Source organism: Sphingomonas sp. PEI4, from assembly GCF_056679955.1.
Genome location: NZ_JBWXPI010000002.1, coordinates 171627 through 229297 on the forward strand (window position 1 = coordinate 171627; position 57671 = coordinate 229297).

The window sequence follows — 57671 nt, forward strand, 5'->3', positions numbered from 1 at the left end:
CCGATCGGCTCCGCTTGTCGGGCCCGCATAAACCATAAAGAGTGTGTCAACCGGGTGCTAGCCGGAAGACCGTAGGGAGAGTTCGATGGCGAGTATTCCGGAACGTCGGACTGGACGACCGACCATTGACGAATCCACCGCCTTGCGTGAGGATATCCTGCAACAAACGCTGGTCGCCTTGGGAACGGTAGGTTCGGAAGGTCTGTCGGTGGATAGGTTGGCGGAACAGATCAACGTCACCAAACGGACGATCTATCGTCACTTCAAGAGCAAGGCAGGCTTGATCGATGCCGCAGTGAGCTGCGAAATTGATCGCTTGCTGAAGGGCGTGGATCAACATGACCTTGACAAACTGTCTTCCAGTACCGCCCTTGAGCGCCTGAAGCAGTGGATCAGGTCCATCTTTGATTTCATCAGCACGCCGGAGACTCAGGCGTTTCGGCGTTTCATCGCCTTTGAAGCTGCGAACGATCCGGTGATAAGCCGTCGATCTGAGGAATGGTATCAGCGGTTATTTGACCGAAGTTGCAGTCTAATCGCGGCAGCGCAGGCGGAAGGTATGATCGGCTCTGGCAGTCTGCCACGCCTTACCCTGCTCCTGTTCGATCTGGTGATCAGCTTCGAACGGAGGAGCCGGTTGACCGATCAATTGCACTCGCTTGGCGAAGACGATCCGGACAGGTATTTTCATTTGCGGTGGTCGGCTTTTCTGTCGCTAGCTGCGCCGCATCCGTGGTTCGACTTTCTGCGTGCGACGGCGCAGGCACCGGGTGGACTAGATCCTTAACATAGCCTTGGTCGCCGGCAACCAAGTTGATGCGCGCCGGCATTTACAGCGCGACCGGTCTTCGTGCGGCGATGGCGGAGGGGAAGCCGAACATTCAGAACCTTTCGAGACGGCGCGGGCATTACGGTATCAAGCTATCCCGTCGCATGAGAGTAGGGTCAACCGGCGGCCGGGTTGAACCCGAACAGCAATACGGCGAGGCGCCCATGGTGAGCGTTGAACAGTTGAACAGTTGAACAGTTGAACAGTTGAACAGTTGAACATAGAGTACCTATTGAGTCACCAACGGCAAACGGATCTCATTGGCCGGTCAAGACGTCTTTCAGGAGCCAAATTGCCCTACGCTTCTTCCATCACGCTCAATATGTCGTCGACCTGCGCGGCCGCGAACGCAGTATACTCGTCGCCGATGGCGTAGGGCAGCAGAACGCGCCGGCCGTGGAGCAGGGCGCCACAGCTATAGGTGACGTTGGGAACATAGCCGCCGCGTTGTTCGGCGGCAGGAAACAGCAGCGGCGACGGTGTACGCGCCAGAACACGTGACGGATCGTGCTTGTCGAGTAGGCACGCGCCGATGCAATAGCCGCGCACTAGCCCAACCCCGTGCGTGAAGACGAGCCAACCCTCCTCCAGCTCTATCGGCGAGCCGCAATTGCCCATCTGCACGAACTCCCAAGGATATTTGGGTGCCATGATCGGCGCTCCCGTTTCCCAGGTGTAGAGATCGTCGGAGTGCAGCAGCCAGATGTTCTCACTGTCCTGTCGCCCGAGCATCACGAACCGCCCGTCGATACGCCTCGGGAACAGCGCCATGCCCTTGTACCCTGTCATAAGCCCCCTCAGCGGGCGCATCTCGAACGTGCGTAGATCGACGCCCCGAAGCATTTCCTGCCGCACGTCCTTGCCGTCAAACGCTGTATAGGTGCCGACGAGGCTCTGAGTACCATCATCGTCGGTAAAATTGACGAGCCGCAGATCTTCGACGCCCTGCCGCTGGCTCGGCAGTACGGGAAAAATCACGGTTTCCGAAACGTCCTGTATTGAGCGGCGATCTGGATGAGACAGTAGCGGCGATCAGGATGAGACTCTGCGGCCGTGACGGGAGCGAGATTGTCGCGGCGCGACAGGCAATGCAAGGCCAACTTTGGTCTTGATCGCCGCTCCGCGACAGACGGTGTCTCAGCTTGATTGTCGCTGGAGGGCTGCGCGGCGTCGGTAGCTCTCGACGTTCATCTCGAAGATGGTGGAATGATGAACGAGGCGATCGACAGCGGCGAGCGTCATGGCGGGGTCAGGGAATACGCGCGACCAGTCGCCGAATGGCTGGTTGGCGGTAATGAGGGTTGATCGGCGTTCGTAGCGGGCGCTAATCAGTTCGAAGAGGACGGAGGTTTCGGCCTGGTCCTTGGTGACGTAGGCGAGATCGTCGAGCACGAGCAGGTGATATTTGTCGAGCTTGGCGATCGCACTTTCGAGGGCGAGCTCACGGCGCGCGATCTGCAGTTTCTGGACGAGATCCGAGGTACGGGTGAACAGGACGCGCCAGCCCGCCTCGATGAGTGCCATGCCGATTGCAGCGGCGAGATGGCTCTTCCCGCCGCCCGGTCCGCCAATCATGATGAGGTTGGCCCCCTTCTCGAGCCAGCTGTCGCCGGCGCAGAGCGCCATGATGTGAGCCTTCGAGATCATCGGCACGTTGGTGAAGTCGAAGGTGTCGAGGGTCTTGCCTGGTGGCAGGCGTGCTTCTGCCAGGTGCCGCTCGATGCGTCGCCGGTCGCGTTCGGCGATCTCATGCTCGGCGAGCGCGGCGAGGAAGCGGGTGGCCGGCCACGCCTCCTTGTCGGCGCGTTCAGCGAACTGGAGCCAGGCCTGCTTGATGGCAGGCAGACGCAGTTCGTTGAGGATGAATGCGAGGCGCTGGGTGTCGACAGCGGGGTTCATGCGGCCGCTCCCGTCAGCAGAGTGTCGTAGACGGCAAGCGAGGGCAATTGCACCGAGACGACCGGCAAGCTGGCCGGGTCTGGTGAGAAGCGTGCTCGTAGCTGCGTGAGGTCTGGCAGGCGCCTGGCGTCCAGATCCGCTGCCAGAACATCTGCCAGCTCTGCTTCGCAACCCCGCTCATGCGCGAGCGAGAGCAACTCGACCATGATCTTGCAGGCGACGCGCTCGGGCAGTTGTTCGATAAGACGGTCGAATGTCCGGCGATACGCTTCGCGCGGAAAGATCTGGTCGCGGTAGACGAGGTTCATCAGCGCCATAGGTTTGCGCCGCAGGCTGTGAATGACGTGCCGGTAGTCGACGACGTGTCCGTGCTTGCCGTCGCTGGGCGTTCGTCCGCGACGGAGCGTCATGAGACGCGTCGCGCCGAGGAAGATATCGAGGCGGTCGTCATACAGGCGGACCCTCAGCCTGTGGCCGATGAGGCGCGACGGGACCGTGTAGAAGACCTTCTTCAGCGTGAAGCTGCTGGTCGAGGTGACGGGGACAATGCTCTCCTCATAGTCGCCGGTGCGAAGCTGCGGGAGCGGCTGCAGCGTTGCGCGCTCGGCATCGATACGAGCCGCGTTGCGTCGGTTCTTGCGCGCGACGATCTCGTCGATGAAGGCGCGATAGGCGGTCAAATCGTCGAAGTCGCCGGATCCGCGCATCAACAGTGCGTCGTTTACGGCATATTTGAGATGGCCGTGGGGGCTTTCGATAGCGCCGTTCTCATGGGCGACACCGCGATTGTTGCGCGTCGGCTCCATCGCATAATGCTCGCAAAGCGCATCATATCGCCGCGTCAGGTCAACTCTGGCGTCAGCGTCGAGATTGCGGAATGCGGCCGACAGGCTGTCACTGCGGTGTAGGCGTGGCGCGCCGCCTACCGCCCACAGGGCGTTCTGCAGTCCCTCGGCCAAGGCGACATAGCTCTCGCCGCCGAGGATGACATGGGCGTGCTCGAAACCCGACCAGACCAACCGGAAGTGATAGAGGAGATGCTTGAGCGGCTCGCCGGCGACCGTGACGGGCACATCGAGGTCGCCCATATCGGTGAAGTCCGACAGGCCCATGTGGCCGGGCTCGTGGGTCTGACGGAAAATGACTTCCTGGTCCTGACCATGCCGCGCACGCCATGTCCGGATGCGCCGCTCCAGGGTCCTCCGGATACCGGGCGACAGATCCGAATGCCGGCGAAGCATCTCCTCAAATATGGCAACGGCCCGCAGGCCGGGAGCCGCCTGGAGAAGTGGGACAATCTCGGTGTCGAAGATCTCTGCCAGCGGGTCTGGTCGGCGCCGACCTCGCGGCTCCGCCTTCTGGGACGGGAGTTTGCCGATCGTGTCCCACCGCGTGGTGTAGCTTCAGCGGCGTAGCCGCTTTGATCTCCGGGCAGGGCCGGGTCGATTACGCCGTCATGGACGACAACGTGACGGTGGTATCATCGCCCAATTGCGTCACGCTTTCCAGTGTCATGTAACGGCCCCGCTGAACCGCCCACTCATCGTTTTGCTCGAGCAGCAAGGCGCCGACCAGCCGGGTGATGGCATCCTCGTTGGGGAAGATGCCGACGACATTGGTGCGCCGCTTGATCTCGCCGTTGAGGCGTTCGAGTGGATTGGTGCTGTGCAGCTTGGTGCGATGCTGTGGCGGGAACGACATGTACGCGAGCACGTCCTCCTCGGCAGTGTCCATGAGCTTCGCGAGCTTGGGGACATTGGGCCTGAGTTGATCGGCGACCTTGCGCCACTGACCCTTGGCGGCTTCGGGCGTCTCCTGTGCGTACGCGGTGGCGATGAAGGCCGAGACGACGCGCCGCCCGCTCTTGCCGGCATGGGCCGTAGCGTTGCGCGCGAAATGTACGCGGCACCGCTGCCACGTGGCGCTGAACACGCGTGAGACGGCAGCTTTGATGCCCTCGTGGGCATCCGAGATGATGAGTTTCACGCCGCGTAGGCCCCGCCGCGCGAGGCCGCGGAGGAAGTCTGTCCAGAATGTCTCGGCCTCCGACGCACCGATCGCCATGCCGAGCACCTCGCGCCTGCCGTCACCGTTCACGCCGACCGCAATGGTGACCGCGACCGAGACGATCCGACCAGCCTGACGCACTTTCAGGTACGTCGCGTCGACCCACACGTATGGCCAGTCGCCTTCAATGGGGCGCTCGAGGAACGCCTTCACGCGGACGTCGATCTCCTCGCAAAGCCGGCTCACCTGGCTTTTCGAGATGCCGCTCATACCCATGGCCTTCACCAAATCGTCGACCGAACGGGTCGAGATGCCCTGGATGTATGCCTCCTGGACGACTGCGGTTAGCGCTTTCTCGGAAAGGCGCCGGGGCTCCAGAAAGGCGGGAAAGTAGCTGCCCGTCCTCAGCTTGGGGATACGCAGTTCAACGGTGCCGGCCCGCGTTTCCCAGTCCCGCTCGCGGTAACCGTTACGTTGCGCGAGGCGGTCACTGCTCTTCTCGCCATAACCCGCGCCGGTCAGACTACCGACCTCCAGGTCCATCAGCCGCTGCGCGGCAAAGCCAATCATTTCGCGTAGGAAATCTGCATCCGCGCTCTTTCCCACCAGCGCTTGCAGGTTCATCGTATCGTCGGTCATCGAAGGTCTCCGTTGGTTGAGTCTTGCAACCCAAACCTATCCGAAGATCTTCGATGGCCACCCGTGAACCTGACCGGCCGCTACAGCGCTGGATGATAGCGCGCGACCGGTCAGCTTCACTACCGCTGAGCTACACCACCAGCGGGGACACGACCAGTTTGCCGCCCTTGAGCAGTCGATAGGCGGTCGCCCGGCTGATACCGGCCTTGGCCGCTGCCACGGGCACCGGGTCGCTTTGACGATGTTTCATAAAGAGCCTCGTTTGATGATCGTTGACGTGTCGACCGCTCACCTGCGCTCTTCCCCCAAGGAAAAGCCCAGATGTAGGCCGGTCACGACCACCAAAGCCCTTCGAAAGGGCTTCCGTTTGGGGCTGTCGGCTCCGGGCTACGCCCTACGCCGACAGCCCCAAACGGAGTCTCATCTTGATTGACGCTGCTGTCTCACCTTCATCGCCGCGCAGCAGTCCTGACTGTCTTCGCACCGCAGGCGCACCCATTCCTCGTCCGTGCGCTCGATGCGGGGCGGCACGCCGTTCGGGCTGGTAGGATCGAGGACAAGAGTGTCGCCGGAGCCCCACACACCGGTGCGGAACGTAACCGACGAGATGTGGCCTTCGCCGATCCCTCGCAGCGCCAGCAGGAAGCGCACGCCGCCATCCACAGTCGGTGCACCGTCGGTCAGCCGCACAATGCTAGGATTGAATAGTGCGGCCGATTCGAAGGCATATTCCTGACTGAAATACGCCCCTATCAGCAGCTGTTCCGCTCCGTCAGGATCCACCACGCCGAACTCGTCGCTTATCTCGGCGAAACGCCGCAGAAATATCTGATCGGCGTTGCGGTGGCGCTCGTTCATTGGTTTTGAGAGCAATTTGAGCATCCGTGACCGAAATGCTGGCTCTAGCGCGTGGATCCGCTCCGCAACCGCCTCGCGACGCGACGGCCGATTGGCCGCGAACGCCGCGGGATAGCCGAAGTCGAATGGCCGGATGACGGTCCTCGATGGATCAGGCTTTAGCTCGATCTCGAGCTTGGTAAATACGTCCGCTGCGTCCATCGACGTCGAGCCTTCCTATATGCGGCCCGGCCTAGCTGCGAGCGACGACGCTTGAGCGCTTTGGGGCGCGAATATATCCATGCGCGGCATCGTCATGCTGCACCGACCCGCGTTGACTCACAGGCGTGGCTCGCAGACACCCTGACGCGCCTCGCCAACGGCCTCCGCACAATGCCAGCGGCGACCGGTTGAACCCACTACGGCGTTTTTAAGACGTTGCGCTCCACGCGCGCGAGGTCCAACTCCTGCGTAGTCGCGCAATCTCGAAAAGCTTGATCCACTGGCGACGTGATCGCCGACACTGGCGGCTCGCGCCGGGCTTACCGGGGGGCGCTGCTATCTCCGCATTTGCGCTGCCAACGACGCAGCATTGTGGGCATGATCCTCAGCCCTGCTGCCGCCTCGGTCCGCATGCGACCGCTCGTCTAGACGATTCGAGGATTTCGCGCTTGAACTCATCGATAACCTTCGTCGTACTCGCCATTTTAAACCTCCTGGCTCCGCGCAGCCATCATTGGTGTCCGTCACACCGAAGGAAGCACGCCTACCCCAAGTTAGGATAGTCTTGCCTCTGGCTTGACCCTGCGTCCGAGTATGTCGACCAGCCACAAAAGGCTTCCCTTCCAGATGCCATGCAAGCGTGCCTGGTAGCTCCGGTAAAGCATTGCATGGCCCAACTGAGCAACGCGTCCACGGATAAAGCCGCCATCGAAAAAGCCGAAGCGGCCGAGCGATCCGTAGGCATCGTAGCCGCCCAGCGAAACAAGTCCGCCGAAGTCCTTATAACTCGCCGACGGGGCGTGTTTACCTGCTATCAGGCCAGGCAGATACCGGCACAGGTACCTGGCGTGCTGGCTGGCCGCCTGTGCGGTCGTGGGAACCGGTGTATCACTGCCGGGGAGCTTCGCGCTTGCGCAATCGCCCAGAGCATAGATGCGCGGGTCCCCCGCAGTCGCCAGCGTAGGGCCGACAACAAGCTGGCCGCTCAAAGAGCGCTCCAGATCCGTCAGCGTATCGATTAGCGGCGGTGCCTTAACGCCTGCAGCCCAAACTTTCAGGTCCGCGGGGACCGTGGTGCCGCCCTCCAGTGCGAACGCCGTTTTACCTACGGCTGTCACACGAGTCCCCGTGCGCACGGTAACGCCAAGTTGCTCCAGCTTGTCTCGAGCGGCGTTCCCCACCTTTTCCGGGAAAGGCCCAAGCAGTCGAGCCCCGGCTTCGATCAGCACCACGTTCAGATAGCTCGACGCATTGGCGATCCCATATCGCTCGACCACGCTGGCGATCTGGATGAGTTCTGCTGCCAGCTCTACGCCCGTCGCGCCGCCGCCAACGATGCCTACCGTCAGGGCGTTTCCAGTCGCAAGACTCTTCACGAGATGCACGCGCAGGAGATCGTTGAATGTGATCGCGTCCGATCGGGTGTCTATCCGCTGGCAATATTCCGCAACACCGGGCGTATTGAAGTCATTTGCCCGGCTGCCGACCGCGAGCACCAGCGTGTCATAGGGAATCGTTCGTCCAGGCACGATGTCCTCGCCCCCGACCTGCAGGGGGGCTATCTGCAACTTCCGACGATCCCGATCGATGCCGATCACTTCGCCAAACTCATAGCGGAAGCCGCGCGTCCGTGCTTGCGCGGCATAGACCGTCTCCTGCGCCCCAGCATCCGACGTACCCGCCGCGATGGTGTGCAACATCGGCTTCCACACATAGGCAGTTTCCCGGTCAACAAGCGTAACGGCCAACGTCTGCGTGCCCGACCGTTTGCCAGAAAGGCACGTGGCAATGTCCAGTCCCGCCACCCCGCCGCCGACGACCACGAGCCTGTGTTCCTTATCCATCTTCATGCCTCCTGCATCACGTCCGAAACTCCATGGCTACGGCAAGCCAAATGCATGGCCTCATTTTCGCGCGATCAAAGGCGCCGCAGTGTCACGCAACATTGCGGCGTCGCCGACCTCGTGCCCGATTCTAAGGCGCGCGATATCCTCGCCGAGCAGCTGCTGGCGAGGCAGCGGTATAATGCCGGGGATCGGACGCGGCGCCGTCAAATTGCCGAACGCGCCAGATATGCTGAACGCCGCGGGCGGCAACGCTTTACCGGCGACTGCCGTCATAGCATCTGCCCCCGACCCTGCGTACACCGTTCGATAAGGTCAGCTAGACCGCCGTCCATGATGCGAACACCTTTCAATAGTAGCCCTTGACGCAGCGCTGGGAACTAGCGGGGACCGTGAGGTATACGCAGGTGAGCTTCACTCAGGCTGCCTCGGCGCGACTCTCTGTTTGCTGCTGTCGCCACGCACGCAATATTCCGATCTGGTTATTATCGCTTGGGGACATCTCCCTTACAGAGAGGCTCGATTCTGCCGAAGGCGGTTCGCTCGACCCGATGCAATCGGCCGATTTGGCAAGCGCAGGCGGACTATCGCCCTCGAGCAGTTCGAGCAGGGTGTGTCGGCCGCGCGAAATACGACTTTTCAACGTGCCCAGCGACACGTCCTCAATTGCTGCTGCTTCTTCATAGCTGCGACCTTCAATGCCAACGAGATGAATAGCGCGCTGCTGTGTCGCTGTCAGGCCAGTCCAATAGCGCCCGACATCCTGCAGAAAAATTGCGGCCTCCTGTCCCGACGCAACGGCCACATCCGGAAATTCGTCTCCATAGGTGTCCGTCTTGGCGACTCGTTTGTGGCGAACATGGCTCAGGAAGCAGTTACGAAGAATGCGATAAACCCAAGCCTTGAAACTAGTGCCGACCACGAACCTGTCGCGATTCCGCCACGCGCGGATCGCAGCATCTTGAACGAGATCCTCCGCCAGATCGTTATTGCGCGCTAGCGAACGGGCGTACCGCGATAGGCCAGGCAGGACTTCGCGGAAGACACGGTTGAACTGCCCGTGATCGAGCGTCGGCGGGTACGGCGCAAGCTCCCTCGCTGACTGGGGGATCGTCATAAGCTTCACCTCGAGATTTCTGCCTCGACCGACCTACAACCTCAAATTGAGATAGAGACACCCGCCGGGATACCTTATTGTCTGATCCTAGACGAATAAAGCTCCCCAATGTTCCGTTTGTGCACCTATAATATCTCCGCCAGTATCCTTACCCCGTGAGCCCTTGAGGCTAAAACGCTTAGATATGGCTGCCTTCGCGCTCAGCGGCTGGCATACCTCACGCGGCTGGCCGGCTCGACGGGCTGCTCCAGCCCGGAGACAAACTAGGACGCCGTCGGCTGCCGAGAAGACGCGCGCTCACTCACTCCGCGCAGCGGCAAAGGAGGCCCGATGAGCTATTTGATCTCTCGTACAGGCGCCCGGCTCATCGAACGCCTGATCCTTCTTCGCGGGTAAGCGTCCTCCTGTCACGTAGGACTGCCCACAGCCTCGGCTCACAAGTTGCACCCGGCCAGCTTGATGAATGCGGCCCACTGCAGAGCGAAAAGGTGTTCGTTGCCGACCCCTCCCAATATAAGGTCACTTGGGCAGTTATGGTTTATCCGCAAAGGCGCTGCAGGCGCACCCCGGCCGCCTGCTCGACGACGAGGCTCGTCACGATCAACGCCGGAATTACGACGGCGACGGTGATGATGAGCATCGTCACCGTCGCTGCCCTGTTGCGGCGCTCTGGCCAGCGCGTGAGCAACTTTTGGAAAAGCGGCTGGAAGGGCAGCGCGGCCAAGACCGCCCACAAAAGAGCGCCAGCAAAGCTCGAAACGACCAGAGCGAGGCCGATCGTGATCAGACAAAGAAATAGAACAAGCCCGCCGTTTTCGACGGGCCGTCGATTAATAGCCATTCCGCTTGACCTTTATGTGGCGAAGGTTCGAGCATAACAACGACCGGGAGTCGCGCAAAGTCTCGCTGCGACCGCTAACTCTCAGCATTCCAAATAGCTCCTCTCTAGGTTTTCTGATTGTTGGGCATGCGAGATAAACTTGAAATCAGGTAGCGAAGGACCGCGTTGGCGTTTATCGTTCAACCAGCCGGTGTTGGACAATCGCGCTGCTCGATCGACTCCTGCCTTCGGGCAAGCATCTTTGCGTTGGCATGGTGCAGAGCGCAGCACCGCAGCGCTGCGCCTTTGGGAAACCCCGAGTTGGGGCTTAGGAGCGCAATGCGAGCTCGAGTAGCCGTCTCCCCGCGGCTATGAAAATCCTAACTGCCGGCCCCTGACATCCCTCGTCAACGTGCCGCCTGCTGGCGAAAGGCTTTCAACGCCCGCCGCGCTCACGCCACTGCGATTGCCTGCGGGCACATAGCCGCCCCCAGTCAGTTGAGCCACCATACCAACAAACGACAGGCAGATGCGCGATGCACTTTGGACAGAGACCGGCATGCCGCCGCTGATGGCGGTACAATCACCCACAGCGATGACTGCTGCCGCTCGGATACGGCCTGGGACTGTCAGCATCGAAATCGCCGACGATCGTCAAGACGGCTTGAGAGATGGCCGACCTTATGCCGATGCCGTCCAGAAGGCCCTCCTGAACGCGAACTTCATAGTGCTACCAGCGGGTAGCCCGAGCCGTTACATCGCGAGAATATCGATTACGCGTCAGCATCGCGGAATAGCGACATCCGGTACAATCGTCAGGAGCCCCTCCGCCGATGTCGGAAGCTGGGGAGTTGGTGCTCGGGTAACCTTGCCTTCAACAAAACGAGAGGTGCACGATCTCATCGTGACTGAACTACGAGTGCAAATATCACTCCGGAACGGTCAACCAGGCATTTGGGCAGGCAGAGCGCTAACGGCGCAGGTAGATGGCACCGAAGCGGGGAGCTCTGCAGCGATAGGCAACAAGCTTGCTACGGCTCTGCTATCACAATTCCCACGTCTTCTTGATGGTCCGATATCGGTTCCGTGAGGCTATTTGCGTACGGGCGCTCCGTGCTCCCACCCTGAAGCGTAGGTGGGAAGCCCGAAGGCTACAGCAGCCGTTACGCCGAGCACACCGACGTCGTTAGCGGCGTGTACGTCCAGTGGGAACGCGCTCGAATGTGAGACGACGACGTATGACGCCGGAGGAGACTGATGCTAATTTACAACGGCTTCAATTTAACAAACCTCCTGGCGCCCGAGGCCGTACAGATTCTCCGACCGCGACGTTGCGGCATTATCACAGAGGGAATTCACTTGTTGCGCACTTTACGTATTTCCAGCCATGTCGCTGTGCTTGCCACCACTGTTCTCGTGGGCGTCGCCGCCCCTGCGTTTGCGCAGGACGCGGCGCGCGGCGCGCCCGACGACATGGCCGCTCGGGCGGACGCCGACACTATAACAGTCGGCGTCGGGGCAGCGTTTGTTCCGGATTACGAAGGCTCGAACAACAACAAATGGTCCGCCGCACCGGTGGCAATCGGAACGGTCGGCGGCTTTGGTTTCAGTGTGCTCGGCAACCGAGCAAGCATCGACCTCATTCCTGACAAGGCGTCCAACGGGCTAGACTTCCAGGCTGGCCCAATCGGCGTGCTCAACTTCAATCGCCAGAGCACGAAGGGCATCGACGATGACCGCGTCCGTGCGCTCGGGAAAATCAAGACCGCGATCGAGGTCGGCGGCTATGTGGGTGTCGGCAAGACCGGTGTTATCACCAGCCCCTACGACAAGCTGTCGGTAACGCTCAGCTATCGCCACGACGTGAACAATTCGCATGACAGCGCAATCTGGCAGCCGACGGTCAGCTATCTAATGCCGGTCAGCACGAAGGCCGCGCTGGCACTGTTCGGATCGGCGGAACATGCCGGCCGCGGGTACGCGAACACCTATTTCAGCATCACGCCTACGCAGAGCGCTGTAAGCACGCTGCCGGTCTATAACGCCAGCAAGGGCTGGAAGAGCTACACACTCGGCGGGGCCGTCACCTATTCATTGACGGGCGATCTGCTGCAAGGGTTCAAGCTGGCTGCGGGCGGCACGTATGTCCGTCTGCTCAACGATTTCGCCGACAGTCCTGTAACGAGCATTGCCGGATCTAAGTCCCAGTGGCTTGGGGCTGTGGGCATCGGCTACACCTTCTAAGGATCCAAGCCGTAGCGCTGAACCGGATTTCGGATTGTTCCTTTCAACACCGACGGTCCGAGGTTTTTTGCGCCCGAGAACCAACGTTCCGCCACTCACCCCTGGTTCGGGAGTGATGGCGGAGTACCGGTACACACTAATTAAATGGAAAACAGCAACCTTGCCGAGTTGGGTAGATTTCGGGGGTTTAGCGCCACGTCCGGTGATGTTCGTGTAGCCTAACCCTCCGCAACCACACGGGCGTACCTCACCTTCTTTATAGTTTTGGCTCAGGGTCTCACACCGGCTCGTATTTCCGTTGCTCCTTGTCACCGCAGAGCACGAAGTGTCGTTAGTTAACGCGGATTTGTAATGGAACTTTAGGTTGCGGATAGTGTTTCGTAACCAGCCAACATCCGCTGGGCGGAACAGTCGGCAGGTCGATGTCAGATCAACCTCCTTTCTTGGCTCCACCGCCCGTTCTCACGTCCAAGGACTTATACTATGAAGATTACCATTTTTGCGGCCGCTCTCCTTTCATGCTCCGCCGTTGCAGCCGCGCCGTTACTCGCGCAAGATCCCACGACGACAACCGGCTCGATGAGCAGCAGCGATGTAGGCGTCGCGCCCTTGTCCGGGCAGTCCGCGTCGGACTACGTGAATGCCGCATCCGACAGCGACCTTTATGAAATTCAGTCAAGCCGCGTCGCGCAAACGAAGTCCAAGAACGCTAACGTCAAATCGTTCGCTCGCCAGATGATCGCCGATCATACTACGACGACCAATTCTCTCATGGCGGCGCTCAAGAATCCGGAGCGTACGATCGCCAAGCCCTCGCCTAAGCTGTCGACTGCGAACGCGTCGAAGATCGAGCTTTTGAAGAAAGCTCCCAAGGCAAGTTTTGACCAGCTGTATATGCAGCAGCAGATGCAGGCTCACCAGACTGCATGGGCAATCCACAAGGGTTTCGTACTCGACGGCAATGATCCGGCGCTCAAGCAGGTCGCATCGACGGCGTTGCCGATCGTCGAACGTCACTTCAGTTCTCTGAAGGCCGGTGGAATGGCGGGAATGTAACCGAGCGAGGCGCCTGCACGACAGGCGCCTTTTCGGCGACAACGCCATGGAGAGTCGGTTCTGGCGCTCCGTTAACACGCAAAGGATTTAGCTACATGAAATCACGTACCATGGGGTTGCTAATCGCAGTCGCTGCCGTTTCGCTCGCCGGGTGCGGCGGTAAGGGCGACGACAAGCTCGGCAGCCAGGTCGAGGGTGCCGCAGACAACCGGGCCGATGCGCTGGATGCACAGGCAGACAATATGGAAGAGCAGGCAAAGGCCATTCGCAAGGACGGCGAGAAGCAGTCGGATGCGATTGACGACGCCGATGTGAACGCAGCGGCAATGCCGCAAGCTCAGCAAGATGCTCTGATCAACGGCACTGAAAAGCTGCGGTGACTGTACGCCTGCGCGAACCTATTGCGCAGCTCCAGTAGTGGATCAGGGTCCAAGCGAGATCGTGCGGGATTGTCGCTAACGATGCCGGACGCTCTGGAATATATATCGGTGCCCAAGCAGAACTCTGCCAAACCTCGGTCCAGGCACTTAAATGACGCCCGAAATGTCAACGCGCGGGAGATCCGAACTGCGCCGACCGGGACCCCACCTATTGCTTATTTGCGGTTGCCCAAATAGTTGCGCCGATCACAGCTGAGGTACCATTTGGACGCCGATCCACACCATCCGACGTTGAATTGCGCCTTAAAATCGGCAACTGATGTTCGTCAAGATAGCGGTCGTCGGTCAATCAAAAAAGACGGCGACTCCGCTATCTGCGGGAAGGCCATGTCCCCCCTTATAGGCAACTAAAGCCTCGCGAATGATCCCGTCGGTAACACCGCGACTCCGACTCGGGAACCTTCCTCGCACCGACCTCACGAAATGAACCACAGTCCTATCGGCAGAAGGGTTCTGCTGACGCCACCTCTCTGCTCGAGACAGGCACCACCGCGCACTGAAATGGACGGTTATGCCATCTGACCGGACGAGCTTGTATCGCATGTCCCCATCCGATCCCACGCCGTCGATAAACAGCTCAAGCCCCCGATGAAGATCGTACGTCCTGAATTCGACGGGGTCTGCGACAAAGGTCATGAGATCGCTTTTTCACCAATCGCGGAGTGCGATTGCCGGTAGTTTACCCTTTAGAACTCTTCAGCCATGGTATGGGTTCTGAGCGAGAGCCGTATCTGGCATTCAGCGGTCCAGCATCTCTCGAACCTTCGCGGTCAGTGCAACAACACCGAACGGCTTCGTGACGACCTCCATGCGCGCGTGAGATGACCGTTGCTGTAGCTCATAATCCACGCTGTGTCCGCAGCACTGGTCAAGAAGAGTGAGCGTGGCGAGAAGACCGCAGATTATGCGGCTTGCGCCACTGGCTCTACGGTTCGCGCAGGCCAGTTCCAGGGCATGAGCTCGTCCCATCGCGCCGCTGGCCAATCAGCTGCGATCTTCCCAGTGTCGGCGATGTAGGCCTGCGGGTCGACGCCGTTGGCCTTGCAGGTCTGGATGACGGTGTAGATCGCCGCGGCGCGCTCGCCGCCCGTTTTCGAACCAGCGAACAGCCAGTTGCGTCGTCCGACGGCAACACCGCGCAGCGCACGTTCGGCGATATTGTTGTCGATCTCCAGGCGCCCGTCATCGAGGAAGCGACACAGCGCGAGCCATCGCTTCGTGCCATAGGCAATAGCCTTGGCCATGTCGGACTTTGGCGACAGGCGGCGCAGTGCTGCGTCCAGTGTCTCGCCCAAGGCATCGACCAGCGGCTTCGTCTGGCTCTTCCGCGCCGCCAGCCGCACGTCGGGCGGCCTGCCGCGGACCTTGGCTTCTATGCCGTACAAGGCACCGATGCGTTCAAGAATGTCGGTGGTCAGCGGCGTGGCAACCCGCTTGTGGAGGTCGAATACCTTGCGCCAGCACGCGACTTCTGTGACGCCGCTTCGATTGAGCGCGTCTTAACCGGCATAGGCGTCAGCCTGGAAGAAGCCTCGAAATCCGGCGAGATGGGCTTGCGGATGTGCACCGGTGCGGTCGGTCGTGAAGCGATACCATGTTGCAGGCGGGGTCGTGTTTCCCGAGGCGCGGTCATCGACCGCATAGACCCATAGCCGCCCGGTCGCGGTGCGTCCGCGCCCCGGGTCGAGCACGGGAACTGGCGTGTCGTCGGCATGGATCTTGTCGCCTTTCAGCACTTTATCGCGGATACGGCTGACGATGGGGTCCAGCAGCGCGGCTGCCTGACCAACCCAGCCCGCCAGCGTCGAGCGGTCGCTGTCCAGGCCTTGGGCCGCCATCATCTCGGACTGCCGGTAAAGCGGTGGATGATGTTCGAACTTGGAGACGACGACATGTGCCAGCGTTGCAAATGTCGCCTTTCCGCGGGCGACCGCCTTCACCGGGGCAGCCGCCTGGACGATCTTTTCACAGGTCCGGCAGCTGTATTTCGGTCGGACGTTCCGCACCACGCGCCAGTGCACCGGCAGGACGTCGAGCATCTCATCGGCGTCTTGCCCGAGGCGGCGTAGCGCACCGCCGCAGTCCGGGCATGTGCAGGTGCCGGAGGCGGGTTCGTGAACGAGCTCCTTGCGTGGCAGGTGGTCGGGCAACGCACGGACTGGTGCCGGTCGCCCGGGCGTGTCTGACAAGGTCGCGCCCATCTCCGGGACTGCGCTCTCGGTTTCCAGTTCCTCGAGCGCGAGTTCGAGCTGGGCGATCTCGCGCGTCAGCCTCTCGGAGGATGCGCCGAACTGCATCCGCCGCAGCGCTCTCCTGAGCGCCCGCCCTTGCGGGCAGTCGAAGGGCGGGCGATCTGACCACGCAGTGTCTCGATGAGCAGGTCGCGAGCGGCAAGTGCTGCATTGGCCCGGGCGAGCGACGCCTCCAGCACGGCAATCCGCGCCTCGGCATCGGATGGGGCAAGAGGGGCTTGCGACACTGCGTTTTCATAGCAGTTCGCGCACTCTCACACGAGCAAAAATGGCGGAAAAGCTATGGTTTCAGCCTGCCAGTGTTAGTGACCATGTCCGCTCCGGGCGCGCCAGTCGATGCCCTCCAGAAGCATCGACACCTGCGCCGATGTCAGCGCCACTGTGCCGGTCGCGGTCACCGGCCAGACGAAACGCCCGCGGTCCATCCGCTTCGAAAACGGGCAGAGTCCCTGACCGTCGAACCACAGCAATTTGATCAGGTCGCCGCGCTTGCCACGGAACGCGAACAGCGCACCGGAATGTGGCTTTTCCCGAAGCACCTGCTGCACCAATACCGCCAGGCCATCGAAGCCCTTGCGCATGTCAGTGACGCCGCACGCCAGGAATATCCGCGTCGATGTCGGCTGCGGGATCATCGCGCCAGCACGCCGATCACGCGCGATAGCGCCTCGGCGTCGACCGAGCTGTCGACGCTCAGCCGCACACCCGAAGGCAGCTCGATGCCGATCTGCCCTGCCGCCCGAGCGTCCGCTGGCACCTCGACGGGCGGCGCCGGCAGCATCACGGACGGCTCGCTGACCCGGACTTCGGCAAATGCGGTCTGCGGCCGGGCTGGCACTCCGCTCAGTGCACCCGACATCGCCTGGCGCCGCGAGGTGTAGATCGCGCCGCTGCCGACCTCGTGACGCTCGACCGCCGCCCGGACCGACCCATCCGGCCCAAACGCGTCACGTAGGATTGCCAGCTTCTGCTCGACCGTCCAGCGGCGTCGACCAGATACCCGACCGACAATCTCGATACGACCGCTCATATCACCAGTCGTATGACTACTCGTTAAATCTGCGACTGGTTCGATAGTCTCGTCTGACATCACGGCCCCGTTCAAAGAGCCGCTATCAACCCGTCGAGCGCTCGCCTTGCAAGGCGGCCTTCAGACCGCGCTTACCAAGAAGAGATAAACATCGCCCCCGAAGCATGGTTCAACATACGGCTTGTCTCTGAATGAATTTGAATTTCGGGAGATTGTCCACTGCCTGCGAAAGTGCGCGACTGACCGAGTTCTCGCCGAGGAGGCTGGAATCGATGTGGAGGAGGTTCATACACAATGCCCTTGATGGATGTCGATGTCGCCGCGTTGTTCGAACTGCTAGATGATTGGCGCCATTGGTGGCAAGGAGATGCGGCACGGATGGCGCGCTTGAGCATCGTGAGCCACGCCTCATCTCATATCGGGCAGCCGGCCGCCGCGGCTGGATCGGGAGCGCCTACATTCGATCTGCCTACTATGGGATGAACATTGATGATCCAGCTTCACTATCTCGAACGCTCGCGAGCGATCCGCATCCTCTGGCTGCTGGACGAACTCGGCACGGACTTCGAACTGATACAGTATCAACGCGACGCGAACCACCGCGCGCCCGCGTCACTCAAGGCGGTGCACCCGCTCGGGAAGTCGCCGGTGATCGTTGATGGTGATCTCGTGCTGGCGGAATCGAGTGCCATCCTACGTTATATCGACGCTCGTTACGGCGGGAACCGCTTCTCGCCGCCGAGCGACAGCGATGCCGCTGCGGTCCACGACGAGTGGCTGGACTATGTCGAAGGGTCGGCTGCGTTCCCGATCATGCTGACGCTGATCGGCGGCATGACGGGCGGCCTTTCGGAGAAGATGGATGCCTTTGTCGCACCGGGGCGGGACGCGACGCTGCGGTATATCGCAGCCGGAGTGGGTAAGGGCCCCTTCCTCATGGGCGAGCAGCTGACATTGGCCGACATGCAGATGTTCTATCTGCTGCAGGTCGCGGATCGTGCCAAGCTCCTTGCCGACTATCCAGCGCTGACGACTTACCTGGCGCGGCTGACGGAGCAGCCTGGCCTCAAGCGGGCGATAGAACGCGCAGGGGAAACTGGGGCCTGAGCGTAGGTTCGCGTTTTTACTTTTCTCCGCAAAGTCACTGCAATTGCGTTAGCAAACAAACACGGCGCTATCGTCGATGGTGGCTGACCAGACCTCCAGATCTGGTAACCGACGATCAGTGCCGACATCGCATTGTGCAATCTCGTTGACGCGCCAGCCCGATAGTCGAAGGATCAGAGCGTGTTCATCGAACTTGTACTGGCGACGTTGATGGTATCGCTGACAGTGGCGATCCACGGCGCGGGGCTGCACGTCCTTGCCAAGCTGCTCCGGATAGAGGCCCGCGAGGAGGCACAGGAGCGCATAAGTGCCCTGTCATTGCGCGGCTTCACGATCACATTATTAGCCATCCTGGGCCTTTTTGCACTGCACGGGGTAGAAATCTGGACATATGCTTTCCTCTATATTTGGCTCGGAGCCGTCGAAGGATTGCGCGAGGCCGTCTACTTCTCGACCATTACATACGGAGCGATCGGGTACAGCGATGCCGTCATGGCGGAACGGTGGCGGCTGGTGTCGGCGATCGAGGGGATAAACGGTATCATCTTGCTCGGCTGGTCGACCGCCTTCTTCATCACCGTAGTTACCCGGTTGCGGCGAATCTGAGTGAGCCTGGCGACAGTGCGGCCTCACTTCAGCGGTAGTTTTGCGCCGCTGGCTATCAAGCCAATGACGCCTCGTGCGATGGCGGCGCCTTCCTGCGAGGTAAGGATTCTTACGGCAACATATCCCCTTCCCGGCGCGGTTTCATTGGGCCGTACCGTCGCCCAACCGAGGTCGTCGCAAATCGCTCCACGAACCGCGATGTCATGCTCGCCTATGCCGCCGGTGAAGACGATCATGTCCGCGCCGCCGAGGGATGCCATCATCGCCGCGATCTGCTTGCTGACGGAGCGGCAGAAGAGGCGGATGGCGAGGTCGGCGTTGGGGTTGGTCGGGGCGGCGGCGTGGAGGCTTCGGAGGTCGCCGGACAGGTCCGAGATGCCGAGCAAGCCGGAGTGGCGATCAACCAGATCTTCAAGCTGGGCCGCATCCATGCCGCGCTCGCGGAGCAGATAGAGCAGCAGCCCGGGATCGAGGTCGCCGGCGCGCGATGCCATGACGATGCCGCCCGACGGGGTGAGGCCCATGCTGGTGTCTACCGATCTGCCGCTACGCACCGCTGTCACGCTGGCGCCACTGCCGAGATGGGCGATGATCAGCCGTTCGGGTAGTGGGGTTTCGAGCTGATGCACGATCGACTGGCACGACAGGCCGTGGAAGCCGTAGCGACGGACACCGTCCGCGCGCAATGCCTTGGGAATCGGCAAGATCGCGGCCACGTCGGGCAAGCTAGCGTGGAAGCCGGTATCGAAGCAGGCGATCTGCGGGATATCGGGGTAGCGGGCTTGCGCCGCGTGGATGAGCGACAGCGCGGCCGGGGCGTGCAGCGGCGCGAACGCCGTCGCCCGCTCCAGCCGCGCGATCACGTCGGCGTCGATCAGGATTGGATCGAACAGGTCAGGACCGCCGTGGACGATCCGGTGTCCGATCGCATCGGGTCGTGCCGCCCCACCTGGCACGGCCTCAGCCAGAACGGCGTCGATCCGGTCGAACATGTCGTCCGGGACGGTACCCTCCACCTCCCCGGACGCGATCTCTCTGACCGCGCCCGTGTTCTCGCCTCCGCTCCCGCCGTAAAAGCCGAACTTGAGCGAGGACGACCCTTCATTGAGCGTAAGGACGCGGATCCCCTGCGTCCCGCTCATCGGCGCCATTGCCAGTCGCGCACCTCCGGCAGATCGTCGCCCTGTTCATAGACGTACAGCTTGTGCCGCTCGATCAAGCTCCAGTAGCGGGCGGTTTCGGCCGCGACTCTGTCGGCGAGCCTCGGGATGCGCTGGATCGCATCGAGCGCCAGCCGGTATCGATCGAGATCGTTGAGCACGACCATGTCGAACGGCGTCGTCGTCGTCCCCTCGTCCTTGTAGCCGCGGACGTGAATGTTCTGATGGTTGGTGCGGCGGTAGGTGAGCTTGTGGATCAGGGCGGGATAGCCATGAAACGCGAAGATCACCGGCTTGTCGGTGGTGAACAGCGCATCGAACGCGCGCTCGTCCATCCCGTGCGGATGCTCCGACTGCGGCTGTAGCACCATGAGGTCGACGACATTGACCACCCGGATGCGGATGTCGGGGACGTATTCGCGCAGCAGCATCACCGCAGCCATCGTCTCCAGCGTCGGCACGTCGCCTGCACACGCCATCACGACATCGGGTTCGCTCCCACCGTCATCCTCGGCGTCGCTCGCCCATTGCCAGATTCCCGCACCCGCGGTGCAGTGGCGCACCGCGTCGTCGATATCCAGCCACTGCGCCTCGGGCTGCTTTCCGGCGACGATCACGTTCACGTAATTGTGGCTGCGCAGGCAGTGATCGGCCACCGACAACAGGCAGTTCGCGTCTGGCGGCAGGTAGATCCGCACCACGTCTGCCTTCTTGCTGGCGACATGATCGAGGAAGCCGGGATCCTGGTGCGACAGGCCGTTATGGTCCTGCCGCCAAACGTGCGAGGTCAGCAGATAGTTGAGCGACGCGATCGGCCTGCGCCACGGGATCGCGCGCGTCACCTTCAGCCATTTGGCGTGCTGGTTGAACATCGAATCGACGATGTGGACGAAGGCTTCGTAGCAGGAGAACAGCCCGTGGCGGCCGGTGAGCAGGTAACCTTCGAGCCAGCCCTGACAGAGATGCTCGCTCAGCACCTCCATGACGCGACCGTCGCGGCTGAGGTCGGTGTCGTTCGGCTTTGTCTCGGCCATCCACGTCTTGCCCGTCACCTCATACACCGCCTGCAGGCGGTTCGATGCCGTCTCGTCCGGGCCGAACAGGCGGAAATTGGCGTTGTCGGCGTTGAACGCCATCACGTCACGCAGATAGCCGCCCAGCACGGCGGTCGCGGCCGCCTTCACCTCGCCCGGACCGGGCTGCGCCACGGCGTGATCGCGGAAATCGGGGAGCGACAGCGGCTTCATCAGTTCGCCGCCGTTGGCGTGCGGGTTCGATCCCATTCGCCGGTGACCGGTCGGTGCGAGCGAGGCGTAGTCTTCGCGGAATTTGCCGCTTTCGTCGAACAGCTCGGCCGGGCGATAGCTCAGCATCCATTGTTCGAGCTGGCGCAGATGTTCGGGATCCTTGAAGTCCGCGATCGGCACCTGATGCGAGCGCCATGTCCCCTCGACCGGTTTGCCGTCGACGAATTTGGGACCGGTCCAGCCCTTCGGCGTCTTCATCACGATCATCGGCCAGCGCGGACGCGCGGCCCCGTTCTCGTCGCCGTCGTTGCCGGATCTTGCTTCGACCTGAATCGCCTTGATCCTGTCGAGCACTGTATCGAGCGTCGCAGCAAGCAGCTGATGCACTTCGGCCGGATCATCGCCTTCGACGAAATGCGGCTCATAGCCATAGCCGTGCATGAGGTCGGTCAGCTCGCTCCGGCCGATCCGCGCGAGCACGGTCGGGTTGGCGATCTTGAAGCCGTTGAGATGCAGGATCGGCAGAACTGCGCCGTCGCGTGCCGGGTTCACGAACTTGTTGCTGTGCCAACTCGCCGCCAGCGCTCCGGTCTCAGCCTCGCCGTCGCCGACCACGCACGCGACGATCAGGTCGGGATTGTCGAACGCCGCGCCATACGCATGAGCGAGCGAATAGCCGAGCTCGCCGCCCTCGTGGATCGACCCGGGCGTTTCGGGCGCGACGTGGCTGGGGATGCCGCCGGGCCAGGAGAATTGCCGGAAGAGCCGGTCCATCCCGCCGCGGCTGCGCTCTACGCCGGGGTAACGCTCCGTATAGGAGCCCTCCAGATACGTGTTCGCGACCAGCCCGGGTCCGCCATGCCCAGGACCGATGATCGCGATCATATCGAGATCATGTGCGACGATCAGCCGATTGAGGTGGACGTAGAGCAGGTTGAGGCCGGGCGTGGTGCCCCAATGACCGAGCAGCCGGGACTTGACGTGCCCGATTGTGAGCGGCTCCTCGAGCAGCGGGTTGGCGCGTAAATAGATCTGCCCGACCGAGAGATAGTTGGCCGCGCGCCAATAGCCGTCCATCCGGCGCAGCATGTCCGCCGACAGGGGACCTTCGCCGGGCGCGGTCGTAACAGTCGGTTCGGCGCGCCTTGTCACAGCATCCGTCATGTCGAGGTAACTCCGAGATTGTCCAAGCGCCATGGCCGGCCTGGCTCCAATTTATAGCAGAAAATGCAGGCCGGTTGCGCCGTCTGACCTGCGCTCATCCTTTCAGAACGCCGCTTCGCCGACTTTATCCATCGGGTTCCACCGTTAAGGCGCGTCGTGCTCGCGAGAGACCTTGTCCAAGGCTGGTGGCGGTGCCTGCGCGCGTGGTTCGGTATGGAGGACAGCGCACCAGCTACGCCATCGCACCGAGAGTTGCACGGAAGCGCCCGAGCGCGACGGTGAAGAAGATCGCGCCAATCACGCCGATCTCGAGAAACTGCGGCCACACCACGTCGAAGCCGGCGCCGCGGTAGAGGATTGCCTGCGACATCTTCACGAAATGTGTGGTGGGCGCCGCCTGCATCACGATCCGCACGAACTCGGGCATGCTCTCCTGCGGGGTCATGCCGCCGGACAGCATCTGGAGCGGCAGCAGCACCAGCATCAGCAGCAGCCCGAACTGCGGCATCGAGCGTGCGATCGTGCCCATGAAGATGCCCATAGACGTGGTCGCAAACAGGTGAAGGGCCGCGCCCGCCAGGAACAGGCCGATCGAGCCCTCGATCGGGACCTTGAGCACGCCCTGCACCACTACCGACAGCGCGAATGCGCAAGCGACGAGCACGACCAGGCCCATCGACCAGACCTTGCTCGCCATGATCTCGAACGGGGTGACGGGCATCACCAGCAGATGCTCGATCGTGCCATGCTCGCGCTCACGGATCAGCGCGGCGCCGGTCAGCACGATCGACAGCATAGTGACGTTGTTGATGATCTCCATCACCGCGCCGAACCAGCTTTGCGCGAGCGTCGGGTTGAAACGCGCGCGCACATCGAGGTCGACCGGCGCCACGCTCGCCTTGCGGACATGGGCGACGAACTCGTTCACCTCGCCGTTTACGATCTGCTGGATATAACCTCCGCCGGTGAACGCCTGACTCATCCGCGTCGCGTCGATGTTGAGCTGGATAGTGGGCGTGCGGCCGGCGAGCAGATCACGCTGGAGATTCGGGGGGATATCGAGCGCGAAGGTATCTTGCCCATTGTCCATGCGCCGGTCGACCTCGGCTGAAGTCACGAGGCTCGGGCGCGTGAAGTGCGGCGGATAAAAAGCACTCGTGATGCGGTTCGAAAGCGGCGACTGGTCCTCGTCAACGATGGCGATCGGTGCCTTGTAAAGGGTCTCGGGCATGCCGGTCGCCGCGGTGTAGATGCCAAGCGAGAAGGCGTAGAGGATCAGCACCAGCATCATCGGATCGCGCAACAGGCTGCGCAGTTCCTTCACGCCGAGCCGGAAGACGTTGGACCCGCGCATCCTCAGCCCTCCTGTTTCTTGAGGAAGGTGGCAGAGATGGCGATCACCACCGGAAAGCTGATTGCCAGTGCGATCAGATCCGCTTGCAGATCGAAAAAGCCCAGCCCCTTTGAAAAGACGCCGCGGCTGATGGTCACGAAGTAGGTGGCGGGGAAGATGTGCCCAATCAACGCGCCAACACCCTCTAGCGAGGAGACCGGGTTGATAAGTCCTGAGAATTGCACGGCTGGCAGGATGGTGCCGATGGCCGTCGCGAAGAGGGCGGCGATCTGGCTGCGCATGAACACCGAGAAGAGCAGTCCGATCGCCGTCGAGCAGAGAGTATAGAACAGCGCTGCCAGCACGAAGGTCGGGAAACTGCCGGTCATCGGCACGCGGAACACGAACAACGCGAGCAGGGTCAGCGTCACGAAGTTGAACATGGCAAGCACGGCATAGGGAAGCTGTTTGCCGAGCAGGAACTCGATTCGCGTGACCGGCGTCACATACAGGTTCAGGATCGAACCCAGTTCCTTCTCGCGCACGACGCTCAGCGCCGTCAGCATTGCCGGAATCAGCAGCAGCAGGATCGGGATCACGGCGGGCGCGATCGCCACTAAGCTTTTCACGTCGGGATTGTAGCGGTAGCGCGTCTCGATGTTGACCAGGCCGGTCGCAGCGCGGGTCCCGAGTTCCTGCGCCGCCATCTCGATCAGCCACTGGGCATGCATCCCCTGAACATAGCCCTGCACAGTCTCTGCCCGGCTCGGCATGGCGCCGTCGATCCACATGCCGACCGACACGGCATCGCCCCGCCGGATATCGCGCGCGAAGCCCGGCGGGATCTCGATCGCGACGCTCAGCTCACCGCTGCGCATCCGCCGGTCCATGTCGGCATAGTCGGTGATCGACGGCCGTTCGGTGAAGTAGCGCGAGCCCGCAAGGTTCAGGACGTAGTTCTGGCTGGTGGTGCTGTTGTCCCGGTCGAGGACCGCGAACGGCAGATTCTCGACATCCATGCTGATGCCGTACCCCATGATGAACATCAGGATGACGCTGCCGAGCAGTGCCATTACCAGCCGGATCGGGTCGCGCCTGAGCTCCAGCGCTTCGCGCCGGCTGTAGCTTAACATGCGTCGCGGGCTGAAGACGCGCAGACGCGCTGCGGCACGCCCCGACGGTCCTGTGGCATCGCCGACGCCAGCCTGCGTCGCGGGAGTTGAAGAACGCTCGCCAGCAGGCCGATCCTCGCCGGAGGCTTCCTCCAGATAGGCGATAAAGGCCTCCTCGAGGCTTGCTGCACCGCGGGTCTCGACGATGGCCTTAGGCGTGTCGCTCACCAGCACCCGCCCGGCATGCATCAGCGAGATGCGGTCGCATCGGGCAGCCTCGTTCATGAAGTGGGTGGAGATGAAGATCGTTACCTGGTCCTTGCGCGAGAGGTCGATCATCATCTGCCAGAAATTGTCGCGCGCGATCGGATCGACGCCGGAGGTCGGCTCGTCGAGGATCAGCATTTCGGGCTTGTGGATCATCGCCACAGCGAGGCTCAGCCGCTGCCGTTGTCCCAGCGGCACGCTGTCCGGCAGCGCGTTCATGATCTCGGCCAGACCGAAGCGTTGGCTCATCTCCTGGACGCGAGACGGGATCTCGGCCGCGGACACGTGAAAGAGCTGGGCATGCAGCACGAGGTTCTGCCGCACCGTCAGCTCGGAATAGAGCGAGAATGCCTGGCTCATATAGCCGACGCGTCGGCGGGTATCGATATCGTCTGCTTCCACGGGGCGGCCGAACAGCCACGCCTCGCCCTCAGTCGCTGGAAGCAGCCCGGTCAGCATCTTCATCGTTGTCGATTTGCCGCAGCCGTTCGACCCCAGAAACCCGAAGATCTCGCCGCGCTCGATGCGAAAATCGACATGGTCGACGGCCGTAAAGTCGCCAAAGCGGCGGGTTAGGCCCTTAGCCTCGATCGCGACATTGTCCCCTGTGACGACGCGTGGCGGGATCTCTACCGGCTTGTGCCCGGCGCGCGCGGCTTCCGGCAACAGCGCAATGAACGCCTCCTCCAGCGTGAGCGTACCAGTGCGCTGGTAGAGTTCCTCGGCAGTGCCGGTCGCGAGAATTTTGCCGGCGTTCATCGCCACCAGCCAGTCGAACCGTGCCGCCTCGTCCATGTAGGCGGTCGCGACCAACACACTCATCGCCGGCCGGTCGGCGCGGATGCGGTCGATCAAGTCCCAAAACTGCGCCCGGGATAGCGGATCAACGCCGGTGGTGGGTTCATCAAGCAGCAACAGGTCGGGATCGTGGATTAGCGCGCAGCACAGGCCGAGCTTTTGCTTCATGCCGCCCGACAACTTGCCCGCCGGCCGATCCCGGAAAGACGCCAGCCCGGTGCTTTCGGTGAGGTCGGTGATCCGCCGCTGGCGCTCGGCGGCATCCTGGCCGAACAGCCTGCCGAAGAAATCGAGATTTTCGAACACCGAAAGGGTGGGATAAAGATTCTTGCCCAGGCCTTGCGGCATATAGGCGATCCGGGGACAGACCGCCTCACGGTGCCGCCGGTCGGCCATGTCGCCGCCCAGTACCTCGATCGTGCCGGCCTGGATCCGGTGTGCGCCCGCGACCAGCGAGAACAGGCTCGACTTGCCGACGCCGTCCGGCCCGATCAGCCCCGTCATCCGGCCGACCGGGAGCTCGAGGCTTACGCCGTCGAGCGCCAGCGTCTTGCTATAGCGGAGCACGACGTCAGCTACCCGCGCGGCCGGTCCGCCAGGCACGAGCGGGGCGGTACTCATTGTGTGACCTTGACCTTGAGATTGTCTGGCCACGGTGCGTTCGCGTCGATCCGGATATATGCCAGGCCGGGGAGCCCGGTCTTCACCTGCCTGATGTGCCGCTGGAGCAGGGCGGGGTCGATCCTGGCTTTCACCCGGAACATCAGCTTCTGGCGCTCGCTCTCGGTTTCCACCGTCTTGGGCGTGAACTGCGCGACGTCCGCCACGAACGAGACCTTGGCCGGAATCACGAAATCCGACGCAGCGTCGAGGACGATACGGACATCCGATCCAAGGCCAACGCGGCCCGCTACCGTCTCGGGCAAGAAGAAGGTCATTGAGACATCGGACAGGTTCACGAGGTTCAGCACCTTGCCGCCACCCGCCACGACCTCACCCGGCTGGACGACGCGGTACTGGACGCGGCCCGCCACCGGCGCACGCAACGAGTTGTCGGCAAGATCGGCATCCAGCCGCTGGATCGTGGCGCGCACCGCGTCGACGTTGGCGCGGGCGCCGATCACCTGGCTGCGAGCGGTTTTCACCGCCGTGCTGGCGGCGGCAAGCTGCGCGCGCGCGGCGCCAACCGTCGCGCGGGCACTCTCCACCTGCGCCTCGTCGTCGTCGCGCTCCTGCACCGGGGTCGCGCCCTCGCGCGCCAGCGTTTCGGACCGCTGTAGGCGTTTCTGTGCTGCGTTAAGTTCGGCCAGCCGCTGCTGGACGACCGCCGCGGCCGCGGCGCGGTCGCTTTCGCGTTGCGCAATGGTGTTACTGGCGATGTCGATGCCGTTGGCGGCTTGGGCGAGTTGGGCCACTGCCTGCGCGCGCTCGGCACGGAGCGGTGCGACGTCCATATGGGCAACGACCTGACCCGCCTTCACGAAATCGCCCTCCCCCACCAGGATGTCCGCAATCCGTCCCGGCGACTTGGCCGATACGTCCACCTCCACGGCCTCGATGCGGCCATTGCCGCTGACGATGCCCTCGGGAAGGCCCTTCGGCTTCAACAAGCGCCAGCCAATAAAGGCTACGACCGCGATCGCCACGATCACCGCAATGCGGAATAGCCATTTCTTCGTCATGTCGGTCATCGTGCCTGTCCGCCCTCGGGCTCGGGAGTCACATCCTGGGGAAAACCACCGCCGAGCGCGGCGTAGAGGCTGATGCCGCTCGCGATATAGCCGCGTCTGAGCTGTACCAATGCCTGTTGGGTCACAAACAGGTCGCGCTGCGCGTCGAGCACCTCGAGATAGGCCGACCGGCCGCTGGTGTAGCGCAGGTCTGCGAGCCTTGCCCGCTCGGTCAATGCGGCCAGCGTGTGGCTGGTTGTCGCGATCTGGGCCTTCTGCCAACGACGCTGGGCCAGCGCATCGCCAACGTCGCGAAACGCCGTCTGTATCGTCTGCTCGTACTCGGCAACTGCGATGTTGCGCCGTGCCTCGGCAAGGTCGAGGTTCGCGCGATTACGTCCTGCATTGAAGATCGGCAGCGAAAGCGTCGGCTGGAAGCTCCACGCACCTTGTCCACCGTCGAACAAGCGGCTCAGCGCGCTGCTGGCGGTGCCGCCCGCCGCGGTCAGGCTGATATTCGGGAAGAAGGCGGCGCGCGCCGCTCCGATGTCGGCGTGGGCGGCAACTAGCTGATGCTCCGAGGCCAGAATATCCGGCCGGTTGATCAGCAGATCGGAGGGCAGCCCGGCAGGGATCGCGCGGTCGGCGTCGGCCTCGGCAAGGGTGAGCGTGCCCGATCCCAACGTCATCGAACGCCCCACCAGCAGGGTGATGGCATTGAGGCTCTGCTCGCGCTGCTGTTGCAGCGCCTGCTCTTCGGTCTCGGCCTGCGTCAGCAGCGCCTCGCTTTGCGTCATGTCGAGCTTCGAGCCGGAGCCGACCTCGTAACGGCGCCGAGCGATGCGGAAAGATTCCTTCCGGCTGGCGATCGTCTGGTGGGCCAGCGCGGTCCGCTCGTCCAACTCGCGGACCGCGAGATAGCTGATCGCTACCTGCGCGACGAGACTGGTCGCAACCGCCCGCTGCGCTTCGCGCGTGGCCAGGAAGCTCTGGCGCGCGGCCTCCTTCATGTTACGCAGCCGCCCCCAGAAGTCGATTTCCCAGGCAGCGCTCAGTGCGACCTGATATTGTCCGGCCTCGCTGGGGCGGCCGGTGATGCTCAGGTCGCCCGGCGTGCGGGCATAGGTGCCTGTCGCAACGCCGTCGAGAGTGGGATAGAGCTGCGATCCCTGGATCCGGTAGGCGGCCCGCGCTGCTTCGATGCGGGCGGTGGCGACGCGCAGATCGCGATTGTCGGCGAGCGCCTGCTCGATGAGCGCGACGAGCTGGGGATCGACCGCGAAGACCTCACGCCAGCCAAGACGGATGATCGGAGGCGAGACGTTTGCGGTGCCGGGATAAGCGGCGGCGATGGGTGCGGGCGGCCGCTGGTATGCTGGTGCAAAGGAGCAGCCCGCCAGCAGAGATACGCCGAGCATCCCCAGCATCCGCCGCTTTCCGGGGCGCGACGTCGCGCAGAACTGGCGATAGTGCGGATACATACTGCTCATCGGACAACCTCCGACGCTGACGGTCTCATGCGCGGGATATGAAGATCGCGTGAGCAACTGCCGCCCTCCTTACCGTACAAGGGCAATACCCACCCGCACGCGTGTCATGCGGCGGTCGTAATCGAGCAGGTTCTCGCCGTAGCCGGTAAAGGCCTGGCCAAAAAGATAAGCGTTCAGGTCGCTGCCGACGATCCGGTCGACGGGGTAGGAGAGATTGCCGTCAAGTGACCCCTTGCCGGTACCAAAGTTCGTCCGGCCCCCAACACTGAGCTTCAGGCCTTCTTCCTCGCCGATCTGCGCGAAAAACCCGCTGTTCCCGCGATAGCGCTTGACGTCGGGATTGTCGCTCAGGCTACCCGCATACACCCAGAAACGCGGGCCTGCGGTCAGCGAATAGCGCCCGAGCGGCACCGTCAGCTGCGGCTGCACGTAGACCGTGTTCAGGCTGCGCGACCCATCGCCCGAGCGGCCGTTCGATTCGTGCCGAAAGCCCGCTTGGCCGCCCAGCACGATATTGCCGTTGAGTGGCACGGTCGGCGCCAGGTAGAACAGCTCGGGCATGAAATCGATGTTACGGAAGGGAGAGGACCCGGCGCCCAGATCCCAGAACATGCGCTGGGTGTAGGCGAAGTAGATGCCCTGAGCCCAGGACGTGCGTCCGGCGGTCCCCGCCGGTGCACCGAACACCTGGTATTTGAAGCTGATCTGGAGCCGCGCATCGCTGTCGGTCCCAGGGCCGTAAACCGCATAGAGGGGCTCATAAGCCGACAGGTTGGCAAGGAATTGGTTGGAGCCGGCTACCGTCGGTGCAGCGGTCGCCATAACACGAGCAGGATCAGTAGCAGCAACCTCGGTCGGCTCAGCCGCTGCGAGCGTGGGTCGATCCTCGATCATGGTGATCCGCCGAGCACCCCACCCCGGCACTTCCAACAGCGCGCCCGCGAGCGGAGCTGGGCCACCGGGCACCTCCAGCCGGTAGCGGGCGGTGCCAAAACCCCCTGCGGCGATCGTCAAGGACGCGGCCGATCCAGGCGCGCGCTCGGCCCGCAACGAAAGGTCTCCACTCGGCCGAGAGAGTCTAGCCGTTACTGCATCCGGCAGATCCACGGGCTCATTCTGATTGCTCGTATTGAACACGAGCAGCTCAATCAGGAGATCGCGGCGATCCCCCACCGACGTGACCGCGCTGATCACCACCTCCGGTGCCGCGGATGCGGCAGGCGCGGGATTGGCGAGGATCAGGAGGGAAACGAAAATCAAGGGCATGGGCGCGGAAGCTCACCAGAAAACACCGGAAAGCTTGCGCGCCTCACGTGCAAGCTTATCCTTGGTTATGATACTGTAGGTCTCGGTTAGCATAGGCGGATGCTGCATTGCAACAAGGGACGCAAGCGGTCATCCATCGCAGCGCGGTGGTCCGCACGCGAAGTGCGAGCAGGTGTGTGCTCACTCGAAATTCCCGGCTGGTGGGTTACCGACGGACAGCCGCGCCTGCCGGCACTCCCAGCATCAGTCGTTATCGGTCGGTTACACGGTCATAAGGGTGAAGGAGGGGCATCGCGAAGATGCGCCATTTCGACTACGAACACCCAGGCCCGATCGGCCAGCTCGCGTCGTCGTTCCGGAACCCGCGCATAAAGGGCACCACTCAGCATCGACGCCAGCAGGAGTACGTCGGACGGCAGGAGGTCGCTACGGCACGTGCCATTCGCCACCGCCTGCTCAACCGGCTTTTCGAAGACGCGCACGAAACGCCACAACACTGTCAGGAACTCCGGACTGTCGTGATCGATCGCCTGCCAGTATTCGATCAACGGGGCATGGAAGATGATGCGATCTGCTATGAAGCGTAGCAGGCGAGCCAAGGCGACCACATCACCCTCCAGGCGCGCCGCCTCGCTTTCGATCTCGTCCAGACCGCGATCGAGCAGCGCCATGATGAGGGACCGCCGGTCAACGAAGTTGCGGAACAGCGTTGCGCGGCCCACCCCGGCACGCTCAGCAATTGCGTCCAACGGCGCATTGATACCCAGCTCGAGGAAAACCGCTTCGCCGGCCTCGAGGAGCTTGGCGCGGTTCTGGACGGCATCTAGGCGGCGTTGGGGCATGGCATGCAAAACCGCAGAATGACCCTGGTGTCAAATGGGGGCGCCCGGCGTCAAGCTTCCGAGCCGCTTCCGAACAGCCATTCGAGGTGTCCACGATGTAATGAAGTGGTCCTGCCTGCGTTGGGCGTCCGCTCGAATACGTTGGTGACATTCTCCAGCGCTGTGCTGGTGGCGCTGCGCCCGCCGCCGAGCGACCACACCGCAGTTTTCTATACCTCGCCTGTGCTGCGTAAGGCCAATGCTTAGTGGCCGCGTGCCGCCGGTTTCCGTCGCGGTAGCATGCCCTCGCCCCGTGCGCTAACCGGAGGGCTAGCCGCGCAGGCGGTGCCGTCGCGGGTTGCCCGCGACAGCGGAGCGGGACCGGTTGGCGACCCAGGGATAACGCTGGGCCATCTCCTCGTCATAACCCAGATTGAAGACGGTTACGCTCTTCTTCGGGCGCTTGGCGCGGCTGTAGAGCGTGCCGAACAGGCGGTCCCAGACGAAGTTGGTGATGCCAAAATTGCCGTGCTCGTCGTGAAAGTGATGCTCCATATGGCGTTTCTTCAACGTCGCCAGCCAGCGGTTGCGGGGTTTCCAGCCAAGATGCTGTACGCAGTGCGCAAACTCGTAAAAGCAGGTGCACAGCAGCCCCGTCGCGAACCCCGCCAAGGCTCCACCCGTCCCGCCGATCAGCCATCCCGGCAGCGCCGCCACCACCAGCAGAGTCGGCAGCGTCGTATGGAGGGCCCCGAACAGGATCTCCAACCGGTCCGGATCGATGTGATGGTCGTAATGGATGCGTTTCCACATGCCGGCCAGGACGGGCACTTTGAACATCCAGCGGCTGTGCAGTACCCAGCGATGCAATACGTACCAGACGAGCGGGTACGCGACCATGACAAGGAGGGCGCTCGCAAGCGTCGGTGCAAGTGGGGCTGGCCAGCGGGCCGAAGCGACTAAGCTGAGCCCCGCCAGCGCCAGATAGACGACAACGGCGTAGTGCGAGAAATAGGCCACCACCAGCTCGCGCAGGCCCATGCGGCCGAGATGATGGGTGCGTTCCCAGAACCGTGGAGCATTCGACAGCTGCGTCATTCGCCTTCTTTCGTCCTGTTCAACGGCTGCGTGCCTGCCACAACCTCCGCCAGAACGGTTTGATCACCGTCAAAGAGTGGGTTTCAGCTGAACCGGCCGGATGATGCCGAACGTGCCTGCACAAGCCCCTACACGCCTCAGCGCTGCGTCAACATCCGCGACACCCCTTTGCGCAGCGGCGACATGTGTCCCGCCGCCCGCAACAAGACCGGTCTTGCGAGACGCGCCGGCAGATCGTCGTCGGTATATGCCCGCACGATAAATCCCGTCGTGGCGAACAGGGGGGCTGCGGCCAGCCGGTGCCCGGCCTCATAGCGAAGCAGGAGCGAGGGTGCGCCGATGTCGCGACCTTGCGCAGCTGCGCGTGCAACCAGGCCGGCGAGCGAGACGGCGCTGCGCAACCCCAGGTTGAAGCCGAGTGCGGTCACCGGATGCATGCCCACGGCCGCATCGCCGATCAATGCCGCGCGAGTGGCCGCGAAATGCTCGCTCCATGTCGTGGCAAGCGGATAGACATGAGGTCGGCCCATCATCCGCATCGTGCCCAATCGCTCACCGGACCGCCGCGTCAGCTCGTCGGAGAGAGCAGCGGGACTGCGCGCCGCCAGCCGCGCGATCATATCCTCGGCCAACGTCAGGACAACAGACGATCGTCGCCCCGTCAGAGGGAGGAGCGCGATCGTCTGGCCGTGCCCGAACCACTCGGTGGCGACGCCGTGATGGTCGCGATCATGCTCGACCTCGGCCAGCAGCATCGATCGACCCACCCGGTTCACCCGCGCCGCGATCCCCAGCCGCGCTCGAACGTCGGAAAAGCGGGAGTCGGCAGCCACCAACAAGCGCCCCCGCAGGATGCGGCCATCCTCGAGCGTCACCGACGCGCCTGCCCGCGCGGTGGAGATGGCGGCCATGCCCGTGTCCGCGAAAACCGTCAGTCCCACCTGCCCGGCTGTCGCAGCAAACAACGCGCGCCGGATATGGTGGTTTGCGACGAGCTTACCCAAATGGTCTTCGCGCAATCCTTCGGTGCCGAAGGGAAGCTCGAACGACGACGTGCCGTCGAGTACCGACGCGCTGCGCAGCGTCGATACAGCTGCGGGCGTGATCAATTCCCATGCGCCCAATGCGCGCAAGGTCTCGATCGACCGGTGCGTCAGGGCGATCTCACGGCCGTCGCAGCCCGGGTCGGCAAGTGCCGTTAGCGACTGCCGTTCGATCAGCGCAACGCTGAGGCTGGTGTCTGCCAAGCCCCTCACAAGGGCCAGTCCTGCGGGTCCGGCACCCACCACGATCACATCATATTCCATCAGGCGTTCATAGGCGCCACAAACGCGAGCGCTTTGACGGCGGTCAATGCCCGACGGCCGATGTTGCTGCACATCGTCGTTCTTGCGCTGTGGGCACTGAACGTAAGACAAGGAGCAGGCGAGGATGAACCTTCAATGGTCTGGCGGTACAGTCGTGCCGCTCACGAGCCAGTCGAACGAAATACCGGAAGACGATATCCTGCGTCTCGTCGACGATCATCGTCATCTCGGCGAGCTATGCGATCTACTCGAATGCTGTGCTGACGAATTACCGACGCTTCCCCCCGCCCCGGTGGTGGAGAAGATATGCGACGCCCTGGCGGGACTCTACGATCAAGGCGGCGTCACCGCGTCCCCTTATCCCGACGTCACATCGTTATATGATGCGGCGGACCCGCTGGCGGCCGTGCTGATCGAACACGTCCGCGCCCGCCACCTTGCCGATGCCACCCACGCTGAGGATCTGGTGGACGCGTTGCGCGGTAGCCTGAACATGGCGGAGCGACTGTCGCCCAACATGCTGGGCTATATGCTGCGTTGCTTCTTCGATGGCTGCCGACAGGCAATGGACTGCGAGGAACTTGCGATTCTGGCGTTGGCCCGTCACCGGCTAACGCAGGCAGCCCGATCGGTGCTGATCGACAGCCTGCGCGGGCGCGCAAGCCGTAGGCGCTTCGTGTCGACATGACAGAGCGGTTCAGGCCGCCTCAGCACGGGCGGCAAGCGCCGCGCGATCGCTGATCGTCACCGCGCGGGCTCCGGGCAAGGCAATGATGCCGTCCGCCTTCAATTTTGTCAGTTGGCGGCTTACCGTTTCGATCGTCATACCAAGTACGTCTGCGATCTGCCCGCGCGTCAGCGGAAGATCGAACGTCATCGGCCCTTCAGCATTCGCCCGGCACCCTTTTTCGCCTGCGCGTACCGCCATGTCGATCAGAAAGCCCGCTACCTTCTCCGCCGCTGACTTGCGCGCCAATACAAGGATACGCTCCCGCGCTTCGGTCAGAGAATCGAGCGTGCGTTGCAGCAGCAACCGTTCCATACGCTGATGATCGTCGAGCACTCGCTCGAAGGCAGGGCGCGGGAAAACGCATAGTTCAGCATCGGTCAGAGCGACGATATCGAAGTCGGTTTCGCCAGCATAAGGTTTACCGAAGAAGTCTGCCGCGTACAGCAGGCCAACGATTTGCTCACGACCATCAGTAGTCGTGGCAACCAGCTTCAACACGCCGTCCAGCAGATTGCCGCAGATCACAGCTTCATCCCCGGCCCAAGCCACGACCTGGCCACGCTTGACGTCGCGCCTTTGGCTAAGGGCGTTGAGCGCCCTGAGTTCAGAATTGTCGAGGCTGCCGCACAATGAGCGGTCACGAACCGCACAGTCAGCGCATAGGTCGGTCAGGGCCATGAGCGCACTATAGTCGCGATATCCCATCCTGTCGCCTGACGCGATAAGCCGCGCCGATCTTGCAGCCCGCTGGGATTTTCAGGTCGCATTGCTGAACCGCGCGCCATTTTCTACGCGGTGTACGTCCAGGGTCGCCGCGATCACGCGCGCATAAGGCCGCGCCTCGTCTGCCAACTCCAGTCGCGTGTTACGCCACCCGATCAACCCGACATTCTCAAACCGGCTCAGGCGGGAGCGAATGCCCTCCAGTTCCGGAACGTCGGCTAGATCCGCTGCTCCGCGGCACAGGATCGCCTCGACCGCACGCCCGCGGACACGATCTTGAGCCGTCCGTCGTACGCCGCGTGTGGTCGCAAAGCGTGCCCCGCCGATCGCGGCGTGCCAGCGTCCGGTATTCTTTTCGTTCTGGAGCAGCCGGTCGGGAAACTGCCCGATCGCACTGACCCCCAGGCCGAGGAGCACGTCGGCCTTGTCTTCGGTAAACCCCTGGAAGTTGCGGCGAAGGGTGCCGTTTGCAGCAGCACGCGCCAGCGCATCTTGCGGTCGGGCGAAATGATCAAAGCCAACGGGCTCGTAACCGGCCTCGCCCAGGCGGCGGTGCGCCAGCATCGCCTGACCGAACCGCGCTGCCGCGTCCGGGAGCGCCCTTGCATCGATGCGGCGCTGGCGCGGGATCAGGTTCGGCACATGCGCGTAGCCGAAAACGGCCAATCTGTCGGGCGCGAGGGTCAGGGCAGTATCAAGCGTGGCCTGGAGCGTAGCGTCATCCTGGCCCGGCAGTCCGTACATGAGATCAAAGTTGATCGACTCTACGCCGGCCGCGCGAAGGAGATCGGTGGTGCGGCGGATATCCGCTTCGGGTTGAACGCGGCCGATCGCGGCCTGCAGTTTCGGATCGAACGTCTGCACGCCCAGGCTCGCGCGGGTCACGCCTGTATCGGCCATCGCCGATGCCCAATCCGCCTCGAAGCCGCGCGGATCGAGTTCCACCGACAGCACTGCGTCTGCGCAGCGGAAGGCAGCGACAACATGATCGACCAACGCAACAAATGCCTGGGGAGACACGGCATTGGGGCTACCCCCGCCAAAGGCAATCCGCCCTACCCTGCCCCGGCCGGCAAGCCTTCTCGCTACCGACGTGATCTCCTCGTGCAGGCGCACTAGATAAGCGTCGAGCCGCGCCGTCCGGTTTGCCGCCCCCGTGTTGCAGCCGCAGTACCAGCAGATCGCATGGCAATAGGGGATGTGCAGATAAAGGGAGATCGGCTCCTCGTCCGGAACTGCATCAAGTGCTGCAGCCATGTCGTCATGGCCGACTGTATCGTCGAACTCCGCGGCGGTGGGATAGCTGGTATAGCGCGGCACCGGCCGCGCCAGCAGGTCAGGATAGAAGGTCCACATGACCACCGCGATGCGCGCAAATGCCTCGACGGACTTTGACCGCCGTCAAACACACGTTTGTCCGCGGTCAAGGTCGGGCGACGGCACCGCGCCTATTCAGACGGCAGATCGAAAACAAAGGAGATCGGTGATGGACACGTTCAGGGGCATTGGAGGATTGCTGGCGCTTGCGGCCGCAGGTACCGCGGCCCCGGCATTGGCGCAGACGGATGTACAGGCAGCCCCGGAGGCGCGGCGGGTGGGAATCCAGGTCGGCGACGTTCTGCTGCGCGCGCGTGCAATCCTCGTCGCGCCCAACGAGCATTCCCGCAGCGTGCTGCCCGCCTTTCCCGGCGAAACCGTTAAGGTGAACAACAGCGCGATGCCCGAAGTCGATGTGACGTACATGGCGACGGACAATATCGGGTTCGAACTCATCGCCTCGACGACGAAGCACAAGGCGAGCGGCGAGCGTGGAACCACGGGCGGGATCGGTAAATTGGCCTCGACCTGGGTGTTGCCGCCCACGTTGACGGCGCAATACCATTTCGCGCCAACGTCCCACATTCGTCCCTATGTTGGTGCCGGAATCAACTATACGGTCTTCTGGAATGAGAAGGCATCGGGTGGCCTGGAAGCTGCCGTGGGGAATACCCGCGTCCACATGAAGGACAGCTTTGGCTGGGCTGCCCAGGCAGGTATCGACGTCGACATCACACCCAAGGTTTTCCTGAATCTCGACGTCAAGTATATCGACATCGACACCAAGGTCCGACTCGATACCACTGCTGCAGGAACGCAGCGGGTGAAGCTCGGACTCGATCCACTGGTGTTCGGCGTCGGCCTCGGCATCCGACTGTAAGCCGCAGCCCATCATCGATGGGCGCCGCGTCCGCATCGATGAAGTAGGGAGCGCCCTGCCCCAGCCCGCGCGCCCGCACGATCGCATCGACATCGCGCGAGAACCAGCGATCTTGCGCCGGCTGATTGGAGCGCAGGAAGCCTCCTTTCGGTTCGCTTATCCTCAGCAAGCCAACAACACTCGCCTCGCCTTTCACAAGGTCGCTTAGACGCGTGGGCTGCTCTTTGCGTTCGGAGGGTACGAAACCCCGATTGACCAGTACCACGGCTCCGCCATCGCTTCGCAGGGGCGTCATCACCCAAAAGCCCGCACCATCCTCGGTCAGTGCCTGCACCAGCGTCTCGCGGTCATTAAGGAAGCGGCCCCGGATCTTGATGTGTCGGTAGGCATCATGCTCAGGGCGGATGGCCGGCCACTGGGCTGGGGGTGGCGCGAGGACGGGCGGCGCGTCCACCCGCTCCGCCACCGCCTCGATCAGCGCCAGCTTCGAGGCGCGGCGCTCGACCTGCCAGACGCCGAGCCCAAGGAACAATGCCGTCGCAAGAAGGCTGACGGCCGCAAGCGTCCGGCGCTTGGCCTTGTTTAACGGGGCACCGCCGGTCGCCTGCACCCCGGCACGCGTCCTCACCGCACGGGGCCGTCCATGCCGGGCATCGGCATCATGTTCGTGTTGAGGTGGTACATGACCCAGATCGATCCACCGATTGTGAGGAAGACGATCACCGCTGTGAAGAGGAAGGCGAGAAGGGTCCAGCCGCCTTCGGATCGTGTGTCGAGATGCAGGAAACAGACGACATGCACGACGATCTGGATCATCGCCATCGCGAAGATGAGCGCCGCGGTGGTCGCGGCATCGTGCAGCGCGCCCGACATGACGAGCCAGAACGGCACGATGGTCAGCAGGATGGAGAGGATGGTCCCGATCCTGTATCCCTTGCGGCTGCCATGGTCGTGCGTGTCGCCATGGCTGTGGAGCGCGGTGTCTCCCTCGATCGGAGCGCGGCTCACCGGATGACTCCATACAGATAGACGAAGGTGAAGACACCGATCCAGATGATGTCGAGGAAGTGCCAGAACATCGACAGACAGATCAGTCGGCGCTTCATGGGAACGCTGAGGCCGTGCTGGCCAATCTGGACGAGCATGGTGCTGATCCAGATCAGCCCGACCGTGACGTGCGCGCCGTGCGTGCCCACAAGCGTGAAGAACGCCGAGAGGAAGGCGCTGCGCTGCGGCCCTGCGCCTTCGGCTATGAGGTGAGCAAACTCGTAAAACTCCACGGCAACGAAGGTCGCGCCAAGCAGTCCAGTGACGGCGAGCCAGAACCGGGTGGGCCCGACCCGCCCGGCCTCCATGTGCGGCATCGCCTGGCCGAACGTGATCGATGAGGCGAGCAGAAAGGCGGTGTTGAGCGCGACCAGCTTGAGGTCGAAGATCTCGCGCGGAACCGGCCCCCCGGCGTAGCCGGTGCTCACCACACCGTACATCGCAAACAGGGAGGCAAAGATGAGCGCGTCGCTCATCAGGTAGATCCAGAAGCCGAGCAGGGTCGCGCCACTGCCGCTATGGTCGTGGTCTTCCTCGTCAGCGAGGTGCCAGGTCGTGGGCAGGGCGTTGCCGTGCTCGAGAGCGTGGTCGGTCATGTCAGATCCCCTCGGCAAGCGGCACGCGCTGGCTCTCGGTCCGCGCGACGTCGTCGGCGGGGATGAAATAGTCGCGCTTGAGGTTGAACGTGTGCCCGACGGCAACGACGATCAGACCAGCGAAGCAGAGCGCGGCCAGCCACCAGATGTACCAGACCATGGCAAAGCCAAGGCCCAGCGCCAGACCGGACAGGATCACGCCGGCCCCGGTGTTGCGCGGCATGTGCACCGGACGGAAACCGCCCGCCGGGCGCTCGTAGCCGCGGCTCTTCATATCGTACCAGGCATCCCGATCATGAACGACGGGTGTGAACGCAAAGTTGTAAGCAGGCGGCGGTGACGTCGTTGACCATTCGAGCGTGCGGCCGCCCCAGGGATCACCCGTCGTATCGGCAAGTTCGTGGCGCTTCACGAAGCCCATGATGATGCTCATCACGAAGCCGAGGATGCCGACCAGAATGACCAGCGCACCGATCGCGGCGACGACGAAATAGGGTTGCAGCGAGGGATCATCGAAATGGTTGACCCGGCGCGCGGTACCCATGAGGCCGACGACATAGATCGGCGTCCACGCGATCCAGTAGCCGGCAACCCAACCCCAGAACGCCACCTTGCCCCAGAACTCGTCGAGCTTGAAGCCGAAGGCCTTGGGGAACCAGTAGACCATGCCGGCGAACAGCCCGAACACGACACCGCCAATGATGACATTGTGGAAATGGGCTACGAGGAACAGCGAGTTGTGGAGTACGAAGTCGGCAGGCGGAATGGCGAGAAGCACACCCGTCATGCCACCGACCACGAAGGTCAGCATGAAGGCGACCACCCACATCATCGGCAGTTCGAAGCGAATGTCGCCCCGGTACATGGTGAACAGCCAGTTGAAGATCTTGGCGCCGGTCGGGATCGCGATGACCATCGTCGCGATGCCGAAGAAGCTGTTGACGCTCGGCCCTGCCCCCATCGTGAAGAAATGGTGCAGCCAGACGAGATAGGACAGGATGGTGATGACCACCGTCGCGTAGACCATCGACGAGTAGCCAAAGAGCGGCTTGCCCGAGAAGGTCGCGGTGATCTCCGAGTAGATGCCGAACGCGGGCAGGACGAGGACGTACACCTCCGGGTGACCCCAGATCCACACCATGTTCCAGTACATCATCGGCGCACCGCCGAGTTCGTTGATGAAGAAATTGGTGCCGACGTAGCGGTCGAGCATCAGCAGGAAGAACGCCGCGGTCAGCGCCGGAAAGATCGCGATCGCCAGGACGTTGCTGCACAGCGCGGTCCAGCAGAACACCGGCATCTTCATCATGGTCATGCCAGGCGCGCGCATCTTGATGATGGTCGCCACCATGTTGATGGCCGACAGCGTCGTTCCCACGCCGGCGATCTGGAGCGACCATAGATAATAATCGACGCCGGTGTCCGGACTGTAGGCGAGTTCCGAAAGCGGTGCGTAGCCCAGCCAACCCGTACGGGCGAACTCGCCGATGAATAGCGAGGCCATGGTCAGCACGGCGCCTGCCGCAGTCAGCCAGAAGCTGAGATTGTTGAGGAAGGGGAAGGCGACATCGCGCGCGCCGATCTGCAGCGGCATGACGAAGTTGACGATACCGACCACGAGCGGGATCGCCACGAAGAAGATCATGATCGTCCCGTGGGCGGTAAAGATCTGGTCGTAATGGTGCGGCGGCAAGTAGCCGGGGTTCGACCCGAACGCGACCGCCTGCTGCGCGCGCATCATCAGCGCGTCGGAAAACCCGCGAAGCAGCATGACGATCGCCAGGATGATGTACATGACGCCGACCTTCTTGTGGTCGACGCTCGTGAACCATTCCTTCCACAGATAGCCCCAGAGCCGGTAGCGGGTGACCGCACCGACGATGCCAAGGCCGAGCAGCACCACGACGACGAAAGTGCCGAACAGGATGGGCTCGTGGAGCGGGAAGGATTCCCAGGTGAGACGTCCAAAGATCGTCTTGAGAAGGCTGTTATCGGTCATGATGGTCCCGAGTGGCTGGGGATCAGGCCCGCGCGGCGCGCGGGGCGCCAGAGACGGGAGCGGGGTCGGTGGCAGACATATCGCGGTTGCGTTGGTCGCCGGGCTTTTGTGGCCCAGGAACGCCGGGCTTTGCCGGCTTGGTGACGTTGGGTCCCGTGCCCTTGTCCTCCGGTGCCTTTTGCAGCGCCGGGACAGGCTTGCTGCGGTTACCGGGCGCAGTATTGCGGCCTGCTGGCATCCCGCTGCCGATCCGCCCGTTGGCGGGGTCGCCGCCACCGCGGGCCATGTCGCGGCGCATGACATCGACCATGCAGGGCTTGCCGGGCTGGACACAGCCGTTCAGCGCTCGGCTGAACAGCCCTGGGCTGACTGATGGGAAGTGCATCACCGGCACCTTCACGCTCGGCTTTTCCAGCGCGACGTACCTGGCAGGCGCGAGCGCGCCCTGCTTGCTGTTTTTAACCTCGGCGACCCAGCGGCTGAAGTCGGCAGGCGCTAGCCCACGCAGCTTGAAGCGCATGTCGGAATAGCCGCGGCCCGTGTAATTCCCGGAATAGCCCCAGCTCTCGCCAGGCTTGTTCAGCACGGCATTCAGCTGCGATTGCATGCCCGGCATCGCATAGATCATGCCCGCCATTGTCGGTGCGTAGAAGGTGTTGAACTGGCTCGTCGAGGTGATCGAGAAGCGGACGGGCACGTCTACCGGCAGCGCCAGCTCATTGACGGTGGCGATCCCCAGCTCGGGGTAGATGAACAGCCATTTCCAGTCGAGCGCGACAACCTGCACTTCCAGTGTCTTGGTGTTTGGCGGCACCGGCCGGCCAGCCGAAAGCCTGTCCAGCGGTCGAAAGGGGTCGAGCAAGTGCGTGCTGGTCCAGGTAACCGCGCTAAGCGCAACGATGATCAGCAGCGGGATCGACCAGATCGCCAACTCTAGCGTGGTCGAGTGATCGAAGGTCGGGTCATAGGTCTTGTTGGGGTTGCCGCGACGGTATCGCCAGGCAAACCATATCGTCATCGCCATGACGGGAATGACGACCAGGAGCATGACACCGGTAGAGAAGAGAATGAGGTCACGTTGCTGGACGGCGATATCGCCGGTGGGGTTCATGACGACCATGTCGCACCCGCCGAGCAACATCGGCAGAAGGGCGAATGGTAGGCGTAAAGCCCGTCGGGCGATGGATGATCCTGCTCTGCGCATGCGTAGGTGATAGGCCGGGCCAGCGCGCCCGCATTTGACCACGGTCAAAGTCTTGTCGATTGCGCGGCGTTAAGGTGAACCATCATCAGCCCGGACCGGCGTGGCCTGCCCAACGGTGGGCTGGCGCTCCGGAAGCGGCGCAATAGAGGATAGACGGGATGGCAGCCACGACCCTGGATCCGGGCAACTCGACCGCGCTGGAGCGAGACGCCCGGCTCATCAATGCGCGCGACCACCGGATCAAACCCGGTGAAATCGCCGTTGGCGTGATCATCGGGCGGTCGTCGGAATTCTTCGACTTCTTCGTGTATGCGATCGCCTCGGTGCTGGTGTTTCCCTCGCTCGTGTTCCCTTACGTCAATGCGCTCACCGGCACGCTGTACTCGTTTGCGATCTTCGGGCTAGCCTTCGTTGCACGCCCATTCGGTGCGTTGCTGTTCATGCGGGTGGACCGCAAGCACGGTCGCGGGGTCAAGCTGACCGTCGCGATGTTCCTGCTCGGCGGGTCAACGGCGGCAATGGCCTTTCTGCCCGGCTATGCGCAGCTTGGAAGTGGTGCCGCGGTGCTTCTTGCTCTCTTCCGCATCGGCCAGGGGTTCGCGCTTGGTGGCACGTGGGACGGCCTTCCCTCCCTACTTTCGCTCAACGCACCACCCGAACGCCGAGGCTGGTTCGCGATGATCCCCCAGTTGGGCGCACCGATCGGCCTGTTCGTGGCTACCGCTGTCTTCGCATTCCTCCTGACCGCTCTGAAGACGTCCGACTTCCTCGAATGGGGCTGGCGTTATCCCTTCTTCGTGGCCTTCGTGATCAACGTGGTCGCGCTGTTCGCCCGACTGCGCCTGATCTCGACACCAGCTTTCGAAAAGCTGTTCGAAAGCCGGGAGCTGCAGCCCTCATCCCTCTCCGAACTGTTCCGTGATCATGGCAGGGTCGTCCTGCTAGGTGCCTTTGCACCGCTCGCCAGCTTCGCCCTGTTTCACCTTGTCACCGTCTTTCCGCTTTCCTGGTTTGTACTCACGTCCGGTGAGCCGCCCGTGCGCTTCCTCACGATTGAGTTGGTAGGGGCGGCCGTCGGGCTCGTGGCCGTCGCACTCTCGGGCATCCTCGCCGACCGCATCGGGCGTCGCACGCTGCTTGGCGTCTCGGCGGTACTGATAGGTGCGTTCAGCCTTTTTGCGCCGCGCCTACTCGGCCAAGGCGCGGGTGGCGAATGGATCTATATGATTGCCGGCTTTATCCTTCTGGGTCTGTCGTTTGGACAGTCGTCAGGAGTGCTGAACGACCGCTTCTCGCCTCGGCACCGCTATACCGGTGCTGGTACGACCGCGACCGCAGCCTGGTTCATTGGTGCTGGCTTTGCGCCACTGGCGGCGCTGCTGCTCGCCAGTAACTTCGGCCTCATGGCGGTCGGAGGATATCTTGCGTCTGGAGCACTGTGCACGCTCGCCGCGCTGGCATTCAGTCGTGATAGGTCTGGATCAGCGTTGAAGCGCGGCCCCCTCGGATGATCTGAAAGGGCTTTGTTACACAAAGCGAAGTCGGCCTGACGACGGTTTGACGAACTTTATGCAACGCGGACAGTTGTCGGGGATCCTACTTGCGATAGCGGTTAAGAACTGCTGCGCGGATTAGAGTTCGGGATTCTGACGATCCAAGGTGCGCGATGCAACTCGCTCGCCAAGCAGCTTGAAGCAGTGCATTTTCGCATCCACCAGACTGCGGCGATGGTAGCCGCTCCACTTCTTCCAGATCTTCCGACGAAGCCTTTTCCTCGCGCGGAGGATCTCGTTGCGTGCGGGAGCATCCTTCGTCCATAGCTGGCCATTGCGGCTTGTGGATCGGCGTCGAAGCGGTACCCCAGCTGTGATCGACCCAACTATTTAGGACAACTGCAAATAAGCGACATTGGTGGGGTCCCGGTCGGCGTCGATCGAGACGCCCGCGCCTCAACACTTCCGGCTTCATTTTGATGCCTTAACGGGAACTTTGGCGGGGTCCTGCTTGGGTGCCGATCTACAGAATAGGCGACCAGACGAGGATCACGATCGCGTCCGGCTACTGCGACGTAGCGCTATTCGGGTGGCGCAGTTCCCGGCAAGCGTTTGAAACCAGGCCGAGCAAGCAGATACCCTTGGATGTAGCGGACACCGACGGCGCGCAGCGTGTTATATTCCGCGACAGTTTCGATGCCCTCGGCAATGACCGTGATGCCGAGCGATTCCGCTATACGGATCACCCCCTCAACGATCAGACGGCGTGGGCGGCTTGCGTCAATCCCGCGGACCAGATCCATGTCGAGCTTGATAAAGTCGGTCTGAAACTTGGCAAGGAGCCCCAGCCCGGCATGCCCCGCCCCAAAGTCGTCGATCGCGGTGGCAAACCCCATGCTCCGGTAGGTGTCGACAATGTTTTTCACGTGATCGGTGTCGGCCATCTCCTCGTTCTCCGTGAACTCGAAGATCAGCCGGTCGGTGGGGAAACCGGTTGCACTCGCCGTTTTCAGCGTCAATTGAATACAGGCAACGGGCGAATAGACCGCGTTCGGAAGAAAGTTGATCGAGAGCCGGGCATCGGTTTCCAGGATGCCCGCCGCGACCGCACCCGTGATAGCCGCCACGCGACATTGCTGATCGAACGCGTACCGGTTCTCAGGCGTGACGCGGGCAAGAACCTCGCCGGCACCCTCGCCGTTGCTCCCGCGTACTAACGCCTCGAACGCGAAGGGGCGTCCTGTCTCCGCATCGACGATCGGCTGGAACGCCATCGCAATGTCGAAAGTGTGGCCTTCCGACCGGCACCCCTGACACCCTGACTGCAGGTTTCTTCCTTCCGCCATCTCCCGTAGCCTAGAGGATGAATGCTAACAGTCTGTGAAATATCAAGAATGACCCGCGACAGCGGACATCGCGACAGTCATGCAATATTGCACAATGTGAGAGTGGATCGCATTAGGAACGATAGCGTGCGCTGAGCGCTCTCCTGGCTTGCTCCAAGTCCGAGGGAACTATCGCTATGTTCATGCATAACAAGCGGCTGCAATATACTGTCCGCGTTGCGGAGCCTAACCCTGTGCTCGCATCCCTGATGCTTGAGCAGTTCGGTGGGGCCGACGGTGAACTCGCGGCTGCAATGCGCTACTTCACCCAAGGCTTGGGCGAGATGGATGCAGGACGCAAGGATCTCCTGCTCGATATCGCAACCGAGGAGCTCAGCCATCTCGAAGTGATTGGCTCGATCGTCGCCATGCTGAATAAGGGCGCCAAGGCGCAGCTGGCTGAAGCCTCGATGAAAGAGGCCGACCTCTACATGTCGATGACGTCGGGGGGCAACAGCCACACGCAATCGCTGCTCTACGGGGGCGGACCCTCGCTTACGAACTCGTCAGGTGTTCCCTGGACCGCTGCTTATGTCGACAGTCGCGGCGATCCCAGCTGTGACCTGCGCTCGAACATTGCTGCCGAGAGCCGCGCGAAGATCGTTTACGAGCGTCTGATCAACATTACTGATGATCCCGGCATCAAGGACGCGCTCGGCTTCCTGATGACGCGCGAAGTTGCGCATCAGAAGAGCTTCGAGAAGGCGCTCTATGCGATGGAAGACAACTTCCCCAGCGGCAAACTGCCCGGCATCGAGAAATACGCCAACCTGTACGTCAACACGTCCCAAGGCGATGGCGATGCCGAAGGCCCGTGGAACAGCGGCGATCAGTGGGAGCGGATCGATGACCTCTCCGAAACAATGCCTATCGATGGCGGCGACGGGACGGCAAGCGTCGTCTTGACCGAGCCTGTCCAGAAAGTGGCTGAAAAACTGGCAAAGCGCACGGCGTCCGACCCGTCAGCCAACCCCGAGACAGGCGTTGATCTTGGCGCGGGGCCAGGTGCTGGAATGATCACCGGCGAGGATCTTGGTGGCGCCAAGAATATCAAGGATGCCGTAAAGATCGCAAAGACCCTCTGATTGCATAGTGCGCCCGGCTTCAGCAGGCCGGGCGCGCTTCGCTATCGCCAACCCAGTCGGATAACTCCTGAAAGCGTGACGTGCCTTTCCCGCGATTGTCATGTCTGCTCCGCGAAGAGGTCCCCGAGGGCACCAGTCAGGGCCCGCAGATTGGCCCCTTAGCTGGCCGAAGATTTCGCGAGCAAACCTGCGGGAAGCGTCAGCGTCGCGAGCGTGCCGTGCTGCCGTTGCAGGTCGAAGCTGCCGCCTTGGCCGCGGGCCAAAGTCGTCGCGATCTTCATGCCGAGACTTGTAGGCGCTGCGTCTTCGAAGCCGGCGGGCAGCCCAATCCCGTTGTCATGGATGGTCACCCGGGGGCCGCTCTGCGGATCCGGAACGACTTCAACCAGGATCAGACCGCTTCTACCATCGCAGAAACCATGTTCGATCGCATTGGCGACGGCTTCGGCAACAATGAGCGCGATGGGAATTGCGGCATCCGGCTGAACGCGTAGCTGGTCGTCCCCTTTAACATCCAGGGCCACGTCGCCCCGACCGCTCGCATCGATCACGCTACGGCAAAGCTCGCCCAGAAAGGGTACCAGCGGCTGCGCAGATCCAGAGGGATCGTAAAGCTGCCGGCTGATCTGGCCGATCAGCGCAAGGCGACCGGCCGCCTCATCGAGCGCTGCCTTGGCATCAACGTCGACGAGTTGTCGTTTCTGCAGCGAAAGCAGGCTTGCCGCGACTTGGAGATTGTTCGAGACGCGGTGTTGCAACTCGCGAAACAGCAGCTCCCGGGTGTCAGCTAAAGAGCGGTTTACCTCGCGCTCTGTAGCAAGCTGGCGATTGGCAGCTTGCATCCAGTGAACGAGCGCCAAGTCCGTCGCGACAACAAGGATGTAAAAACCGAGTGCGAAGCCCGCGCCTTGGGTCAGCGTGAACGTGTGGCCGGAGGGATGAAGAAGTACCAGGCGAGCAGACCGCATAGCAGCGCAGCCGCGCTCCCGATTGGTGCCCCAAACAGGAAGGAAGTGATGATCACCGCCGGGAAGAAAGTAACGTAAGGGAAGCCGGAGGGCAGCAGGGGATCCGCTATCGTTCGCAGCAGCCATGCTGCCGCCACTATGGCGAGCGTTGCAATTATGCCGACGTACGGACGACCCTGCGCGACAGGAAGCCGCTCGATCCAGCGTCTGGGTGCTGAGCCGACTGCGGTGCAAGGGCGGTTTCTACCATCACCGGTCGATACAGCGATCGCTCATGAACGTCACGTCAGAGCATTGTTGCATTGCCGCCTGGGGCAATCACGGCGTCGCTCGAAGGCATCCTCAACCCGCGGACGGGTAATAACTTTGATGGAGCGCGTGCTTGATGGAGCGTAGGTAAGCGCGCGACCGGGCCCCGACGCATCTTGCCGAAAGCGAGATCAACCCGGGCGATGATCTAGGGCAATCCTGAAGCTTAGGGCAATCCTGAAGCTGAGGAAGGGGCGCAGAACGGGAAAGTGCAACGTGCGTAGAATAGATCGCGAACAGCTGAAGCCAAAGACGGTCCATGAGCGGCACTAATCACGCGCTCACCCGCAGCACGTCACACCATCTGGTGATAGGCCGTCCTGAGCGCATCCCTGCTGACAGGCTTGCCAAGGATAACGCCGGGCGGGCTGCAAGGCTTACACTCGCTCGGCGTGCCTGTGATGAAAATGACCGGCATTTGGCCGAGCTGTCTGTGAATTTCGCGTACCGCTGCCGGCCCGTTTCCTTCGATCAACCGCACGTCGGACGTGATCAGCTCAGGCCGCCGCGCCATGGCAGCTGCCACAGCATCGGCCTCGGTTACCACAATATCGAACGATGTTGCTCCCTCATCCTCCAGCATCATCTGGATGTTCATGGCGATAAAGGGCTCGTCTTCGATAATCAGCACATGACACATACGCAACTCCACTAACCTGCAGCAACTCCCAACGGATCAGGAAGGTCCGCTACAAGTCGAATCTGCGAGCGCGATCGCGGTGCCCGGCGACAGACGCAGTTGCTCCAGGTTGGCTACGGGGGACCGATTTTCTGCAATATCAGCGCGATGGATACGACAGTAAAATCACTGAAGAACAAGCTCATCCTGCTAATCGAGGCAGACAGTTTCCTTGCAGGCTACGTAGGCGACAGCATCGCAGAGGCTGGCCCTCAAATCCTTGGCCCTGCTCGTAACGTGGATGAGGCGAACACGCTGCTTGGCCGCCTCCGTCAGGCGCCGCACGCGGCGGTGGTAAGCGCAGACATCTTCGAAGCCGGAGGGCCTGTGATGAGTGATGCGCTCGCACGCTTGGACATCCCGCTGCTGCTCATAGTGGGGAAGGCGCGAACGCTCCTACCCTCGTCGATGACTCACAGTGTCTTGATGGCGCCGTTCGCCGCGTACCAAGTCGTCGATCACCTTCGGGCTGTTCTGTCGCTTGCGGGAGGGGATCAACCACTGGCGCACGCACCGGAACCCATCCGTCAGATGGGGTAAGGCAGCGCATTGGAACGGTCGCAACAGCGCAGCGACGACCGCTTCGATCCACGCATCGACGTTTGTGTCGGAGGCTGAACCGTCTCCCCGCTGAAGCGGACCTGACTGGCTTAGGCGGCGCTCTAGTTTGAACAAACTACGTCAAAGTGGTTGGATCGTAGCCAGGTCGAAGCAGAATTTTCCGTAAGGATGGGAGTTGGTGGTGCAAGCGGGATGTTTCTCCAGAGGCTGTACTTGGCGGGCTTGAAGCTGCGACGAAAGATAATCGGCACCGGCACAAAACGCTAGGGTCTTAGGCACGATCTCGAAAGCATGAGTCTTCATAGGAACGATTAGCGATAACGGACCAGTCGACTTGGCTAGTGCTAAGCAGGAAAATAGGACAATTTACTTGCCTGAAGCAGTTTCTTTCTTGATACGACATCTTTTGATAACGCTCCGGGCTTCTCGGCCGCCCTGCCCAACCTGGAGCAGCCGGCCGATGGCACCAGCCTTATTTCAGTAGCGCGTCAGGGGCGCTGCGCTTCTATGATCTCCCGAATGCGAGCGGCGAGCGCATCGATCGCAAACGGCTTGGTGATCATCTTCATCCCCGGATCGAGGAAGCCGTTGGCGATTGTCGCGTTCTCGGCATATCCGGTCATGAAGAGGACCTTCAAATCAGGGCGCCGCTCACGTGCGGCGTCGGCGAGTTGGCGACCATTCAGTCCTGGCAGGCCGATGTCGGTGATCAACAAGTCGATCCGCAGGTTCGACTGCAGCAGTTTCAGGCCCGAAGGCCCATCGATTGCTTCTATCGGGCGATAGCCGAGCTCTTCCAGGACATCCACGACAAGGGCACGGACGGCCGTCTCATCCTCGACGACCAGCACAACCTCGCCATGCTCGGCCCGGTGCTCGTCACCGAGTTCCGCAGCATGACCTTCGGCTTCCTCCTTCTCGCCATAGTAGCGGGGCAGGTAGAGCTTGAACGTCGTGCCCTTGCCGACCTCCGAGTAGATCTTTGCGTTGCCCTCCGATTGCCGCGCGAAGCCGTAGATCATTGACAGACCGAGCCCAGTACCCTGGCCGATCGGCTTTGTTGTGAAGAACGGCTCGAACGCCTTTTGAATGGTATCGGTCGTCATACCCACGCCAGTGTCGGTGACGCAGATGCAGACGTACTGTCCCGGTTTCACCCCCCGCTGCAGGGCGGAGTAGGCGTCATCGAGATGCGCGTTGCAGGTCTCGATGGTGAGCATGCCCCCCTCGGGCATGGCATCACGGGCGTTGATTGCCAGGTTGAGGATTGCACTTTCAAGCTGATGCGGATCGCACAGCGTCTGCCACAGGCCACCGGCTGTCACCATTTCCAGTCGAACTGCCTCGCCGATCGTGCGGCGCAGAAGCTCTTCCATGCCGGTCACCAGGCGATTGGCGTTGGTCGGCTTGGGATCCAGCGGCTGACGACGGGAAAAGGCGAGAAGACGGTGGGTCAGGGCGGCGGCGCGATTTGCGGAGGTCACTGCCGCGCTCGCGTAGCGCTCGACCTTGTCGGTGACGCCCTTTGCCATTTGACGCTGCATCATGTCGAGCGAGCCGATCACGCCTGTCAGCAGGTTGTTGAAGTCGTGCGCGATGCCGCCCGTCAGCTGCCCGACGGCCTCCATCTTCTGGGCCTGGCGAAGCTGTTCCTGCGCCTGTTCCAGTTCGGTTTGAGCCTTCCTTTCGGCATCAACATCTCGAGCGACTGCGTGAATGAAGGTCTCGTCCGGCACGGCGGTCCAGGACAGAGAGCGGTAAGAGCCGTCCTCGCACTGATAGCGGTTCTCGAAGCGCAGCGTGGTGAGTCCGTCCGCCAGTTTCCCGACCTCGGCAAGCGTGCTCTCCCGGTCGTCCGGATGCACGAGATCGATAAAGGAACGCCCGATCAGGTCGGCCTCACGCCACTTCAACAGCGTCGTCCAGGCCGGATTCACTGCCGCAATCGTTGCGTCGAACCGCGCGACGAGCATCAGGTCCGTCGAAAGGCGCCACATCCGATCCCGATCGGCAGTGCGCTCTGCAACCTGTGCTTCCAAAGAACCGTTCAGCCGTTCAAGGGCCTCCTGAGCGCGCTTCTGTTCGGTGATGTCGACGAGGACGATGATTGCTGCGGCCAGCTTGCCCCCATCACCGGTCAGCGGAACGCCGCTGACCCGGACCCACATGTCGCCTGCTGCTGTCCGGTGCAAAAATTCGATGCCCTTCGTCGCTTCGCCGCGAAGCGCACGTGAGCCCGGGAATTCGTCGCGGGTCAAAGGCTGTCCGTGCTCGTCCCATCCCAGCCATTCCTCGTCTGTGTCAGGATGGCGGGAAGGGAGCGTCCCGTTAGGCAGAAATTGGCGGTAGGCGGGATTGGACAGCAGGACCTCACCGTGTGGCGTGAGGAAACATACGCCAACCGGCAGGCTCTCGATCAAAGTCGCCAGACGCGTGCGTTCCTCGAAAAGGCGCGCCTCGCTTTCGCGCAGCCGCTCCTCGGCGTCCTTTCGTTCCGTGATGTCGATGGATGATCCTACCAGGCCTACGACGACGCCTCGTGCGTCTCGCAAGGGCGCTTTCGTCGATAGCCAAGTGGCATGGCTGCCGTCGGGGCGGGTGACAGCCTCCTCCAACGCCTCGGCGCGGTTTTCTGCCATGATGTGCATGTCATTGGCCATGACCGCCTCGGCCTGCACCGGGTCGTCCAAAAACTCGACATCCGTCCGACCAATTATCTCGGTCAGCGGCTTGCCGACCAGCTCGGCCGTTCCGCGATTGGCTGCCAGCATGCGCCCTGCACCGTCCTTGGCGTAGACGACGCCTGGCACAGCCTCCATGACGGCTTCCAGCAATGTATTGGCGCGACGAAGAGCATCCTCCGCCTCCCGGCGTTCGTCGATGTCGATAACGGACCCGATATGGCCGAGGAATCGGCCATCTTCGCCGAAACGCGGCGCAGCAGCGTCGATCGCCCAGCGGTAGGCACCGTCGGCGCGGCGCAGGCGAAACTCGATGCGGTAAGGACCGTGCGCAGCGGCTGCGGCCATGAACGCCTCCTCCGCCATTTTCTGATCATCGGGATGCGTTGCTCTGGTCCACCCGATGCCAAGCGCCTCCTCCTCGCTCTGGCCGGTGAACTCGTACCATTGTCGGTTGAGGTAGGTGCAGTGCCCGGTCTCGTCGGTCACCCACATCATCATGGGTGCGTTGTCGGCCATGTTGCGGAAGCGCGCTTCGCTATCGACGAGGTCAGCACGCGTGCGGGCAAGTTCCTCGGTCTGCTCGCGCTGGCCAGTCTCATTGCGCGCGATCTTGATAAAGCCGATCGGCTTGTCGCCATCCAAGGTAATCGGGTGCGTCGATCCACTCATGAACACACGCGACCCATCGGCGCGAAGGTGCCACCGCACGTCCGGGGCACAACCGTTGATCAAGGCTTCCTGAGCCTCCTTCGCAGGGGCACCGGCATTGCGATCTTCCGGCGTGAAAATGTCGTCGATCAGACGTCCGATTGCTTCGTGTTCCGACCACTCGAACGTGGCCTGCGCCCCGGCCGACCAGCTGGTGATCCGGCGCTCCTCATCCGTCGTGATGATTGCGTAGTCTTGAGCGCTATCAAGAACGAGCCGCAGGCGCTGTTCGCCAACGGAGACTTCCTCAAACCGCTTATCCCGCTCCTCTATCGCGCGCCGCAGCTCCAGCTGTGCCATCACCTGCCGGGCCAGCACGCGCAGCGTCTCCTGCTGGAGGTCGGTCAGCTGCCGCGCGCGGTAATCCAGCGCACACAGTGTACCGATCGGCAGCCCCTCCTCGGTCTTGAGGAGCGCGCCGGCGTAAAAGCAGATATGGGGCTCGCCGACCACCAGAGGGTTGCACGCGAACCGCGGGTCCTGCGTCGCATCGGGAACGAGGAGGAAGTCCTCCTCCAGGATCGCCTTGGCGCAAAAGGAGCTGTCGAGCGGCGTCTCGCGCACGCCGAGGCCAACCTCGGCCTTGAAGAACTGGCGACCCTCACCGATCAGGTTGACGACCGCAATCGGCACGTCGCAGAGTTTCGCTGCCAGTGCAGCGATCTCGTCGAACGAGGCTTCGCGCGGCGTGTCCAGCACGTCATAGCGCCCCAACGCAGCCAGCCGACGCGTCTCGCGGTCATCCATCTCGTTCATGTCGTTAAAACGATCCCTTTTCCGGACGTATACCGAACAGGATGGTATCATGCCAGCAGTCCACGGCGGGCGTTGCCTCGCGCCTCTCAGGAGGCTCCGTCGATTTCGCGCAACCCACCTAGCGACGGCCTGCCGGCAGGAACGGCGCTGTCGCACGGACGTTCAGGCATCTCTCTTTCCAGCCACGAGGTCGATATGCCTGCTCCGAAAACCGCCCAGGACGTTCTTGTCACCGAACTCAAGGAAATTCATAGCGCGGAGCGTCAGTTTTCCCGCACCGTGCCGAAACTTTCACGCGCGATTTCTTCTCAGCCGCTCAAGGACGCTCTTCAAGCACGCCGTGAGCAAGGCGCGGGAATCATCGAGGAACTCGACAGCATCTTCGAGGACATGGGTGTCACCAAGGCGCGCCCGAAGAATGTCGCGGCCGAAGGTCTTATTGAGGACATGAACGAGCATCTGGAAGAGATCGACAATCCTGCGCTTCTCGATGCGGTGTTGCTCGGCGCCGTCCAGAAGCTGGAGCACTATTGCATCGCGGCCTGGGGCACCTCAGCCTCACTTGGCCGCCTGTTGAACCAGCCTTCCGTCGTGACGCTGATGGAGCGCCTGGTCGAGGAAGGTAAGCGCGACGATGAAGCGCTCACGCAACTTGCCGAGAGCGAAATCAACCCTGCCATGGTTGCAGGTGAGGAAGCCGGCCAGGACGAGGAAGTCGCGGATGAAAAGGTCGCGGCAAAGCCCAAGGGTAAGGCTTCCAAGAAAAAGTAAGGACGAACGGCGCCGGCCAGAGCGCGGCCGGCGCCCATCCTGCCTGCAATGATGAGGATACATGATCAATCTTCTCGAACTGCCACATCAGCTCGACCGTGAGGCGCTGACCTGCCGCGCGATTGTCGAGACGCCGCGAGGGCACCGTTCCAAATTCGACTATGATCCTGAAAGCGGCCTTTTCGAACTCGCCGGTGTGCTTCCTGCAGGTATGGCTTTCCCGCTGTCGTTCGGCTTCGTGCCGGCGACCCGAGCGCAGGATGGCGACCCGGTCGACATCCTGGTGCTTTCCGACGAGGACCTGCCGGTTGGAACGCTCGTCACGGTGCGGCTTTTGGGCGTGATCGAAGCAGAGCAAACCGAAGAAGGCGAGACCTGTCGAAATGACCGGTTGATCGGCAAAGTAGCGCAATCACACACCTACCATGATATCGACAGCTTAGAGCCGTCGGGATCATCGTTCACCGACGATCTTGCGCTGTTCTTCCAAACCTACAACCGGCTCCGTGATCGCGGTTTCGACGTAGTGGCGATTGGCGACGCAAGACGTGCCGCCGGACTCATCGCAGAGGCGGAGCTTGCCCTCGAGAACTGATCAACGCAGCGAGCAATTTGGACAACTCGGATAGACGGGGCGGATGACAAGAGCAAACGCGGCGGTCATGATCGGGCACACGTTAGTAGCCTTGAAGGCTATGAAGTGAGCTACTTTGCTCGAGAGCACGGCATCACGTCATAGCAAGCACAGGACCTGATCGCGAAGGTCGGCAATGATCGGGAAAAAGCTGAATGCAGCGGCGGAAAATTTAAAAGTGATCGTGACGGAACTGCCATCAACGGCTGAATGAGCTGCATCACGGGCGTACGCGTGGCGCTCGTGGTGCAGCTCTCACCGCGCTGGGCGTCCTGCTGGCGTGCAGGTCCTTGCTGATGTCGCGAAATGCTCGACATTCGCCACGTCCAAAACTTAGGGGTTTAGCGACATGAGCCTGCTAGCGAGGTGAGATGGCAATGCTGGACAGATCGGTTGTAGCGTCGATCGGCACCCCCGCCTCTTTTCGTTCCGAATAGCGATCGACAAGCTGGACGGTGTGCGGGCGTAGCAAGAGCGTAAAGCGCACCAACTCCTCCATCACGTCGACGATCCGGTCGTAGTAGTTGGACGGCTTCATCCGGCCGGCGTCATCGAACTCGTCGAACGCCTTCGCTACCGACGACTGGTTCGGGATGGTGACCATCCGCATCCAGCGACCGAGGACGCGCAGTGTGTTGACGCTGTTGAACGACTGCGATCCGGCCGACACCTGCATAACGGCCAGCGTGCGGCCCTGCGTCGGGCGCATTCCCCCCATCGACAGCGGCAGGTGATCGACTTGCAGCTTCATGATCCCAGTAATCTGGCCATGCCGTTCGGGGCTGCACCACACATGCCCCTCCGACCACATCGACAGTTCCCGCAATTCGTGGACGGCCGGGTGATCGTCCCCCGTCACCTGATCGGGCAGCGGCAGCGTGGCGGGGTCAAAAATGCGCGTCTCGCAGCCGAAGAATTGTAGCAGGCGGGCCGCTTCCTCGATGCAAAGGCGCGAATAGGACCGCTCCCGCAGGGAGCCGTAGAGCAGCAGGATGCGCGGAGGCGGTTCGTCAGCGCCCAGCCCGAGGGCGGAACGTTCGAGCGCATAGCGGCGATCCAGCGCGGGAAGATGATCAGAATCGGAGAGCGTGCGAAGCGGCATTACAGACTGAGCCTTATGGAGAGCGTGGCGAGTGTCACCAGCAGCACCGGGATCGTCAGCGTCGCGCCGGCTTTGAAGTAGTAGCCCCAGCCGATCCGGATGCCCTTTTGCCCAAGGACGTGCAGCCACAGCAGCGTCGCAAGCGAGCCGATCGGCGTAATCTTCGGGCCAAGGTCACAACCGATCACGTTGGCGTAGATCATCGCTTCCTTGATCGCGCCCGTGGCGTGCGTCGCGTCGATCGACAGCGCACCCACCAGCACGGTCGGCATGTTGTTCATCACCGACGACAGCAGCGCGGCAATGATCCCGGTGCCGAACGCCGCGCCCCACACACCGCCTTGCGCGGTGCGATCGAGCAGGCCGGCAAGGTGATCGGTCAAGCCGGCGTCTCGCAGGCCATAGACGACCAGGTACATGCCGAGCGAGAAGATCACGACCTGCCACGGCGCACCGGCCAGCACCTTGCGCGTCTGGATGACATGGCCGCGCGCAGCGATGACGAGCAGGAGGACAGCGCCGGAAGCGGCAACCGCGCTGACCGGTACACCGATGGGTTCGAGCAGGAAGAAGCCGGCGAGCAGCAGGGCGAGGACGACCCAGCCCGCCTTGAACGTGGCAGGATCGCGGATCGCGTCAGCGGGCGCGCGGAGCTGCGCCGCGTCGTAACTTGCTGGTATGTCGCGCCGGAAGAACAGCAGCAGCGCGACCAGTGTCGCGGCGATCGACGCCAGATCGACCGGTACCATCACCGAGGAATAATCGGCAAAGCCGATCCGGAAGAAGTCGGCCGACACGATGTTGACGAGGTTGGAGACGATCAGCGGCAGACTGGCGGTATCGGCGATGAACCCCGCCGCCATCACGAACGCCAGCGTCGCCTTGTCCTTGTATCCCAGCGCGCGCAGCATCGCGATGACGATCGGCGTCAGGATCAGCGCCGCGCCGTCATTGGCGAACAGCGCCGACACTGCCGCGCCGAGCAGCACGATCAGCAGGAACAACCGGCGACCATGCCCCCGGCCCCAGCGCGCGACATGAAGCGCCGCCCATTCGAAGAACCCGGCTTCATCGAGCAACAGGCTGACGATGATGATCGCGACGAACGTCGCGGTCGCGTTCCAGACGATGCCCCACACCACCGGCACGTCGGAGAGCGAGACGACCCCGACGAGCAGCGCGATCGCCGCTCCGCCCAGTGCGCTCCACCCGATGCCGAGGCCCTTGGGCTGCCAGATGACGAGCGCGATCGTGACGGCGAAGATAGCGAGCGCGAGCAGCATCAGGCGATGCGCTGACCCGAAGCGTCCACGACCTTTTCGCCGTCTTCCTTGGCAAAGGCACCTTGTTGCGGCTCGGGCAGCAGATCGAGGACTACCTCCGAGGGGCGACAGAGCTTCACGCCGAGCGGCGAGACGACCAGAGGCCGGTTGATGAGGATCGGATGCGCCATCATCGCGTCCACCAGCGTGTCGTCTGACAGCGTGGCGTCACCAAGACCGAAGTCGGCATATGGCGTCCCCTTCTCACGCAGCAGATCGTGGGGCGTGATGCCGGCGCGGTCGATCAGCTTAACCAGCAGCGCGCGCGAGGGCGGCGTTTTCAGATATTCGATTACGTGTGGCTCGATGCCGGCATTGCGGATCATCGCCAGCGTGTTGCGCGACGTGCCGCACTCGGGGTTGTGATAGATCACGATATCGACGGCCACGGGCGTCCTTTCAGCAGCAGGGGGTGAGTTCGGCCAGGAGTGGCGCACACAGCTCGGGCGAACCGGCGCAGCAGTCCTTGATTAGGAACAGCGTCAGCGCGCGTAGCCCGTCCATTTCGGCGCGGTAGATGATCGACCGGCTATGCCGTTCGGAACGCACGATGCCGGCCCGCGCGAGAATACCAAGGTGCGCGGACATAGTGTTTTGCGGCACGTCAAGTTGGCGGGCGATTTCGCCAGCAGCCAAACCGTCTGGTTCGTGGCGGACCAGCAGGCGGAACACGTCGAGGCGCGTGCCTTGCGCGAGCGCACCAAGCGCAGCGATAGCCGAGTCATTATCCATGGATCCAGCATAGCGGATACGCTGGGTTGAGGAAGCCTCTACGAACCAATTCACCATCGAGTTTGGGAATAGCCGGGTCGCCGCCTCGGTCTTTTCCTGCACGGTAGCGCAGGTTAGAAGGCGCTCATGTCACATAAGCGTAACTTCGTAGCGGCTTTGCGGCCCGAGCCGAACCTCGCTCATCGTTGGGGGCTTCGATCGGCCTCAAGCCACACATGGCTTCCGGTTTTCTACTCAACTGAAATGGAGGCAAACGCCGCCATACGAGCGATGAGCAGAGAGAATTGTCATGGCACTGACACGG

Annotated in this window: 47 protein-coding genes and 5 pseudogenes; 13 read left to right on the forward strand and 39 right to left on the reverse strand. The window is 62.3% G+C overall.

The genetic code is table 11. The features are described 5' to 3' along the window. Window positions 1–85 precede the first annotated feature (85 nt). Window positions 86–787, forward strand: a complete 702-nt coding sequence (locus AC1MLZ_RS19910) for a TetR/AcrR family transcriptional regulator (RefSeq protein WP_480961728.1) — start codon at window positions 86–88, stop codon at window positions 785–787. Window positions 788–1126: 339 nt separating this feature from the next. On the opposite strand, the pseudogene AC1MLZ_RS19915 reads toward AC1MLZ_RS19910, so the two are convergent. The 9 genes and pseudogenes from AC1MLZ_RS19915 to AC1MLZ_RS19955 all read right to left on the reverse strand — a co-directional run. After that, window positions 1127–1825: pseudogene (locus tag AC1MLZ_RS19915) on the reverse strand (glycoside hydrolase family 130 protein); the annotation flags it as partial. A gap of 141 nt (window positions 1826–1966) precedes the next feature. Continuing rightward, on the reverse strand, window positions 1967–2728 hold the full coding sequence (istB, locus tag AC1MLZ_RS19920) for an IS21-like element helper ATPase IstB (RefSeq protein WP_159513485.1): 762 nt from the start codon (window positions 2726–2728) through the stop codon (window positions 1967–1969). Continuing rightward, a pseudogene (istA, locus tag AC1MLZ_RS19925) lies at window positions 2725–4101 on the reverse strand (IS21 family transposase); the annotation flags it as partial. The gene istB and the pseudogene istA, both read right to left, overlap by 4 nt. Window positions 4102–4174: 73 nt before the next feature. Further along, the gene (locus AC1MLZ_RS19930) at window positions 4175–5374 is read right to left on the reverse strand and encodes an IS256 family transposase (RefSeq protein WP_480958258.1); all 1200 of its coding nucleotides are present in this window, start codon (window positions 5372–5374) and stop codon (window positions 4175–4177) included. A gap of 420 nt (window positions 5375–5794) precedes the next feature. Continuing rightward, window positions 5795–6433, reverse strand: a complete 639-nt coding sequence (locus AC1MLZ_RS19935; protein ID WP_480961729.1) for a hypothetical protein — start codon at window positions 6431–6433, stop codon at window positions 5795–5797. A gap of 554 nt (window positions 6434–6987) precedes the next feature. Then, window positions 6988–8277 (reverse strand): NAD(P)/FAD-dependent oxidoreductase, encoded by a 1290-nt coding sequence (locus AC1MLZ_RS19940; RefSeq protein WP_480961730.1) that lies wholly within the window; start codon window positions 8275–8277, stop codon window positions 6988–6990. A gap of 60 nt (window positions 8278–8337) precedes the next feature. Further along, entirely contained in the window at window positions 8338–8553 is a 216-nt protein-coding gene (locus tag AC1MLZ_RS19945; RefSeq protein WP_480961731.1) for a hypothetical protein, read from the reverse strand. A 142-nt stretch (window positions 8554–8695) separates the two neighbouring features. After that, window positions 8696–9394 carry a sigma-70 family RNA polymerase sigma factor gene (locus tag AC1MLZ_RS19950; RefSeq protein ID WP_480961732.1) on the reverse strand — a complete coding sequence of 233 codons (699 nt, stop codon included), beginning with the start codon at window positions 9392–9394 and terminating at the stop codon, window positions 8696–8698. Window positions 9395–9932: 538 nt separating this feature from the next. Next, the gene (locus tag AC1MLZ_RS19955) at window positions 9933–10235 is read right to left on the reverse strand and encodes a hypothetical protein (protein ID WP_480961733.1); all 303 of its coding nucleotides are present in this window, start codon (window positions 10233–10235) and stop codon (window positions 9933–9935) included. 1341 nt (window positions 10236–11576) lie between these two features. On the opposite strand from AC1MLZ_RS19955, the gene AC1MLZ_RS19960 reads away from it, so the two are divergent. The 3 genes from AC1MLZ_RS19960 (at window position 11577) to AC1MLZ_RS19970 (ending at window position 13894) form a co-directional block, all read left to right on the forward strand. Continuing rightward, window positions 11577–12458, forward strand: coding sequence for a MipA/OmpV family protein (locus AC1MLZ_RS19960; RefSeq protein WP_480961734.1), 882 nt, complete (start codon window positions 11577–11579; stop codon window positions 12456–12458). A 483-nt stretch (window positions 12459–12941) separates the two neighbouring features. Next, entirely contained in the window at window positions 12942–13514 is a 573-nt protein-coding gene (locus AC1MLZ_RS19965) for a DUF4142 domain-containing protein (RefSeq protein WP_480961735.1), read from the forward strand. A 95-nt stretch (window positions 13515–13609) separates the two neighbouring features. Continuing rightward, window positions 13610–13894 (forward strand): hypothetical protein, encoded by a 285-nt coding sequence (locus tag AC1MLZ_RS19970; RefSeq protein ID WP_480961736.1) that lies wholly within the window; start codon window positions 13610–13612, stop codon window positions 13892–13894. A gap of 962 nt (window positions 13895–14856) precedes the next feature. Here AC1MLZ_RS19970 and tnpC read toward each other — a convergent pair. The 3 genes and pseudogenes from tnpC to AC1MLZ_RS19985 form a co-directional block, all read right to left on the reverse strand. Next, a pseudogene (gene tnpC / locus AC1MLZ_RS19975) lies at window positions 14857–16433 on the reverse strand (IS66 family transposase). Between the two features lie 61 nt (window positions 16434–16494). Then, window positions 16495–16841, reverse strand: a pseudogene (gene tnpB / locus AC1MLZ_RS19980) (IS66 family insertion sequence element accessory protein TnpB). Next, the gene (locus AC1MLZ_RS19985; protein WP_480961737.1) at window positions 16838–17236 is read right to left on the reverse strand and encodes a transposase; all 399 of its coding nucleotides are present in this window, start codon (window positions 17234–17236) and stop codon (window positions 16838–16840) included. Before AC1MLZ_RS19985 ends, tnpB begins: the two are co-directional and overlap by 4 nt. Before the next feature lie 489 nt (window positions 17237–17725). On the opposite strand from AC1MLZ_RS19985, the gene AC1MLZ_RS19990 reads away from it, so the two are divergent. Together AC1MLZ_RS19990 and AC1MLZ_RS19995 are read left to right on the forward strand one after the other, a co-directional pair. Next, the gene (locus AC1MLZ_RS19990; protein ID WP_480961738.1) at window positions 17726–18343 is read left to right on the forward strand and encodes a glutathione S-transferase family protein; all 618 of its coding nucleotides are present in this window, start codon (window positions 17726–17728) and stop codon (window positions 18341–18343) included. A 180-nt stretch (window positions 18344–18523) separates the two neighbouring features. Next, complete coding sequence (locus tag AC1MLZ_RS19995; RefSeq protein WP_480961739.1) at window positions 18524–18949, forward strand: ion channel; 426 nt, start codon at window positions 18524–18526, stop codon at window positions 18947–18949. Window positions 18950–18972: 23 nt separating this feature from the next. On the opposite strand, the gene AC1MLZ_RS20000 is transcribed toward AC1MLZ_RS19995, so the two are convergent. The 10 genes from AC1MLZ_RS20000 to ubiM all read right to left on the reverse strand — a co-directional run bounded on the left by AC1MLZ_RS20000 (window position 18973) and on the right by ubiM (window position 33682). Further along, entirely contained in the window at window positions 18973–20100 is a 1128-nt protein-coding gene (locus tag AC1MLZ_RS20000; protein ID WP_480961740.1) for an acetate/propionate family kinase, read from the reverse strand. Continuing rightward, on the reverse strand, window positions 20088–22445 hold the full coding sequence (locus AC1MLZ_RS20005) for a phosphoketolase family protein (protein ID WP_480961926.1): 2358 nt from the start codon (window positions 22443–22445) through the stop codon (window positions 20088–20090). Before AC1MLZ_RS20005 ends, AC1MLZ_RS20000 begins: the two co-directional genes overlap by 13 nt. A 307-nt stretch (window positions 22446–22752) precedes the next feature. Next, window positions 22753–23874 (reverse strand): ABC transporter permease, encoded by a 1122-nt coding sequence (locus tag AC1MLZ_RS20010; RefSeq protein WP_480961741.1) that lies wholly within the window; start codon window positions 23872–23874, stop codon window positions 22753–22755. A gap of 2 nt (window positions 23875–23876) precedes the next feature. After that, complete coding sequence (gene rbbA / locus AC1MLZ_RS20015) at window positions 23877–26651, reverse strand: ribosome-associated ATPase/putative transporter RbbA (protein ID WP_480961742.1); 2775 nt, start codon at window positions 26649–26651, stop codon at window positions 23877–23879. Then, entirely contained in the window at window positions 26648–27721 is a 1074-nt protein-coding gene (locus AC1MLZ_RS20020; protein ID WP_480961743.1) for an HlyD family secretion protein, read from the reverse strand. Before AC1MLZ_RS20020 ends, rbbA begins: the two co-directional genes overlap by 4 nt. Beyond that, a complete protein-coding gene (locus tag AC1MLZ_RS20025; RefSeq protein WP_480961744.1) occupies window positions 27718–29181 on the reverse strand; it encodes an efflux transporter outer membrane subunit in 1464 nt (487 codons plus the stop codon). Before AC1MLZ_RS20025 ends, AC1MLZ_RS20020 begins: the two co-directional genes overlap by 4 nt. Before the next feature lie 78 nt (window positions 29182–29259). Further along, a complete protein-coding gene (locus tag AC1MLZ_RS20030) occupies window positions 29260–30456 on the reverse strand; it encodes a phospholipase A (RefSeq protein ID WP_480961745.1) in 1197 nt (398 codons plus the stop codon). A 269-nt stretch (window positions 30457–30725) separates the two neighbouring features. Beyond that, window positions 30726–31298 (reverse strand): TetR/AcrR family transcriptional regulator, encoded by a 573-nt coding sequence (locus tag AC1MLZ_RS20035; protein WP_480961746.1) that lies wholly within the window; start codon window positions 31296–31298, stop codon window positions 30726–30728. A gap of 309 nt (window positions 31299–31607) precedes the next feature. Beyond that, window positions 31608–32375: a sterol desaturase family protein gene (locus tag AC1MLZ_RS20040; protein WP_480961747.1), complete on the reverse strand. Its 768-nt coding sequence runs from the start codon at window positions 32373–32375 to the stop codon at window positions 31608–31610. Between the two features lie 137 nt (window positions 32376–32512). Further along, window positions 32513–33682, reverse strand: coding sequence for a 5-demethoxyubiquinol-8 5-hydroxylase UbiM (gene ubiM, locus AC1MLZ_RS20045; protein ID WP_480961748.1), 1170 nt, complete (start codon window positions 33680–33682; stop codon window positions 32513–32515). Window positions 33683–33806: 124 nt separating this feature from the next. On the opposite strand from ubiM, the gene AC1MLZ_RS20050 reads away from it, so the two are divergent. Then, window positions 33807–34370 (forward strand): hypothetical protein, encoded by a 564-nt coding sequence (locus tag AC1MLZ_RS20050; protein ID WP_480961749.1) that lies wholly within the window; start codon window positions 33807–33809, stop codon window positions 34368–34370. 9 nt (window positions 34371–34379) lie between these two features. On the opposite strand, the gene AC1MLZ_RS20055 is transcribed toward AC1MLZ_RS20050, so the two are convergent. After that, entirely contained in the window at window positions 34380–35090 is a 711-nt protein-coding gene (locus tag AC1MLZ_RS20055) for a Crp/Fnr family transcriptional regulator (RefSeq protein WP_480961750.1), read from the reverse strand. A gap of 78 nt (window positions 35091–35168) precedes the next feature. Continuing rightward, entirely contained in the window at window positions 35169–36491 is a 1323-nt protein-coding gene (gene hemN / locus AC1MLZ_RS20060; RefSeq protein WP_480961751.1) for an oxygen-independent coproporphyrinogen III oxidase, read from the reverse strand. A 130-nt stretch (window positions 36492–36621) separates the two neighbouring features. Between hemN and AC1MLZ_RS20065 the strand changes: the two genes are divergently transcribed. Further along, window positions 36622–37332 carry an OmpW/AlkL family protein gene (locus AC1MLZ_RS20065; protein ID WP_480961927.1) on the forward strand — a complete coding sequence of 237 codons (711 nt, stop codon included), beginning with the start codon at window positions 36622–36624 and terminating at the stop codon, window positions 37330–37332. On the opposite strand, the gene AC1MLZ_RS20070 is transcribed toward AC1MLZ_RS20065, so the two are convergent. From AC1MLZ_RS20070 to cyoA, 5 genes are read right to left on the reverse strand one after another with little or no spacing between them, the layout of a single operon-like run. Continuing rightward, window positions 37214–37960: an SURF1 family protein gene (locus AC1MLZ_RS20070; RefSeq protein ID WP_480961752.1), complete on the reverse strand. Its 747-nt coding sequence runs from the start codon at window positions 37958–37960 to the stop codon at window positions 37214–37216. The genes AC1MLZ_RS20065 and AC1MLZ_RS20070 overlap by 119 nt on opposite strands. Continuing rightward, window positions 37957–38340 (reverse strand): cytochrome o ubiquinol oxidase subunit IV, encoded by a 384-nt coding sequence (gene cyoD, locus AC1MLZ_RS20075; RefSeq protein WP_480961753.1) that lies wholly within the window; start codon window positions 38338–38340, stop codon window positions 37957–37959. Before cyoD ends, AC1MLZ_RS20070 begins: the two co-directional genes overlap by 4 nt. After that, window positions 38337–38975, reverse strand: coding sequence for a cytochrome o ubiquinol oxidase subunit III (gene cyoC / locus AC1MLZ_RS20080; RefSeq protein ID WP_480961754.1), 639 nt, complete (start codon window positions 38973–38975; stop codon window positions 38337–38339). Before cyoC ends, cyoD begins: the two co-directional genes overlap by 4 nt. 1 nt (window position 38976) lies before the next feature. After that, window positions 38977–40974 (reverse strand): cytochrome o ubiquinol oxidase subunit I, encoded by a 1998-nt coding sequence (cyoB, locus tag AC1MLZ_RS20085; RefSeq protein ID WP_480961755.1) that lies wholly within the window; start codon window positions 40972–40974, stop codon window positions 38977–38979. Window positions 40975–40996: 22 nt separating this feature from the next. Next, the gene (gene cyoA, locus AC1MLZ_RS20090; protein ID WP_480961756.1) at window positions 40997–42115 is read right to left on the reverse strand and encodes a ubiquinol oxidase subunit II; all 1119 of its coding nucleotides are present in this window, start codon (window positions 42113–42115) and stop codon (window positions 40997–40999) included. A 221-nt stretch (window positions 42116–42336) separates the two neighbouring features. Here cyoA and AC1MLZ_RS20095 point away from each other — a divergent pair, with 221 nt between their 5' ends. Further along, window positions 42337–43689, forward strand: a complete 1353-nt coding sequence (locus tag AC1MLZ_RS20095; protein WP_480961757.1) for an MFS transporter — start codon at window positions 42337–42339, stop codon at window positions 43687–43689. Between the two features lie 56 nt (window positions 43690–43745). On the opposite strand, the pseudogene AC1MLZ_RS20100 reads toward AC1MLZ_RS20095, so the two are convergent. Continuing rightward, window positions 43746–43983: pseudogene (locus AC1MLZ_RS20100) on the reverse strand (IS5/IS1182 family transposase); the annotation flags it as partial. 269 nt (window positions 43984–44252) lie between these two features. After that, window positions 44253–44999, reverse strand: coding sequence for an EAL domain-containing protein (locus tag AC1MLZ_RS20105; RefSeq protein WP_480961928.1), 747 nt, complete (start codon window positions 44997–44999; stop codon window positions 44253–44255). A 194-nt stretch (window positions 45000–45193) separates the two neighbouring features. On the opposite strand from AC1MLZ_RS20105, the gene AC1MLZ_RS20110 reads away from it, so the two are divergent. Beyond that, window positions 45194–46141 (forward strand): manganese catalase family protein, encoded by a 948-nt coding sequence (locus AC1MLZ_RS20110; protein ID WP_480961758.1) that lies wholly within the window; start codon window positions 45194–45196, stop codon window positions 46139–46141. Between the two features lie 158 nt (window positions 46142–46299). Here the strand turns inward: AC1MLZ_RS20110 and AC1MLZ_RS20115 are convergent, their stop codons facing one another. From AC1MLZ_RS20115 to AC1MLZ_RS20125, 3 genes are all read right to left on the reverse strand, one after another. Continuing rightward, window positions 46300–47109 (reverse strand): sensor histidine kinase, encoded by an 810-nt coding sequence (locus AC1MLZ_RS20115; RefSeq protein ID WP_480961759.1) that lies wholly within the window; start codon window positions 47107–47109, stop codon window positions 46300–46302. Continuing rightward, a complete protein-coding gene (locus tag AC1MLZ_RS20120) occupies window positions 47055–47246 on the reverse strand; it encodes a DUF4118 domain-containing protein (protein WP_480961760.1) in 192 nt (63 codons plus the stop codon). Before AC1MLZ_RS20120 ends, AC1MLZ_RS20115 begins: the two co-directional genes overlap by 55 nt. A 467-nt stretch (window positions 47247–47713) precedes the next feature. Continuing rightward, window positions 47714–48058, reverse strand: coding sequence for a response regulator (locus tag AC1MLZ_RS20125; RefSeq protein ID WP_480961761.1), 345 nt, complete (start codon window positions 48056–48058; stop codon window positions 47714–47716). A gap of 147 nt (window positions 48059–48205) precedes the next feature. On the opposite strand from AC1MLZ_RS20125, the gene AC1MLZ_RS20130 reads away from it, so the two are divergent. Then, entirely contained in the window at window positions 48206–48637 is a 432-nt protein-coding gene (locus AC1MLZ_RS20130; protein WP_480961762.1) for a hypothetical protein, read from the forward strand. A 509-nt stretch (window positions 48638–49146) separates the two neighbouring features. Here AC1MLZ_RS20130 and AC1MLZ_RS20135 read toward each other — a convergent pair. Then, a complete protein-coding gene (locus AC1MLZ_RS20135; protein ID WP_480961763.1) occupies window positions 49147–52806 on the reverse strand; it encodes a PAS domain S-box protein in 3660 nt (1219 codons plus the stop codon). 195 nt (window positions 52807–53001) lie between these two features. Between AC1MLZ_RS20135 and AC1MLZ_RS20140 the strand changes: the two genes are divergently transcribed. Then, window positions 53002–53577 carry a YciE/YciF ferroxidase family protein gene (locus AC1MLZ_RS20140; RefSeq protein WP_480961764.1) on the forward strand — a complete coding sequence of 192 codons (576 nt, stop codon included), beginning with the start codon at window positions 53002–53004 and terminating at the stop codon, window positions 53575–53577. Between the two features lie 61 nt (window positions 53578–53638). Beyond that, window positions 53639–54172: an inorganic diphosphatase gene (locus AC1MLZ_RS20145; RefSeq protein ID WP_480961765.1), complete on the forward strand. Its 534-nt coding sequence runs from the start codon at window positions 53639–53641 to the stop codon at window positions 54170–54172. A gap of 397 nt (window positions 54173–54569) precedes the next feature. Here AC1MLZ_RS20145 and arsH read toward each other — a convergent pair whose 3' ends face one another. Genes arsH through AC1MLZ_RS20165 form a run of 4 tightly spaced genes read right to left on the reverse strand, consistent with a single transcriptional unit; the run spans window position 54570 to window position 57367 of the window. Further along, window positions 54570–55313, reverse strand: a complete 744-nt coding sequence (arsH, locus tag AC1MLZ_RS20150) for an arsenical resistance protein ArsH (RefSeq protein WP_480961766.1) — start codon at window positions 55311–55313, stop codon at window positions 54570–54572. Continuing rightward, complete coding sequence (locus AC1MLZ_RS20155; RefSeq protein WP_480961767.1) at window positions 55313–56596, reverse strand: arsenic transporter; 1284 nt, start codon at window positions 56594–56596, stop codon at window positions 55313–55315. The genes arsH and AC1MLZ_RS20155 overlap by 1 nt, the downstream gene beginning before the upstream one ends. Further along, window positions 56596–57024 (reverse strand): arsenate reductase (glutaredoxin), encoded by a 429-nt coding sequence (gene arsC / locus AC1MLZ_RS20160; protein ID WP_480961768.1) that lies wholly within the window; start codon window positions 57022–57024, stop codon window positions 56596–56598. The genes AC1MLZ_RS20155 and arsC overlap by 1 nt, the downstream gene beginning before the upstream one ends. Window positions 57025–57034: 10 nt before the next feature. Beyond that, complete coding sequence (locus AC1MLZ_RS20165) at window positions 57035–57367, reverse strand: ArsR/SmtB family transcription factor (protein ID WP_480961769.1); 333 nt, start codon at window positions 57365–57367, stop codon at window positions 57035–57037. Between the last annotated feature and the right edge of the window lie 304 nt (window positions 57368–57671).

Bases quoted from the DNA above. Each gene is read 5' to 3' on its own strand.
- AC1MLZ_RS20005 (WP_480961926.1), bottom strand. From the start codon at position 22,445: ATGCTGCGCCGGATGGACGGCTATTGGCGCGCGGCCAACTATCTCTCG.
- AC1MLZ_RS20020 (WP_480961743.1), bottom strand. From the start codon at position 27,721: ATGACCGACATGACGAAGAAATGGCTATTCCGCATTGCGGTGATCGTG.
- AC1MLZ_RS20055 (WP_480961750.1), bottom strand. From the start codon at position 35,090: ATGGCCCTGACCGACCTATGCGCTGACTGTGCGGTTCGTGACCGCTCA.
- AC1MLZ_RS20025 (WP_480961744.1), bottom strand. From the start codon at position 29,181: ATGTATCCGCACTATCGCCAGTTCTGCGCGACGTCGCGCCCCGGAAAG.
- AC1MLZ_RS20165 (WP_480961769.1), bottom strand. From the start codon at position 57,367: ATGGATAATGACTCGGCTATCGCTGCGCTTGGTGCGCTCGCGCAAGGC.
- AC1MLZ_RS20115 (WP_480961759.1), bottom strand. From the start codon at position 47,109: ATGCGGTCTGCTCGCCTGGTACTTCTTCATCCCTCCGGCCACACGTTC.
- AC1MLZ_RS20110 (WP_480961758.1), top strand. From the start codon at position 45,194: ATGTTCATGCATAACAAGCGGCTGCAATATACTGTCCGCGTTGCGGAG.
- AC1MLZ_RS20065 (WP_480961927.1), top strand. From the start codon at position 36,622: ATGGACACGTTCAGGGGCATTGGAGGATTGCTGGCGCTTGCGGCCGCA.
- hemN (WP_480961751.1), bottom strand. From the start codon at position 36,491: ATGTGGACCTTCTATCCTGACCTGCTGGCGCGGCCGGTGCCGCGCTAT.
- AC1MLZ_RS19910 (WP_480961728.1), top strand. From the start codon at position 86: ATGGCGAGTATTCCGGAACGTCGGACTGGACGACCGACCATTGACGAA.
- AC1MLZ_RS19940 (WP_480961730.1), bottom strand. From the start codon at position 8,277: ATGGATAAGGAACACAGGCTCGTGGTCGTCGGCGGCGGGGTGGCGGGA.
- AC1MLZ_RS20000 (WP_480961740.1), bottom strand. From the start codon at position 20,100: ATGGCGCCGATGAGCGGGACGCAGGGGATCCGCGTCCTTACGCTCAAT.
- AC1MLZ_RS20155 (WP_480961767.1), bottom strand. From the start codon at position 56,596: ATGCTGCTCGCGCTCGCTATCTTCGCCGTCACGATCGCGCTCGTCATC.
- AC1MLZ_RS20135 (WP_480961763.1), bottom strand. From the start codon at position 52,806: ATGAACGAGATGGATGACCGCGAGACGCGTCGGCTGGCTGCGTTGGGG.
- AC1MLZ_RS19970 (WP_480961736.1), top strand. From the start codon at position 13,610: ATGAAATCACGTACCATGGGGTTGCTAATCGCAGTCGCTGCCGTTTCG.
- arsH (WP_480961766.1), bottom strand. From the start codon at position 55,313: ATGCCGCTTCGCACGCTCTCCGATTCTGATCATCTTCCCGCGCTGGAT.
- ubiM (WP_480961748.1), bottom strand. From the start codon at position 33,682: ATGGAATATGATGTGATCGTGGTGGGTGCCGGACCCGCAGGACTGGCC.
- AC1MLZ_RS20145 (WP_480961765.1), top strand. From the start codon at position 53,639: ATGATCAATCTTCTCGAACTGCCACATCAGCTCGACCGTGAGGCGCTG.
- AC1MLZ_RS20030 (WP_480961745.1), bottom strand. From the start codon at position 30,456: ATGCCCTTGATTTTCGTTTCCCTCCTGATCCTCGCCAATCCCGCGCCT.
- AC1MLZ_RS20140 (WP_480961764.1), top strand. From the start codon at position 53,002: ATGCCTGCTCCGAAAACCGCCCAGGACGTTCTTGTCACCGAACTCAAG.
- istB (WP_159513485.1), bottom strand. From the start codon at position 2,728: ATGAACCCCGCTGTCGACACCCAGCGCCTCGCATTCATCCTCAACGAA.
- AC1MLZ_RS19990 (WP_480961738.1), top strand. From the start codon at position 17,726: ATGATCCAGCTTCACTATCTCGAACGCTCGCGAGCGATCCGCATCCTC.
- AC1MLZ_RS19950 (WP_480961732.1), bottom strand. From the start codon at position 9,394: ATGACGATCCCCCAGTCAGCGAGGGAGCTTGCGCCGTACCCGCCGACG.
- AC1MLZ_RS20130 (WP_480961762.1), top strand. From the start codon at position 48,206: ATGGATACGACAGTAAAATCACTGAAGAACAAGCTCATCCTGCTAATC.
- cyoB (WP_480961755.1), bottom strand. From the start codon at position 40,974: ATGACCGATAACAGCCTTCTCAAGACGATCTTTGGACGTCTCACCTGG.
- rbbA (WP_480961742.1), bottom strand. From the start codon at position 26,651: ATGAGTACCGCCCCGCTCGTGCCTGGCGGACCGGCCGCGCGGGTAGCT.
- AC1MLZ_RS20035 (WP_480961746.1), bottom strand. From the start codon at position 31,298: ATGCCCCAACGCCGCCTAGATGCCGTCCAGAACCGCGCCAAGCTCCTC.
- AC1MLZ_RS19945 (WP_480961731.1), bottom strand. From the start codon at position 8,553: ATGACGGCAGTCGCCGGTAAAGCGTTGCCGCCCGCGGCGTTCAGCATA.
- AC1MLZ_RS19955 (WP_480961733.1), bottom strand. From the start codon at position 10,235: ATGGCTATTAATCGACGGCCCGTCGAAAACGGCGGGCTTGTTCTATTT.
- AC1MLZ_RS19965 (WP_480961735.1), top strand. From the start codon at position 12,942: ATGAAGATTACCATTTTTGCGGCCGCTCTCCTTTCATGCTCCGCCGTT.
- AC1MLZ_RS20125 (WP_480961761.1), bottom strand. From the start codon at position 48,058: ATGTGTCATGTGCTGATTATCGAAGACGAGCCCTTTATCGCCATGAAC.
- AC1MLZ_RS20040 (WP_480961747.1), bottom strand. From the start codon at position 32,375: ATGACGCAGCTGTCGAATGCTCCACGGTTCTGGGAACGCACCCATCAT.
- AC1MLZ_RS20095 (WP_480961757.1), top strand. From the start codon at position 42,337: ATGGCAGCCACGACCCTGGATCCGGGCAACTCGACCGCGCTGGAGCGA.
- AC1MLZ_RS19935 (WP_480961729.1), bottom strand. From the start codon at position 6,433: ATGGACGCAGCGGACGTATTTACCAAGCTCGAGATCGAGCTAAAGCCT.
- AC1MLZ_RS20010 (WP_480961741.1), bottom strand. From the start codon at position 23,874: ATGCGCGGGTCCAACGTCTTCCGGCTCGGCGTGAAGGAACTGCGCAGC.
- cyoC (WP_480961754.1), bottom strand. From the start codon at position 38,975: ATGACCGACCACGCTCTCGAGCACGGCAACGCCCTGCCCACGACCTGG.
- cyoA (WP_480961756.1), bottom strand. From the start codon at position 42,115: ATGTTGCTCGGCGGGTGCGACATGGTCGTCATGAACCCCACCGGCGAT.
- AC1MLZ_RS19985 (WP_480961737.1), bottom strand. From the start codon at position 17,236: ATGAGCGGTCGTATCGAGATTGTCGGTCGGGTATCTGGTCGACGCCGC.
- AC1MLZ_RS20050 (WP_480961749.1), top strand. From the start codon at position 33,807: ATGAACCTTCAATGGTCTGGCGGTACAGTCGTGCCGCTCACGAGCCAG.
- AC1MLZ_RS19930 (WP_480958258.1), bottom strand. From the start codon at position 5,374: ATGACCGACGATACGATGAACCTGCAAGCGCTGGTGGGAAAGAGCGCG.